Consider the following 55,787-nt stretch of genomic DNA (forward strand, 5'->3'; position numbering starts at 1 on the left):
AACAACCGTTTGAAGCGTCTGATTGAATTGCGCGCGCCGGACATCATCGTCCGTAACGAGAAGCGTATGCTGCAAGAGGCCGTTGACGCACTGTTCGACAATGGCCGCCGTGGCCGCGTTATTACCGGTGCTAACAAGCGTCCGCTCAAATCCCTCAGCGACATGCTGAAGGGTAAGCAAGGCCGCTTCCGTCAGAACCTGCTTGGTAAGCGTGTCGATTACTCTGGCCGTTCGGTCATCGTGACCGGCCCAGAGCTGAAACTGCACCAGTGCGGCCTGCCGAAAAAGATGGCGCTCGAGCTGTTCAAGCCGTTCATCTATGCCCGCCTCGATGCGAAGGGTCTCTCGATGACCCTGAAGCAAGCGAAGAAGTGGGTTGAGAAAGAGCGCAAGGAAGTATGGGATATCCTTGACGAAGTGATCCGCGAGCACCCGGTTCTGCTGAACCGTGCGCCAACGCTTCACCGTCTTGGCATCCAGGCGTTCGAGCCGGTTCTGATCGAAGGTAAAGCGATCCAGCTTCACCCGCTGGTCTGTTCGGCCTTTAACGCTGACTTTGATGGCGACCAAATGGCCGTTCACGTTCCGCTGAGCCTCGAGGCTCAATTGGAAGCGCGCGTCCTGATGATGTCGACCAACAACATCCTTTCGCCTGCCAATGGTAAGCCAATCATCGTTCCTTCGCAGGATATGGTGCTCGGCCTCTATTATCTCTCGATGGAGCGCCAGGAACACGCTCCGGAATTTATCGAGGAGAAAGACGGCACCAAGATCGAGAAGCTTCCGCGCTTTGCCGATATGGCCGAAGTGCACCAGGCGCTCGAAACCAAGTCTGTCACGCTCCACACCAAAATCATCGCCCGCGTCCCGCAGGCCGATGAAAAGGGCAAGGTGGTGATGAAGCGTTTCGTCACCACGCCTGGCCGGATGCTGATCGGTGAGTGCATGCCGAAGAACCACAAGGTTCCTTTCGACATCGTCAACCGTCTGCTGACCAAGAAAGACATCGGCGATGTGATCGATGAGGTCTATCGCCACACGGGTCAGAAGGACACTGTCCTGTTTGCCGATGCGATCATGGTTCTTGGTTTCCGTCACGCGTTTAAGGCCGGCATCAGCTTCGGTAAGGACGACATGATCATTCCTGACAGTAAGGAAGGCATGATCGAGGAAACCAAGTCGCTGGTCGCTGACTATGAGCAGCAATACCAGGACGGCCTGATCACTCAGCAAGAGAAGTACAACAAGGTGATCGACGCTTGGAGCCGCTGCGGTGACCAAGTGGCCGACGCTATGATGGACGAGATTAAGGCTCAGCCGATCGACAAGGATGGCCGCGAGGCTCAGATCAACTCGATCTACATGATGGCTCACTCTGGTGCGCGTGGTTCACCCGCTCAGATGAAGCAGCTGGCTGGTATGCGCGGCCTGATGGCTAAGCCTTCGGGCGAGATCATCGAGACCCCGATTATCTCGAACTTTAAGGAAGGCCTGACCGTCCTTGAATACTTCAACTCCACCCACGGTGCGCGGAAAGGCCTCGCCGATACTGCGCTTAAGACGGCAAACTCGGGTTACCTAACCCGCCGTCTGGTTGACGTATCGCAAGACTGCGTCATCGTTGAGCTGGATTGTAAGACCGAGAACGCGCTGGAAATGCGCGCCATCGTCCAGGGTGGTTCGGTTATCGCATCGCTTGGCGAGCGTATTCTTGGCCGGACAACGGCGGAAGACATCGTCAATGCATCGACCGGCGAAGTGATCGTGAAGTCTGGCACTCTGCTCGACGAAGCGATGGTGAAGGAAATCGAGGCGGCTGAAACTCAGTCCGCGAAGATCCGCTCTCCGCTCGTTTGCGAAGCCGAGCAAGGCGTTTGCGGTAAGTGCTACGGGCGTGATCTCGCTCGCGGTACGCCGGTAAACATTGGTGAGGCTGTCGGTGTTATCGCGGCTCAGTCCATCGGTGAGCCGGGCACGCAGCTGACCATGCGGACCTTCCACATTGGCGGTGCGGCTCAGCTGAATGAAACCTCGCACCTTGAGGCGATTTCGGATGGTAAGGTCGAACTTCGCGACATGCCAACGATCACCGATAAGAAGGGCCGGATCCTCTCGCTTGCTCGAAACGGCGAAATCGCTGTGATCGATGCTGAGGGCCGTGAGCGTGAAATGCACAAGGTGCCTTATGGTACCGTGCTGATGTTCAAGGACGGCGCGAAGGTGAAGGTGGGTGACCGCCTGGCCGAGTGGGATCCGTTCACTCTGCCAATCATCACCGAGCAATCGGGCGTCGTGAAGTACCAAGACCTTGTCGAAGGTACGACGTTGGAAGAGCGCACTGATGATGCCACCGGTATCGCCCAGCGTGTTGTGACAGAGAACCGTGCAACCGGCCGCAAGAAGAAGGAAGACCTGCGTCCGCGCATGACCCTGCTTGCTGAAGGTCAGACCGATGCGGATGAAACCGAGGCTCAGCGTTATATGCTGGCTCCGGGTACGACCCTGTCGGTCGATGATGGCCAAACGGTTGAAGCGGGCGACATCCTCGCACGTGCCAGCCGCGAAGCTGCCAAGACCCGCGACATCACCGGTGGTCTGCCGCGTGTGGCGGAATTGTTCGAAGCGCGTCTGCCAAAGGACATGTCAGTCATCGCCAAGATTTCAGGCAAGATCGAATTCGTTCGCGAATACAAAGCGAAACGTAAGATCGCGATCGTTCCGGAAGAAGGTGATGCAGTCGAATATCTGATCCCCAAGACCAAGGTGATCGATGTGCAGGAAGGGGACTTTGTCAAGAAGGGCGATACGCTCATCTCCGGCTCGCCCAACCCGCATGACATTCTGGAGGTCCTCGGCGTGGAAGCGCTGGCGGAATATCTCGTTAACGAGATCCAGGAAGTTTACCGACTGCAAGGCGTGAAGATCAACGACAAGCACATCGAGACCATCGTTCGTCAGATGCTGCAAAAAGTCGAGATCACCGATGGCGGAGACACCACTCTGCTGCACTGGTGAACAAGTTGATCTGGAAGAAATGAACGAGGCCAACTCGAAGCTCACCAAGAGCAAGAAGCCGGCCAGTGGCACGCCGATCCTGCTCGGGATCACTAAGGCGTCGCTGCAAACCCGTTCGTTTATCTCTGCCGCTTCGTTCCAGGAAACCACGCGTGTTCTGACGCAGGCTTCGGTTGAGGGTAAGAAGGACACGCTGATCGGTCTCAAAGAGAACGTGATCGTGGGCCGCCTGATCCCGGCCGGTACCGGTGCGGGCATGAATCGTATGCGGGTGACAGCATCAAGCCGCGATGCAGCGCTGAAAGCTCAGTGGAAGAAGCAGCAGGACGCGTTGGCTGCGGCTGGTGCAGCGGAAGCTGAACCAGAAGCTGATCCAGTGTCGAGCGAAGAAGCCATGAAGGCAGCGATGGCCGCTGCGGCTCCATCGCCTGCTCCTGAAGAAGGCGGCGCTGAATAAGCGCAGCAGTTTGGCTGCATTCGTAGCTCAACAGACAAGGCCCCGCTGGAGCTTAAGTGCTTCGGCGGGGCCTTTTGTATTTGATGTCGCTTGCCGTAATTTTCGCTCGTGATACGTTCCATGTGTCAAATGGAGAGGGGTGAGGGGTCTAAAATGAAAAGGTTTTTTCTGACGGCTGCAGCCGTATCTGGCCTGTTGGTGCCAGCTGGGGCGTGGGCACAGGATGGGGCGGAGACGATCATCGTCACTGGCTCGCGCTCGGATCGCGGAGATTTCGACGAGTATTATGATGATGAGCAATCCGCGATCGGCCTCACCCGCAAGGCGGACTATTTCGTCAAACCGATCTACGTGAACTCGGATTCGCGCGAAGAAAATGTCCGTCGCAGCGAGGTCGCTGCGATGCTTCGCGCTGTTATCGAGCGGGCAGAGGCAGAAGGTATCACTCTGGTTGCGGGCCAATACAAGCTTTCGCCCCTCACACTTGAGTCGATGGAAGACTTGCTCGTCTATGGCCGTGGCAACAGGCCAGACACTACGCGTGTCAGACTTTATGCGCGTCTTCCGGTTGGAGGTAAATTTAGGGGCCAGGACGAGGTCGATGAAACAATCCAGGCCTTTCGTAAGAATGTGCCGGCTACGGGACGGTCATATATCGAAACGGGGACTACCGATCTCGCGATAGACAATCCCGATCAATACCGCGGTTCGGTCGTTAAGGCGATCGCAGACGAGTCCAGGAGGTATGCCGCAATGTTCGGAAGCGATTACGGAATCGAAATTCGCGGCCTTGATTCGGAGCTCTTCTTCAAACAGGCAAGTCAGACCGAGGTGTTCCTGTTCATCGAGCATAGCTTCATGATTAAGCCGAAGTAGGCCACAAACACATTATAGCTATTGCGAGGCAATCGCAACAAAGGTAGTGCTGAGGTGTAGCGAGTCGCTATGCAGCATTGCCGAGGTCTTTATGAAAACGCCGCGTTCCAGTTTACCGTCCGCCACTCCCGAAGCGGGCAAAGGCAATTGGATCGCGGCGCTTGCAGAGCCAGCGAAGATAGAAATGCTCGGCCCAATTGCCGCTCGCTTCATCTACTCGCTGCGACTGATCGCTTTGCATGAGCGTGCGAGGCAAGATCCCGTGCCGGAGCTTGCCGTCCGCCTTGGCAATGTGAGCGCCGCGAGCCGATCATTGTCGCTGGCCCAAGCGATCTCGCGAACTTGGCCTGAGAATATTCACGTTGCGCGCTTCTGCTGTCGTATGCTGAGCCATGATGAGGCCTGCATCGGCGCGATGATTGATCATGCTACCGCGCGGTCCCGCATCGAATTTGGCCGCGAGCTTGGCGGGTTGGTGCGGCCAGAGCGGATTGCCGAACTGTGGGACAGGACACAGGCATTGATCCTGGCGGAATCGCACGGGTAGACCGGCTGCAACAATGCTTGCCCGAAGGGCGCGCGCTGGCTACCGCTTTAGGCATGACCATTACACGTTTTGCGCCCGCTCCGACGGGCCGTCTTCATGTTGGCAATATCCGCACCGCGCTCCACAATTGGATGCTCGCGCGCAAGGCGGGCGGTAAATTTCTGCTGCGCATTGACGATACCGACGCGGCGCGTTCCAAAGAAGAATATGTCGATGCCATCCACGAAGACCTCGCGTGGCTAGGTATGCAGCCAGACATGGTGGAGCGTCAGTCCCTGCGGCTCGAACGCTACGATGCTGCATTTGACGTTCTGAAGGCCGCAGGGCGGATCTATCCGGCCTATGAAACAAGCCAGGAATTGGAACTGAAGCGTAAGGTGCTGCTCGGTCGCGGATTGCCGCCGATCTATGATCGCGGTGCCCTGAAGCTGACGGACGAGGATCGCGCAGCGAAGGAGGCTGATGGCGTTCAGCCGCATTGGCGCTTTAAGCTCGATCATGATGAGCCGATTGAGTGGGAAGATGGCGTGCGCGGTACGGCAAAATTTGATCCTGCCCAACTTTCTGATCCGGTTATTCGGCGCGCGGACGGGTCATGGCTCTACATGCTTCCCAGCACAGTTGATGATGTTGAAATGGGCGTCACTCAAGTGCTTCGCGGTGAAGATCATGTTTCCAACACTGCCGTTCAAATTCAGATGTTTACCGCGCTTTATGCTGCACAATTTTCTGCAGCATCTGGCGCGCCCAATGTCCTGCCGAAATTCGCGCATGAAGCCTTGTTGGTTGGGCGCGAAGGCAAGCTCTCGAAACGACTTGGCTCACTTGGCTGCGATGCATTTAGAGAACGCGGGATTGAGCCAGAGGCACTGATTGCTTTGCTGGCCCGGCTCGGCACATCGCTCTCCGTAGAACCGATTGCGAACATGAAGGATTTGCTTGAGACGTTTGATCTGTCGACCTTTGGCCGCGCGCCAGCAAAGTTTGACGATGCCGATCTGGAGCGGGTGAACACCGCCATTGTCCACCAAATGGAATTCGCGGAAGTCAAAGATCGCTTGCCAGAAGGCATGGGCGAAGACGCATGGCACGCCGTTCGCCCTAATCTGGAAACTGTCGGCGGGGCGCATGATTATTGGCGAATCGTCACCGGTCCGGTTAATCTGCCCGAGTTCTCTGACGAAGACCGCGCCTATCTCGCCGATGCGGCCAGTACGCTGCAATGGGGCGATGATCCTTGGGGTGCGCTCACGTCAGCACTGAAGGAGAAGACCGGGCGCAAGGGGAAGGCCTTGTTCCTGCCTCTCCGGCAAGCGCTCACCGGTATGAACCACGGACCGGACATGGGTGAATTGCTGCCAGTGCTGGGTGAAGAGGTCGCACGCCGCCGATTGGAGCGGGCTTCAAACTAGGCCTTCTTTAGCCCTCATGCCGCTCAAGCTCATTACCGGATAGCGTTACGACGTGGAGCAAATTGGTCGCGCCAGGGGTGCCAAATGGCACACCAGCAAGCGCGATCAGCTTGTTTCCAGCTTCGCCAAATCCGTGGCGCAGAGCCATGCGTTTACCCTTGGCAATCATCTCTTCAAAACTGCCGATGTCCTTGGTCGCGACCGCATGTGCGCCCCACAGCAAGCACACGCGGCGAGCAGTCCGGTTCGATGGGGTGAGCACCAGGACCGGTGTATCGGGTCGCTCGCGCGACACGCGCCGCGCGGTCGAGCCAGAGGCCGTGAACACTGTAATCGCACTGATCGGCACGGTATCGGCAATTGTCATACAGGCATGTGCGAGCGCATCGGATGTTGTCGCGTCTGGCGGTGTCTCGAGAAAACGCACGCGCTCTTTATAGCCTTCATCGCGCTCGACCTGACCTGCAATCTTGTCCATCATGGCCACGGATTCCTCTGGCCATTCACCCGCGGCACTCTCCGCAGATAGCATCACTGCATCGGCGCCATCATAGACGGCATTGGCGACGTCAGAGACCTCCGCACGGGTCGGCATCGGACTTTCGATCATGCTTTCCAGCATTTGCGTAGCGACAATCACTGGCTTGCCCGCGCGTCGCGTCGCATTGACGATCTTCTTTTGCAGCGGCGGGACTTCAAACGGCTCCAGCTCCACACCCAAATCACCGCGAGCAACCATGATGCCATCGGACAGCTCGATGATCTCTTCCAAGCGGTGCACCGCCATTGGCTTTTCGATCTTCGCGCACAGAGCGGTGTCATTGCCGATCAGCCTGCGCGCCTCGGCAAGGTCTTCTGGCCGCTGAACGAACGACAACGCTATCCAATCCGCCTCTTGCTGAACCGCAAAGGCCAGATCGCGGCGGTCCTTATCGGTGAGCGCAGGGATGGGCACCTCCGCGTCAGGTACGTTGACGCCCTTACGGTCAGAGATGACCCCGCCAACCTCAGCCGAGCAGAGGATTTCTTCGTCGCTTGCCTTGATCACCTTCAGCTTGATCTTGCCATCATTGATCAGCAGGCGCTGACCCTTTTCCAGAATGCCGAACAGCTCTGGATGAGGCAGACATACTCGGGTTTCGTCACCCGGCTCTGGATTGCGGTCGAGCGTGAAATGGCCGGAGTGGCGGATCACCGCGCTGCCATCTTTGAACGTACCCACGCGCAGTTTTGGACCCTGTAAATCGGCCAAGATTGCGACAGGGCGAGCAAACTCTCGCTCCATATCACGGATCGCCGCAATCGAGGCGGCATGATCCGCGTGTTCACCGTGGCTCATATTCACCCGGAACGCATCTGCGCCCGCGCGAAACAATTTGCGCAGCATTTCTGGCGAGCGGCTGGCCGGGCCGATTGTCGCCAAAATTTTGACCTTGCGGCCGCGAGGGTTCATCCGGTTGAGGTCGCTCTTTTTCATGGTGCCAGCTATGGCACAGGTGAATGTCAACTCAAGGACTAGCTTCAAATGGATACGAATGCGCCCAATCACGGCAGCCAGAATATCGGCTCGCTGGAGCATTTGGATGATGCAGTGGCGGCTGCTGCGTTCCGCCGGTTAGTGCGTCATTTACAACACCGTCATGACGCGCAGAACATTGATTTGATGGGGCTATCGGGTTTTTGCCGCAATTGCCTGGCAGACTGGATCCGCGATGCGGGCTTTGGCGGTGACAAGGCAACCGCGCGTGAGCTGATCCATGGCATGTCAATGGATGAATGGAAGGCGACCCGCCAAACCCCGGCGACCGAAGAACAATTGGCCGCCATGCAGGCCAGCGTTGCCAAAAATCGCGTGGATTAGCGACGAGTCCGGTTCACGGCTGATCCGCCTTTGGCTATCGTAGCGCTTAACTGATTCTCAAATTTTGGAGCACATAGAATATGGCTGATGCCACAGATGACCGCCTGCGCCTTTTGATCGAGCGCATTGAGCGCCTTGAAGAAGAGAAGAAGGGCATCGCCGATGACATTCGCGATGTTTATGCAGAAGCAAAAGCGGTCGGTTATGACCCCAAAATCATGCGCCAGGTGGTCCGTCTACGCAAGATGAAGCCAGATGACCGGAATGAAATGGAAATGGTCCTCGATACTTATAAGGCTGCCCTCGGCCTCGGCTGATTGCGCGCTTCACTGGCGGTATCATCGCCTTGAAAACTCCGGTCTGTGTATTATTTGAATAATACAGCATTCAAAAGAGGAAATATGGCCGGACAGTACAAAGACGCTCGCGGGATTATCGTCAGCACAACACCGACGCTCGAAGGCCATCCGATCCAGGAATATTTGGGCGTGGTGACCGGTGAAGTGATCGTTGGTGCGAACCTGTTCCGCGATTTTTTCGCCAATATTCGCGACATTGTTGGCGGCCGTTCGGGCAGTTACGAGCGCATTCTGTCCGATGCTCGCAATCAGGCGATTGAGGAATTGCAGGCGGAATGTGCCAGCCGCGGTGGCAATGCGGTGGTCGGCATTGATCTCGATTACGAAGTTATAGGCGATCGCGGATCGATGCTGATGGTATCCGCCAGCGGCACAGCTGTGAAAATCTGAATCTGTTCACATCTGATAGATCGTTGGCAGATAAACCGCGTTGAACGCGGCGTTATGCAGCATGGCTGCGCGCTAACCGAGGGTAATATCCGCTATAGCTGGTCTTGCCTCAATATCAGGCATCGGAGTAAGGCCACCCTTCATCCAATTGCAGCGGTAGTGATTCAGAGACCATGGCAGGCCATTCCAAATTTAAGAACATCATGCACCGTAAAGGTGCGCAGGACAAAAAACGTTCTAATCTGTTTTCCAAGCTTTCCCGCGAAATTACCGTGGCTGCGAAAATGGGCACGCCCGATCCGGATATGAACCCGCGTCTGCGGCTGGCGGTCAACACCGCCAAAGGCCAATCGATGCCGAAGGACAATATCCAGCGCGCGATCGACAAGGCAAGCGCAGGCGATGACGAGAATTACGAAGAGGTCCGTTACGAAGGTTACGGCCCCGGCGGCAGCGCGATCATCGTTGAAACGCTGACCGACAATCGCAACCGCACGGCAACAGCGGTGCGGACTGCGTTTAGTAAGAATGGCGGCAATCTGGGTACAGAAGGTTCGGTTGCGCATGGCTTTGAACGGCTTGGGCTGATCGAATATTCGGTCGATGCTGGCGATGAAGACAAAGTCCTGGAAGCGGCCATGGATGCGGGCGCAGAGGATATTGAATCCTCAGAAGACGGCCATACAATTTGGACCGCATCAGAAGATTTGCACGAGGTTGCCTCTGCGCTTGAGAAGGCTCTGGGTGAGGCCAAGGAAGTCAAGCTCGCATGGAAGCCAAACCTAACGGTTGAGCTTGATGAGAAGGGCGCTGGCACATTGCTGAAGCTGATCGATACGCTTGATGATGATGACGATGTGCAGACCGTTTGGGGCAATTACGAAATTTCTGACGAGGTGATGGCGAAGCTTGACGCTTAGGTTCGCTTCATGCCGGGCTACCTGCATTGAGACTTCGCGAATGGGTTTTAGCGATTGGTTTGGCCGCAGCTTTCCTGCTGGCTATCGCTTGGCGTTTGGGGTTTAGGGCCGGTCTATGATTATCCTTGGCCTTGATCCTTCACTCAGCTGCACTGGCTGGGGCGTGCTGCGCAGTGAAGGCAGCCGGATCAGCCACGTCGCCAATGGCCAGATCAAGACGGATGCCAAAGCGCCGATCGCCGTGCGACTATCGCATCTGGTCACTGCGCTGGATGCGGTGATTGCTGAGCATGATCCGGACCGGGCGGCGGCGGAAGAGATCTTCGTCAACAAAAACCCGCAATCAACTTTAAAATTGGCGCAGGCGCGCGGTGCGGTGTTGGCCGCCTGCGGGGCACGGGGGCTTGAAGTGCGTGAGCATGCGGCGCGTTCGGTCAAGAAGTCGGTGGTTGGGACAGGCGCAGCGGATAAGGAGCAGGTTCAGGCTATGCTCAAGGTTTTGCTCCCAAGTGCGGCTCTTGCCGGTGCGGATGCGGCCGATGCGCTAGCGGTGGCCATTGCTGATGCGCATCTGTCCTACATGCCGCCAGGCAGATAAGGGTGCGAACTGTGATGCGACATTTGGCGAGCAATTGTGATTGTATAGGTGCAGAACACGCGCCAAGTGGGTTGGTTCGAAAACGTCAAACGTGTTCCAGGAATATGGGTAGGGATTGGGCATGAAACTGCAGATTTACGGGATTCCGAACTGCGATACGGTCAAGAAAGCGCGCAAATGGCTGGATGCCAAAGGTCACACTTTCGACTTTCATGATTACAAGAAAGTGGGCGCTGATCCGGCCAAGCTGGAGGCATGGATCGCGGACAAAGGCGTCGATGTGGTGCTGAACCGGCGCGGTACGACATTCCGCAAGCTGTCCGATGCTGACAAGGCCGACATCACGCCAGCGAAGGCTGTCACATTGCTGCAAGAGCATCCGTCCATGATTAAGCGGCCCATCGCCGAGTATGAGGGCGGCTTGCTGGTTGGGTTTAAGGAGGAAGAATGGTCTGCGGCTCTGTCTTAGGTTTGCTCGCATGTGCGCTTTCAGTGATTTCACCAATATTGATGCCTGCTTCTGCGGCGGCGCAATCCGGGACATCGCGCGTGGCTGATGGGCCGCTCATCATCGCCCACCGCGGTGCCAGCGGTGATCGTCCGGAACACACGCTTGCCGCCTATGAGTTGGCGATCGATCTGGGAGCAGACTATGTCGAGCCAGATCTGGTCGCGACCAAAGATCTGGTGCTGGTCGCGCGGCATGAGAACGAACTGTCTGGCACCACGGATGTGGCAAGCCGCGAGGAGTTTGAGGATCGCCGGCGTGATAAGATGATCGATGGCCAATTGGTCGCCGGCTGGTTTGCGGAGGACTTCACTCTCGCCGAAATCCGGACCCTGCGCGCCAAGGAACGCGTGCCGAGCGCGCGGCCCGACAATACGGCCTACAATGGGCTCTATCAGGTGCCGACCTTCGAAGAAGTAGTCCAGCTGGTGCGGGCCAAGGAGGCGGAGACCGGGCGTAGTATTGGCCTCTACCCAGAGCTCAAGCACCCGACCTTCATGCTGCAAGAAGCTGGCATTGATATGGTTGACCTGCTGGTGCGCGATTTGCGCGCTCTGGGTCTGGATAAGGCGGACAGCCGCATCTTCGTGCAGATCTTCGAGGTGGGTCCGCTTCAGAGGCTCAACCAGCGAGTGGATGTGCCGCTGGTGCTGCTGATCCATCCGCAGGGCGGACCTTATGACGAGCCGGAGTTGCGCTGGGCCGACATGGTCACTCCGGCAGGTCTGGCGGAGATCGCCGAATATGCCGATGGTATTGGCCCGGGGCTAAGCTACATCGTCAATGAAGACGGCTCGCTCACCGATCTGGTCAATAATGCTCACGCAGCCGGCCTCACAGTGCATCCTTGGACACTGCGCAAAGAGAACGGCTTTCTGCCTTCCGCATTGAAAGGGACCGGCGGGCCAGCGGGCGACGGCCGCTACCAATGGCTGTGGAGCCGCGCGATAGAGAGCGGCGCAGACGGGTTCTTCACCGACAATGTTGGGGAGCTAGTGGAAGTGCTCAAGCAGCAGAAACGCTAACTCCGGCGAGCCGACAGGATGTAATTGAGTGCTTCATCGTCTGACAGATGCAAGCCTTTGCCTGGTCGGTAAGCGATGCCTTGCTGATCGATCTGCTCGAGCCCGACGTCTGACAGTAGGTCGGCCAACTCCTCTGGTGTTATGAAGTCAGACCAATCGTGCGTGCCCTTGGGTACATAGCCGATGGCTTCGGCGGCGCCCACGAGCAGTAAGCGGCTCGCGGCGGTGCGGTTTGGCGTCGACATGACGAGCAATCCGCCGGGCGCAATCCGGTCGGCAACATTAGCGAGAAACGCGGGCTTGTCAGCAACGTGCTCAACAACCTCGAGGCAGGTCACGAGGTCGAACTGTCCAATATCAAGTCCAGCCAGTTCGCCTGCCATATAACGAATGTCTAGTCTGACTGCTTCGGCGTGTGCTGCGGCGGCCGATACGTTCTCAGCGGCAGCGTCAACCCCGGTTACAGCCGCGCCTAAGCGCGCCATGGGTTCGCAAACGAGGCCTGCACCGCAACCAATGTCGAGTGCGCTCTTGCCCAGTAGAGGTTTGGCGCTGTTTGCCGAGCCACTCCAATGCGTATCGATTGCGCCGCGAATGAACTGCAATCTTACCGGGTTCACCTGGTGCAAAGAGGCCATCGGCCCTTTCGGGTTCCACCAGTCCCGCGCCAATGAGGCGAAGTGTTCCGCCTCCTCTGGGCGGATAGTTACACTTGTGACATTTGCCTTTGTCATCCACCGCCCTTAACAGCGCGCAGCACAGTGAACCAGCAGGAGCGAAAATAAATTGGCCAAGAGTGGGCAACGGATCGTGATGAAGTTCGGCGGCACATCAATGGCCGGTACCGAGCGCATTCGCCGCGTCGCCAATCTCGTGCGCGCGCAAGCTGCTGCGGGGCATCAGGTGGCCGTGGTTGTTTCGGCAATGGCTGGCGAGACTGACCGGCTGATCAATTTCTGCCGCGAAGCCAATGCGCTGTACGATCCTGCTGAATTTGACGTTGTTGTCTCCAGCGGAGAACAAGTGACCAGCGGGCTGCTTGCGCTCACGCTCCAGTCATTGGGTAGCAAGGCGCGAAGCTGGCTCGGCTGGCAATTGCCGGTGCGCACGATTGAGGCACACTCAAAGGCGCGGATTGACACAATCGATGCGCCTGGCTTGGTCGAAGCGCTGGAAAACGGTGAGATCGCCGTCATTCCAGGTTTTCAAGGCGTTTCCGAAGAAGGTCGCATCACCACGATGGGACGCGGCGGCTCAGACACCTCTGCCGTTGGGATTGCTGCTGCGGTTAATGCAGACCGCTGTGACATCTACACCGATGTTGATGGCGTCTACACGACCGACCCGCGCATCGTCGCCAAGGCGCGCAAGCTCAAGGCGGTGACTTACGAAGAAATGCTCGAACTGGCCTCAGTAGGGGCCAAAGTGCTGCAGACCAGGTCGGTGGGACTGGCGATGAAAGCTGGGGTGCGCATTCAAGTGCTTTCCAGCTTTGGCGATGACGATGCAGCGAGTGCAGATGAACTGCCGGGAACGCTGATCGTCTCGGACATGGAAATGGATCAATTGGTGGAGAACGGCGATATGGAACGCCAGCTGGTAACCGGTATTGCGCATGATAAGAATGAGGCGAAAATCATCCTCACCCGTGTGCCTGACAAGCCCGGCGCAGTGGCTCACATTTTTGAACCGCTGGCCGATGCCAGCATCAATGTCGACATGATCATTCAAAACGTTGGCCGTGATAAGGGCGAGACCGACGTTACCTTCACCGTCCCTCAGGCGGATCTAGCCCGCGCGCAGGCAATGCTGGAAGACCGGCTTGAGGATATTGGCTTCAACAGGATCATCACCGACAGCCATATTGCCAAGATCAGCGTCGTTGGCGTCGGTATGAAAAGTCATGCCGGTGTGGCCAGCACTATGTTTCGCGCCTTGTCCGATCGCGGGATTAACATTCAGGCGATCTCAACTTCAGAGATTAAGGTCAGCGTGCTGATCGATGAGGACGAAACAGAGCTCGCTGTGCGCGTTTTGCACACTGCTTATGGGCTTGATGCAGTGGATGAACCCGTCTGATCGTGTCGCTGGACGGCGTCTAACCGGTTAAGGTCTCGCTTCGTCGGGTTAGGCGTTAGCTGCTAACTACTTCTTAACTCTGCTCGGCAAGATTTGTGGCTCGCAAAGGAGTCGCGACTATGGTGTTGAGAGCGCATCTGGGCCCAATTGAGCCTGCCTACAGTTCTGATGGACAACGCGATGAGCCACGGCGCGAGCTGCGCCTAGAGACCAGCGGCGTTTTGCCCGGCGGCGTGAACGCGAATGTTACCGTCCATAACATCTCGGCAACGGGCTTGCTGGTCGAAACGGCCCTGCCTATCGTACGCGGGGAAACGCTGGCTGTGGAGCTTCCACAGATTGGCGAGGTGGTCGCAGAGATCGTCTGGGTCAGCGGTTCATTGTTCGGATGTGCCTTCGCGAAAGCCCTTAGTCCTGCGGCCTTGGCTGCGGCTGAATTGCGCTCAGACGCACCGCTGCCAGAGGCGATCGGAACGACCGCTGCTATTGCGGCGATGACTCCAGTCACCAATGAGACCCTTGGTCTCAAATTGTCGCGCTTGCGCAAGGAACGCAGCCTTACCCTCGCTCAAGTTGCTGAATACCTTGGGGTTAGCAAGCCGACCGTGTGGGCATGGGAGAAAGGTAAAGCGCGCCCGCTACCAGATCGGCTTGATGCGATCGCTCAGGTGTTGGGCGTTTCAACCGATGATTTGTCCGGTGCAGCCACACCTGATGATAGCACTGCGATCATCAATGAGAGCCGTTTACGTATTGCTACCAGCCTCGGAACGACGCCGGATAAGGTGCGTATCATGATTGAGCTCTGAGAATATTGTTTTACAAACATAAGGATCAAGTTGAGGTAGAAGAAACTCAACATTGATTCGTATGCGGCATGCCAAGCAGAGAATCCTTTGAGAACCTTACAATCCGATATGAATGGGTATTAGTATGAATACCAACAAATTTTCAGATTGTGGTAAGTATATCTGAGGTTGATTCGTTTTTTAGGTAAGTTAATTTACTAAACTAACTCTACTTCAGAAAAGTAACGCAAGTGCGAGCTTTTCAATAGCGATTACTCGCATTCGTTAGTTTATTTGTTGATTTAACTTTGGAACGGTTTGACCCGGGGGTGTCAAAGCCGGGGGCAATACGGCAATGGAAATTGGTTTAAGCGCGACAGAGGGTGCCGAGCTGCACGGTCTACTGGCCGAAGCTGCCGGTGACATTGTCGTAAAATTGGATGCGAATGGCTTCATTCAGCATGCATCACCGAACATTAAGGCAATGGGGCTTGAACTCAGTCAGCTCTTGTTCCTGCCGCATATCGCTGACTTGGCCTGCGTTAATTATGTGGACGGCCTGCGCGCCTTTGTCGCGGCCGCCATGAGCGATAATGCGCCAGAAGGGCCTTTCGAATTTCCAATTATGATACCCGGCGAGACGGGTTTGGTCGGCCAGGGCAAATGGCATTCGCTTAGCCTGCGTCCTGTCATCAATGATGACGGCGCAACCTGCGGCGCTCTTGGCCTGCTGCGCTCGGTCGAACATCGCCGCATGCTCGAAGGTGAACTCTATGCCAGCGCAACGACCGATCATTTGACGGGCCTTTGCAACAGCAAAGTCTTCGCCGCGAAATTACGGCGCGCGAAGAAGAGTGATGAAGGCGGGGCACTCGCTCTGTTCGAACTCGACCGATTCCGCGCGATTTTCATGCAATATGGCCAGAGCGCGGCGGAAGAAGTGCTGTGGGCGTTTGCGCAATTCCTCGAAGCAATGTCGCAGCCAGACTATGATCTTGCGCATCTCGATGGCGGCCGCTTTGCGGTATGCCTGCCGGGCCTAACTTCAGAAGAGGCCCGGGAATGGTGTGAGGATGTGTTGGAAACTTTCGCGGCGCTGGCGATTGGCGCGACACCTGGCGAACCGCGCCTTTCGGCCAGCGTGGGTCTAACAACACTCAGCTCCACCGTTGATGAGGCGTTCAAGCGGGCTGAGCTTGCTCTGGTGATGGCGCGCGCTAGCGGCGGCATGCGCGTCGGCGTTAGCGGCGATACCCGCGGGCCAATTGTCTTTCGTGAACGGCCGTTGGTCGGCGAACTTGGAGTCAGCTTCGCAGCCCGCTAAGGGCTAGCAATGGCGTTTACAACAATAATACTTCTGCTTGGCTCGGGCGAATTGGGCCGCGAATTTGTCATCTCAGCAAAGCGGTTGGGCGCGCACGTTATCGCGTGCGATGCCTATGACAATGCGCCAGCGATGCAGGTCGCTGACGAGCGTGAGGTTTTTTCTATGCTGGATGGAGAGGCTCTCCGTGAGGTGGCGATCCGGCACAAGCCTGACCTTATCGTCCCAGAAATCGAAGCGATCCGAACCGAGGTCTTGGCTGAGTTGGAGGCCGATGGTTTCAACATCGTGCCTTCGGCGCGTGCAGCTCTGTTGACTATGAACCGCGATGCCATCCGGGATTTGGCCGCTGACCAACTCGGCCTCACAACGTCGCGTTACCGCTATGCCGAAAGCCTGGACGAAGTGCGTGAGGGCGCGGCCCATGCCGGCTTCCCATGCGTTATCAAGCCGGTGATGTCATCGTCTGGCAAAGGGCAAAGTAAGGTTGACGAGGCTGCTGGGCTGGAGGCGGCTTGGAACTATGCGGTCGACAACATGCGCGGGGACCGGCGGCGCGTGATTGTCGAACAATTCATCGACTTCGACTATGAAATCACCTTGCTGACCGTGCGCCATGCTGGCGGGATCAGCTTCTGCCCGCCCATCGGCCACCGTCAGGAACGCGGTGATTATCAGGAAAGCTGGCAACCTGCCGCGATGAGCCCCGCAGCGCTGGCCAAAGCGCAAGAGATGGCATCTAGAGTGGTGACGGAGCTTGGCGGCAAGGGACGCGGCCTCGGTCTGTTCGGGGTCGAATTCTTTGTGCGCGGGGAAGAGGTGATCTTCTCAGAGCTGAGCCCGCGCCCGCATGATACAGGGATGGTAACGTTGATCTCGCAGGATCTAAGCGAGTTTGATCTGCATGCCCGCGCTATTTTAGGCTTGCCCATCCCCGCGGAGATTGCTGCGCGTCCCTCTGCCTCAGCGGTGATCTTGGCCGACCGAGACAGTTCAGATTTCCACTTTGAAGGAGTGGCTGATGCTCTCGCTCTCAGCGAGCAGCAGGTGGATGTTCGCATCTTTGGAAAGCCTGTCACGCGGCCCTATCGCCGTATGGCGGTTTCGCTCGCCAAAGCAGACGACACCGATGCCGCTCGCAAGCTGGCCGGTGAGGCCGCGAGCAAGGTGCGCATTGCCTATCGCGATTGAGGCCTCTAATCGCCTCAAACATGAGTGATTATTCAAAGAGCGCGGCCCTGATGCAGCGCGGAACCGATTTTCTTGGCTGCGAAACTGCGATCCTTTGCGGCGCGATGAGCTGGGTGTCAGAGCGTAATCTCGTATCGGCAATTTCAAATGCTGGCGGGTTTGGTGTGATCGCCTGCGGGGCGATGACGCCAGAGCTGCTTGATACAGAGATTGCGGCGACAAAAACGATGACCGGCAAGCCATTCGGCGTGAACCTGATCACTATGCATCCGCAATTGTTCGATCTGATCGCAGTGTGCGGCAAGCATGGCGTCACGCACGTGGTACTGGCAGGCGGTATCCCGCCCAAAGGTAGTGTCGAGGCGATCAAGGAATTCGGCGCGAAAGTGATCGTTTTTGCCCCAACGCTCGCCTTGGCAAAGAAGCTGCTGCGTTCCGGCGGTGATGCATTGGTGATCGAGGGCATGGAGGCAGGCGGCCATATCGGTCCAGTTTCAACCAGTGTCTTGGCGCAGGAATTCCTGCCAGAATTGGCCGAAGATCACTTGGTGTTTGTTGCTGGCGGCATTGGCCGGGGCGAGGCGATTGCGAGCTATCTTGAGATGGGTGCTTGCGGTGTTCAGTTAGGCACGCGTTTTGCCTGCGCGGCCGAGAGCATCGCACATCCCGATTTCAAGAAGGCCTTCTTCCGTGCCAAGGCGCGCGATGCCGATGCCAGCGTTCAGGTCGATCCACGCCTGCCCGTGATCCCGGTACGTGCGCTTAAGAACAAGGGCACGGAAGAGTTCACTGCCAAACAGATTGAGGTTGCCGGGATGCTGGACCGGGACGAGGTCGATATGGGCGAGGCACAATTGCAGATCGAGCATTATTGGGCGGGCGCATTGCGCCGTGCAGTGATCGACGGCGATGTTGAGAATGGCAGCCTCATGGCCGGCCAGAGCGTCGGGATGGTAAAGGCGGAAGAACCCGCCGCTGATATCATCGCGTCCCTGATGCGCGAATGCGAGGCCGCCCTGGAGGGCAGATAGGATGGCTCATTCGGACGAGCAATCAGGCAGCCATGCCTTGATCCTTACGCTTGATTGCGCTGATCAACCGGGCATCACCGCGCGGGTTACGGCGTTTCTGTTTGAGCGCGGTTGCAATATCCTCGAAGCGCAACAGTTCAACGATCGCACCAGCGATCGCTTTTTCATGCGTGTGGCGTTTGATCCGGCTGGTCGTTTGAGCAAAGATCTGCGTGAAGAATTCGGCGTGTTTGCTGGTGAATATGGCATGCGCTGGAAGCTCGCATTACGTGATCGGCCGCGCCGCGTTCTCATCATGGTCAGCAAGTTTGACCATTGCCTTGCCGATCTGCTGTATCGCTGGCGCACAGGCGAGCTCAACATCGAACCAGTTGCCATAGTCTCCAACCACCCTCGTGAAGCAGTGTCCCACAGTGAAATCGGCGATGTGCCATTCTTTCATCTGCCCATCACCAAAGAGACGAAGCCGCAGCAAGAAGCGCAGATGCGCCAGATTGCCGAAGACGTGGGCGCCGAACTGGTGGTCTTGGCGCGCTACATGCAGATTTTCTCAGACGAGCAGTCGCAGAATTTTGCCGGGCGCTGCATTAATATCCATCACAGCTTCTTGCCTGGATTCAAAGGGGCGCGGCCCTATCATCAGGCGCACGCGCGCGGCGTAAAGATGATAGGGGCGACCGCGCATTTCGTCACGCCGGACCTCGATGAGGGACCGATCATCCACCAGGATGTCGAGCCGATCAGTCATGCCGATCAGCCTGATGATCTGGTGCGCAAAGGGCGCGATATTGAGCGTCGCGTCCTGGCCGAAGCTGTCCGGTTGTTTGTCGAGGAGCGGGTGCTGCTAAACGATAGCCGTACGGTAGTGTTCAGAGGCTAAGCAGTGTTCTCCAGGGCTCCGTCGCTGGAAGATCGCTGGTTAATGGGTCCCAGACTTGCTGCATTAGTGCCCGTGCCTCAGCTTCGGGAACTCCCCGTTCACGATCGAGTACATAGAAGAACGCGGTGACCCGGTAGTTCATGATGCAATGGACATGGACCGGGCCATCAATCTTGTCCAATGCCTCACGCATTTGTCGGATATGGCAGCGAGTTGGCGCGTCAAAGGGTACGGGGATGTGCGTGTACTTTATCCCCTCGCGTTCAAGTAGAACTCCTTCGTTCTGCAAAGCCTCTGGATGATCGTCGAGAGCGAGGTTTACGATGTGCTTTATCCCGAGCGCAGCAAGCCGTGCCGGATCGCCCGGCTCGAGCTTTCCCGACGTGGTCACCCCGTCTGGTCTGCGTTGCCAATTGCGGATGTCATCTGGGGCGGTCATTTCTGCCAATGCTGCGAGATCTAGAGAGCTGAATCTGGCTCTATCGCCTTATCCTCGTTGGCGCGGTGGATCACATAGGCACGGACGGCTTCGATCTCTTCGGGTGAAAGCGATTCAGCAAAGCTCACCATGCCGTTGTCTTTCAATATCCCGTCGCCGACGACTGCCATCCAGCTTTGCTTGTTGCCGAGCGTTCCTGAGCGTCTGAGGTCAGGCAGCACCGTAGAACCAACGGCTGCAGGCGCGTGGCATACAGCGCAATAGCGAGCATATTTTTGCGCTCCTAATGCAATGGTCTGTTCGTCTGCGCGGCTCGCTGGAGGATCAAGGGGCAGCGCTGCAAGCTCAGGCTCTGGCGGCAGTTCCGCTTCACCACCAAGCTTGAAGACGAGCAGTCGGCTGATGTTTCGCACAGGTGCAAGATCATTGAGGATCCCGCCATCAACCGTGATCGCGTAGGCGCCGCCCCAACCGGCCAGCACAGCGACATATTGCTCGCCATCAACAGTGTAGGTGATGGGCGGGGCGACCACGCCTGTCTGCGCTCCAAAGCTCCAGACTTTGTCGCCTGTCGCTGCGCTATAGGCGTTGAACTCGCTGCCTGCTGTGCCTTGGAAAACCAGGCCACCGCCCGTTGCGAGCAAGCCGCCATTCCAAGGTCCAGGATGATCGACGGTCCATTTCGCCTCTTGGCTAACCGGATCCCATGCGACCAGCCTGCCCTTCAGCGTGCCAACCACTTCGCGGCGAATGCCCAGATCTGGCGGCAAGTCGCCAGCGCCCAGGTTAAATCCGATATTGAAACCGCGCGCGCGGTCGGGCTTCCAATTTGCCTCGGGCGCATAAACCATGGCCGCCTCAAACGCCGGGATGTAAACCAAGTTTTCACCGGGGTGATAGGCCATCGGGTGCCAATTGTGCCCGCCGAGTGCGCCCGGCGTAACAATTGCTGGCTTGCCGGTTTTGTCGACGCGGGTTTCTGGGTTTTCAATCGGGCGGCCATCTTTGTCAATCCCGCTTGCCCAATTCACCGCCACATAAGGTTCCGCCGAGATAAACTCTCCGGTTGCGCGGTCGATCACATAAAAGAACCCGTTCTTGGGCGCTTGCATCAACACCTGACGCTCGGTGCCATCAATCTCCATATCGGCCAGGATTATGTGCTGGGTCGCGGTGTAATCCCAGGTCTCGCCCGGCGTGGTTTGATAGTGCCACACATATTCACCAGTGCTCGGTCGGATCGCGACTATCGACGATAGATAGAGGTTATCGCCTTCGCCTGTCCCGTCCTCACCAGGCGAACGATAGGCCCGGTTCCATGGGGAGCCATTGCCAACACCGATATAAAGCAGGTCTAAATCTGGATCATAGGCCATCGAGTCCCAGACGGTGCCGCCACCGCCAATCGCGTCTTCGCCGACGAGGGCATTGCCGCTCCATGTTTCAGCCGCCGCCTTCAGATATTCAGGGGATGCCTCACCTTCATTGCCTTCTGGAACGGTATAGAAGCGCCACAGCTCCTCGCCATTCTCCACATTATAGGCCGCAACATATCCGCGTACCCCAAATTCTGCGCCGCCGTTGCCGATGATGACTTTGCCATCGATGATCCGCGGCGCGCCGGTTACCGTGTACGATTGGGATTGGTCTACGGTCACCGTCTCCCACTCAACTTTGCCGTTGTCGCGGTTGAGCGCGATCAGACGTCCATCAAGAGTGCCTAGGAACAGTTTGTTCCCCCAAGCGGCGAGGCCCCGGTTAACAACATCGCAGCAAGCTTTGACCGCTGTCTCCCCGGGCACTTTGGGATCATAGTCCCATAGCGGCTCGCCAGAAGCGGCATTGAAGGCGCGGACTTTGCTCCATGCGGTGGTCAGGTACAGCTTGCCGTCCATCACGAGCGGGGTCGCCTCTTGGCCGCGCGCGGTGTCCATATCGGCGAACCATTCGAGTCCCAAATCGCCTATTGTCTCTGCATTGATTTGCTGAAGCGGGGAGTAGCGTTGTTCCGAATATGTGCGGCCATGGGTGATCCAATCCGCGTCATTGTCGCCAGCGTTGACCAATGCCGCGTGGGTGATCCCGCCTTCTGCTTCGCCTTCTTCGAGTATTCCGCAACTCGCCAAAGCGATCGATACCGCCAGCGCAAACCCTGTTCTTATCATTATCTCGCCTCTCCCTCAGGCTGGCATGTTGCCGTGCATTCATGCGCTTGTCCATCTTCGGAATCTGAGGGGCCGAGTCGGTTGGGGATGCGGGCCTTTGCTATTGCGCACGGCTGGGTTAGGTTAAATGCAGTTCGGTCTGCGGTGATTTCTAGATTACCGAGTTTAGGGCCAAAGGGGAGTTTGAATTCATGGAATACGTGCTTGGTGCATTGCTGCTGGTGCTAATTGTCTTCTTGGTCATGGGTGTTCTCGTGGTCAAACAAGGCTTCGTCTACACAGTCGAGACATTCGGCAAATACACTAAGGCTGCCGAGCCTGGTTTTCACATCATCTATCCGTTCATGCAACGAGTAGGGCAGAAAGTGAATGTGATGGAGCAGGTGCTAGACATTCCCGGTCAAGAGATCATCACCAAGGATAACGCCATGGTCGGCGTCGATGCGGTGGTGTTTTTCCAAGTGCTCGACGCTGGTAAGGCGGCGTATGAGGTGGCCAACCTTTACAATGCGATCATGGCACTGACGACGACCAACTTACGTACAGTGATGGGGTCTATGGACCTTGATGAGACACTTTCTAAGCGTGATGAAATCAATGCGCGTCTGCTAAGCGTCGTGGATCACGCCACCTCACCATGGGGCATTAAGATCACGCGCGTAGAGATCAAAGATATCCGTCCACCACGTGATATTTCAGAGGCCATGGCGCGGCAAATGAAGGCGGAGCGCGTCAAACGTGCAGAAATTCTCGAAGCAGAAGGCGACCGTGCATCCAACATCCTGCGCGCCGAAGGTGACAAGCAATCTGCCATCCTGCAAGCGGAAGGCACGAAAGAAGCCGCATTCCGTGATGCAGAAGCGCGCGAACGCGCTGCCGAAGCAGAGGCTAAGGCAACCCAAATGGTGTCAGACGCCATCGCCTCCTCAGGCAGCCAGGCGATCAACTACTTTGTTGCGCAGGAATACACCAAGGCGATTGGCAAGTTTGCGGATAGCGCCAATGCCAAGACGATTCTGTTCCCGGTTGAGGCAACCCAGCTGATCGGTTCGCTCGGCGGGATCGGCGAATTGGTGCGCGAGGCGGTTAGCCCTGCTGAAGGCGATGTTACAACCAACGTTGGAGCGCCTCTGCCGAAATCACGCGCTCGCACCACTGTGCCACGTACAGGCGACAAATGATGGACGATTGGGGTTCCTTCGATCCGCATTGGATATGGGTCGCGTTCGGCCTGGTCTTAGCCGCGCTCGAAATGCTGGTGCCGGGCGTCTATCTCATCTGGCTTGCAGTTGCCGCGATCGTCACTGGTCTGCTTACATTCGGCCTCGATCTCGGACTACCCAGCCAGGTTGTAATCTTTGTATCGCTGTCCTTGATCGCCGTGTTCAGCGCGCGGCGATTTCTGCGGGACCAACCGATCAAGAGCGCCGATCCGATGCTCAACCATCGCGGTGCGCAATTGATTGGCGAGAGCGCTGTTGTGACGCAAGCCTTTGAAGGCGGCTCTGGTCGGATCAAGCATGGCGACAGCGAATGGCTCGCCCGCGGACCAGATTTGGACGTTGGACAGCGGGTCCGTATCACTGGCAGTGAAGGAGCTGTGCTGCTTGTTGAGGTCGCTCACGCAATCGCAGACGGTTCGCCAACCGGCGTGGAGGAAGAGTCCAGCTAACTAACTGGCGGCGCGCTCATTGCTCAGGCCAAACCGGCCAAATTTGCGATATCGAACCATCCATTTGTCCAGAAACAGGCCAAGCGGCTTCGGCTTGATGCCCAGCTCTTTGAAGCCCGGACGGTTGCCGGAAGTGACAGATCCCAATTTGAGTAGCTTCCATTGATCCCGGCTCATCGGTGTGCCGGGTAGGGCCGCAAACATTGCCGAAACGCCATCCGGCATGGCGATGAATTTGCGCGTCCGGCCCTGAGCAGCGGCGATCCGCTGATTGATTTCCATCATGCTAAGCTGCTCCGGTCCGCCAAGCTCAAAGGTCTTGCCGCCATGCTTTGCTGGCTCTTCAAGGGTGCGCAGGACTGCCTCGGCCACATCATCGGCGAACACCAATTGCAGTTTCGCCTCAGGCGCAAAGACCGGGAGCGCGGGCAGGTTCGCAATCATTGAGCCAAACATATTGAGGAAATTGTCGTCTTTTCCGAACACAATCGAAGGGCGTAGGATGGTCGCCTTGGGAAAAGCGGCCGTTACACTTTCTTCGCCTTGCGCCTTGGCACGGGCATATTCAGCACTCGAATTGGCGTCGGGACCGATTGCGCTGACATGCACAAACGCTTTCACGCCTGCCTCTTTAGCGAGCCTAGCCATCGTACCAGGTGCCTCACCCATAACCTTGGACTGGTCGCCACTAAATGTGCCGACCAAATTGACCACATAGCTCGCGCCATCAATCGCGGCGGCCACACTGGCCTCATTGGTGATGTCGCACCGCGCGAATTGAAGTTGACCGAGATTGGCGAGTGGTTTCAGTGAAAACCCATTTTCAGGATTGCGGCTTGCAATGCGGAGGCGCGCGCCGCGCTCCAACAGGCTTTGCGCGACATAATTGCCGATAAAGCCGCCGCCACCGAATACGGTGACTAGCTGATCTTGAAAGAGGTCTGATTTGGGCATTTGCCTGTGCTTTCCCAGCCTTGAATAGTCTCGCTTCCCCATGTCCTAAGCCGCGCACCACTGCAAGTGCCGCGATCACTTAGCGACTTGGTATGCGTATTGGCGTTGACAGTAGGGCGCGCACATCGCTATTGGCCCGCCCTCACCGCGAGTACGCTCTTACAGCGCCGCGAGCAGGTGTGCCCAGATGGCGGAATTGGTAGACGCGCTAGCTTCAGGTGCTAGTATTCGCAAGGATGTGGAGGTTCGAGTCCTCTTCTGGGCACCATTTGTTCTTCCCTTGTTCTCTCAGATAATCTATAAAAACCGCAGAAATCCAAGGGGTTTGGCCCTTGGATCGTTCCGGATCGTCCCACCTGTTCTCGGCCGATCCAGACATTTTTGCGGGCCTTTTGTGGGCCTTTTGCAAAAGGCCCAAATGAAAAGGCCCACACATGCCTCTGACGGATACCAGACTCCGAGCCCTCAAACCGAAGGCAAAGCCTTACAAGGTCGCTGACGAGCGTGGCCTATATATCGAGGTCACACCCGCTGGTGGCAAACATTGGCGGTTTCGATATCGAATTGGAAAAGCGCAAAAGAAGGTGTCGCTCGGCGGCTACCCTGTGGTAAGCCTCAAGGATGCGCGAGAAGCAGCAATGGAAGCGAGGCAGACCATAGCTTCTGGCGGCGACCCAGCGGTGGAGAAGCGCAAACAGAAGATTAGGGATGAGTTTCTTTCGGCGAGTACTTTCGAGGCGGTCGCCCGCGAGTACATAGAGCAGATCATGGTTCAGAATGGCCGCGCTGAAGCGACTATCGTCAAGGCGAACTACTTTCTTGATAAGCTGACACCAGCGATCGGAAATCGGCCGATCCACGAGATCGAACCTTTCGAAGTGCTCGCGCCTTTGAAGCGTCTTGAAGCTACTGGGAAGCACGAGACGGCAAAAAAATGTCGATCATTTGCAGGACGGGTATTTCGGTATGGGGTGGCGACAACTCGGTGCAAATCTGATCCAACTTCGCTGTTGAAGGGAGCGCTCATCACGCCAAAGCCGACGCACTACGCCGCCATTCTTGATCCAGAGAAGCTAGGCGGGCTGTTGAGAGCTATCGACGACTTTGAAGGTTACGCTCTCACAAAGTTTGCGTTGAAGATTGCCCCGCATGTTTTTGTGCGTCCTGGTGAACTGAGGCATGCTGATTGGGCGGAGTTTGACCTTGATGAAGGCGTCTGGCGGATCCCAGCAGGCAAGATGAAAGCGCGGCGCGCGCACGCGGTTCCGCTCTCAAAGCAGGTCATCAGCCTTTTCGAAGAGCTCGGCACCATGATGGGTAAATCAGGTTATGTGTTTCCATCAGCCCGGTCCGGTCTACGTCCCATGAGTGAAAACGCTTTGAACGCAGCCTTTAGAAGGATGGGGTTTAGCAAGGAGGAGGTCACCGCGCATGGGTTGAGGGCGACCGCATCCACCCTGCTCAATGAAAGCGGAAAATGGAGCTCAGACGCGATTGAGCGCGCGCTTGCGCACGGAGACAGTAATGCGATCCGCGGTGTTTATCATCGAGGTAAGCACTGGTCTGAGCGCGTAAAGATGTCGCAGTGGTGGAGTGACTATCTTGATAGCCTCAAGTTGGGCGGTGACTTGGTATTTCTGAAAGCGAGCTAACTCTTGAGCTTCTTCAAGATCGCGCTCATTGTTTGGCGTATGCCATCCATCGCCGGATAACGTTTCTCACATATCCTGGGGTTTCTCGATTTTTCGGAATGCCTCCTGCTCGCGATACGGCACCTGGGCCAGCATTGTAGGCTGCCAATGCGAGATGGATCGCACCGAACTGATCGAGCATCTGCCGCAAATATCTTGCGCCGCCATCGATGTTTTGAGCGGGGTCATGCCGATTGGTAACCCCGAGCTCCCGTGCTGTTGCTGGCATGAGCTGGGCTAATCCAGCCGCCCCTGCTGGGCTGATTGCCATCGGATTGAACCGTGATTCTTGCCAGACTAACGCTTGGAGGAGCCTTGGCGGCAAGCGGTGACGAGCTTCTGCTTGACGGATCAGAGGCTCGTAGAGCGCCTCTTTGAAGCTTCGTTCAATCTGCGATTTCTGACTTCTAGGATCGTATTGAACGTCCGCTCGTCGGTCTGACGCGCTTTCAACCGACCCCATAACGTGATCGAAAATCTGGAATTCTTGCGCGATGGCGCAGCTTGGGACTGCCAGTCCTAGCGTACCTATCCCGATCGCTATTTTCGAGCTTTTCACTGCGCAATCTCTCAATCTTGATAATTCTGGCGTGAGAACATATTATGAACGTATGGGTGTAGGAAACCATATGATTGGTTGCACCAACAAGAGGAGAGGGAAGCGACAGAAGGGGCAATTGAGCAACTAAGGAGCTCGCATGTCCTTTTCGAATTCCCATCAGTCTCGCGCGTCGTTTGAGGAAACCGCTCGCAAGCTCTGCGAGAGCCGCGGCGGGAAGTGGTCTGGCACCAAGGGCATGGCCCGTTGTCCAGCGCACGATGACCGCACGCCTTCGCTCGGTGTCACGCTTGGCCGAAAGGCGATCCTCCTACATTGTTTCGCAGGGTGTGATCAGGCGAGCGTGCTCGCTGCCCTCGCCCGTGAAGGGATCGAGACCTCAGCTCTATTCTCAGGTTCTTCTGACGAATTTCCGTTCCAGCCGAGCTATTCCAGCAAGCCATCAGCTGCAGCACTCCGCATCTGGCGCGATGCCCGACCGCTGCAGCGAAGTCCTGCCAAGGCATATCTCGAAGAGCGCGGCATCCTCGCAACCTCCCATGCGCTGAGGTTTCATCCGCGCACACCGCTTGGACCGAAAGGTCGCGCGCGCTTTTTGCCGGCGATGATCGCTTCGGTCAGCCTCGACGAGGGGCCGATTGCCGTTCACCGGACTTTCCTGTCGCATTCCGGCAATACGCAGGCATCGTTTGCCAAGCCGAAACGTGCTCTGGGGTCTCTCGGCAAGGCGGCAGTCCGTCTGTTCGCACCCGCCGAGGGAAGGCTTGGTCTCGCCGAAGGCATTGAAAGCGCGATGTCGGCCTATGCGCTTACCGGGATCCCAACATGGGCAACGATGGGCAATGAACGCTTCGGCCTGGTTGCCATCCCCGAGAGCGTGAGCGAGCTACATCTCTTCGTCGATCACGACGCAGGTGGAGAACTCGCGGCAACTCGCGGACTGGAAGCCTACGTTTCACCCAATCGCAAAATCCTGATCCGCAAGGTCAGATCGCGAGGCGAAGACTGGAACGATGAACTGCAGACGTGGCTGCTCCGAAAGAGCAAAACTTAGAGGAGAGAGAGCTCCTGGGTCTTTGGCCGCACGGTTGTCGTGAGGCGCAACAAAGACAGGAGACTACTCATGATCCAATCCATTCCTCTCAAGAAACTAATCTCAAGCCCTCGCAACGTACGCAAAACAACCGACGTTCTTGCCGATTTGCAATTGCGGGCTGATATCGCGGCACGCGGGCTTCTCCAAAATCTGGTAGTTCGCAAAGCCACCCGAGGGAAATTTGAAGTCGAAGCTGGCGGGCGTCGCCTCGCTGCATTGCAAGCGTTGGTCGAGGAAGGCACGCTTCCCAAGAACCATGAAGTCACTTGCCTTGTCATCGAAGGTGAGGAAAGCGAAGTGCGCGAAGCGAGCCTTGCCGAGAACTTCCAGCGCCTCGCAATGAACCCGGCCGACGAGGCGCAGGCTTTCGCTGCGATTGTCGAGGCGGGAGCTAGCACCGAAGACGTGGCTCGCCGGTTCGGTCTCACAGTCCGCTTTGTCGAGGGCCGTCTGCGCTTGGCGGGCCTCGCACCTTGTGTCTTCGAAGCGCTCGCCGAAGGCGCGATCACGCTCGATATGGCCAAGGCCTATGGAGCGATCTCAGACATTGACCGCCAAGCACACGTCTATGCCGAACTGCAGGACGCCTGGTACCAGGTCACGCCTGACACGATCCGTCGCATGGTGCTCGATGCCACTGTTCGTGGCTCCGATCCGCGCGCGGTTCTGGTCGGGCGCGAGGCCTACCTCGCAGCAGGTGGTCGGATCGAACGCGAACTCTTCGACGACGAAGCCAGCGAAAGCTGGATCGATGTCGCGCTGCTCGAAGACCTTGCCCAGAAAGCGATGGATGACGCTGCGAAGAGGGTCGCTGAAGAACACGGACTTGCCTGGGTGCGACCCACGCTTGGCAACTATGTAAGCCACGATCTCGTCGAGGGCCTCAATCGGCTTCCATGCGAACCGGCTCCGCTCAGTGAGCAGGAAGCCCGCGAGCTCAGCGACCTTGAAGCTGACTACGACCGGACAGCGGCCATCCTCGAGGATGAGGACAGCGACGAAAGCGAGATCGCCAAGGCGGAAGAAGAGCTAGTCTCGATCGACCGCGCGATGCGCGATCTGCACGATCGTCCGCCAGTGCTTGCCGACGAGCTAAAGTCAGAGGCTGGAGCGTTCCTTGTGCTCTCACGGAATGGCGAACCTGCAATGGTGCCGCAGTTTTACACTGATGCTGAAGTCATCGACACTGATGACGGAGCTGTCGAACCGGTGGATGCAGGTGCTGATACCAAGCGCAAGAGCGGGGCGCTTTCGCAGCGTCTGCTCGACGAGCTCGCGATGCAGCGTCGCGATATCCTGGCGATCCACCTGGCCAACGATCCTGCGCTCGCGCTTGATTTCATGGTCTTCACGCTCGCAGATGCTGATGGGCATGACTGGCGCGCGAAAAAGGCGTCGACGCTCGTCGGCTCGGTCGCATCGGGGCCGGTGGCCGGATTCGAGGCGAAGGATGCCCCCGCAAGTGCTGCGCTCGCCGAGTTCGCCGCTTCGCTCGACGAGAGCTGGCGCGCCGGCGAGACTGACGTCGAACGGTTCGAACGCTTCCGCGCATTGAGCGATGAAGCACGTTCGGCCTGGCTCGGCCATGTCGTATCCCGCACACTGGTCGCGAGCCTTGCCTGCGAAGGCGATCGCTCGGCGCCGCTGCACGAGATACTCGGGTCGCTGCTCGAGATCGAAACCGCGCATTGGTGGCGGCCGACGGCGGCGAACTTCTTCGATCGTGTGGCCAAGGCGCGCACGCTTGAAGCGCTCGACGCTGCAGGCGGTCCCGAACTCGTCAGCCGCTATGCAGGTTCGAAGAAGGCAGAACTAGCGAGCGCAGCCGAGCGTATCTTCTCCGGCAATTTCATTGGCGAAGCGGATGTGAAGACGCGCGCGGGAGCGTGGGTGCCCGAGATCATGTGCTTCGGTTCTCCTGAGGAACCGGTCGAGGATGAAACTGCGGCCCCGGTTGAGGACGAGACCGCGAACGAAATTGCCGAGCAGGCTGCCTGACCCCTCCTGACAGGTCCAGGTGACTCGGCGGGCGGTCCGTCCCTCTCGGGATGGGCCGCCTTATTCGCGTTTCCGTCCGAAGGTCGCCTACGATGGTGAGTCTTAGAGGGGAGGACGCTTTGTTCATCCTGAACCCGGACACGTCCGTTCCGGCGATCAGGAGACCATCGATGACAAAGTCCCGCCGCACTGCTTCAGTTTCTCCAGCTGCGCGTATCACCGCCGCCATTATCGAAAAGCTAGAGCAAGGCACCAAGCCTTGGGTCAAGCCGTGGCGTGGCTTGCCGCTTTCTCGCCCGCTGCGATCATGCGGGACGCCGTATCGCGGCATGAATACCTTCTGGCTCTGGATGGTTGCTGATGCCTGCGGCTACGCCTCACCATACTGGATGACATATCGCCAGTGCCAGAAACTCGGCGGCCAAGTCCGCAAAGGAGAAAAATCGACCATCGCGATTTTCTACAAAAACTACACCAAGGAAGTCGAAAACGCTGAAGGTGGGCAGGATACGGAGAGCCGGCGCGTGCTGAAGACCTATTCAGTCTTCAATGCCGACCAGTGCGATGGCCTCCCCGAATTCTACCATCCCAAGCCACTGGTTGCCGCGCTTGAGCCCGAAGGCCGCGAGGAGCGGCTAGATGCCTTCTTCGCTGAGATCGACGCAGAGCTACGCCATCATGGCGCGCAAGCCTACTACGAGCCACTGCGTGATCGCGTCACCATGCCGCCGGCCGAACTCTTCGAAGCCTATGACCATTACTACGCAACACTTGCGCATGAGCTATCGCACTGGACTGGACATTCTTCGCGACTCGATCGAGGCCTCAAGAACCGCTTCGGCAGTGATGCCTATGCCGTCGAAGAACTTATCGCCGAGCTGTCCTCCGCCATTCTTGGTGCCGAACTGGGATTGCCCGTCTCGCATCTCGATCATCATGCTAGCTATATCGCGTCCTGGCTCAAGATCCTTAAACAGGACGAGCGCGCGATCCTGACCGCGGCCGCAAAGGCCGAGGAGGCAGCCACCTTGCTGCTCGAAATGGGCGGTCACCAATCGAGTGCCAATGAGGCTGATGCCGAACTTTCTGACGCAGCCTGAATAAGAGACTTAACTTGAGCAACTCTGTCAGCCAGCCCGCACGTACTGGCACTTGCCTTCACACCGAGTCAATTCGGTCTGGCCGAGCGCTCCTGGACCGATCCTGGATCACTCCCAGACAACTCCTGCGCCACTCCGACACGATCCCGCACAGCCTGTTCGCTGGTCCTCGTGCCCTGGACCGGTCAGGTCCCACAGCAACCCGCGCAAGGCTGCGGCCCGTGTGGCCCACGCCAGCCTTGCCTTGCGGGGTTTCCCGCTGACGCGGTGCGGTGGTCTCTTATCCCGGTCCTTTTCGGACACGGCGAACGGGCCCGCGCGGAACTTCCTCCGTCGGCATTCGCCGGTCTCAGGAGGACTAAAGATATGTATGACAATTTCGCCACCCAGCTTGCCGGCCTCGATCTATCCGGCTTCTCGATCACGCCTGCCCCATTCAACGGATCCGACTTCCCTTGCGAGGACGCCATGTCTCACACGCTCGGAGCAGTCTGGTCCGATCTGTTCGCGCTGTTTGCCGACACCGCGCTCGAGGCCGACGCCGAGGATCTCGCTTGGGGCTTCGTCAATCTCTTTCACCGTGCAGCCAGCCGCAAGTCGACCCAAGTAGATCGGGCCTCGGATGAAATCCGCGCCCTATTGGCATCCGCCGACGGGTCCGAAGTGCATTCGTCAAACCTCCAGGAACAAACCCTGCGTGCCCAGTCTGCTGAAGCCAGCATGCAGGTGTTCGAGCAGATGCGTGAGGTTGCAGCAGGTCTCTATCGCGACGAAACCGGTTCCTCGTGGAAGCCCGTATCGGGATCGCGTGCGCGCCACTCGAAGAACATGACATCGGCCGTGATTGATGCCCGCGACTTTTTGCGCGTACGCAAGGAGCGTCGTCAGGCTGCACATTCTCCCGAGGGTACTCCGGTGGTCTTTGCCGGTGGTCGCAACCGTTTCGAATGCGTGGCCGACGCCAAGACTTACGCGGCGAACATCTGGGCTACACTCGACAGGGTGCGCGAGGTCGTTCCTGACATGTTTCTCGTACACGGCGGCGACGGTAAGGGAGCCGACAGACTGGCCGCATCCTGGGCCGAGCGCCACGAAGTGCAACAGCTCACATTCGGGCTTGAGCGTCGTTTGGGTGCTCGTGCAGGGTTCAAGCGCAACGAGCAAATGCTTGGTCTCAGCCCTCGCTATGTGGTGGCATTTCCGGGCAACGGCGTGACCGAACGCCTCGTGATCGAAGCCAAGAAGCAGCGCATCACGGTTGTTGATCGTCGCGGGCCGTTGGGCACTAGTCCCGCTTGACGGGGAAAGAGCAACTAGACCTCTCGGATGATCAATTCCCAATCGCCGAAGAAGGGCGGCCCCATTCAAGGCCGCCCATGAGGCGCAGAACTCATTGCTGCTCCGAGTCCTACGGGTCGCAATGGCAGGGGAGTACCGAACGCAATCAATTCCATTGTAGGGTTATGAAATGCCCGAATGGATACGCCTCTGAACAGCTTCATTGCTCATCGCGCGTAACCAGCGCGCCTGTGCAGCAATCTTCCTGGACGGACGCGGTTACTGAAAACTGCGGCGCGGCACTTATCGTTCCCGCATCCGATTTTCCAAGCTACAAGATCGGCAATGCAACTCGATGATCTTCTTCTTCGCTACTTTGCCTCGACCAATTTGTCTAACGTGGCGCCAGACACTTTGGCGGCCGGGATCGAGCATTGCCGGGTCGACCTCGGTCTCGAGCAAGACAGGGGCAAGCGCTTTGCACTGTGGTCGTTCTTGCACATGTTCGGGTCCGCCCCCGACCTCGACGTGGCGTTCGACAACGAGGAAGACCGGGAGGCTGCGCGCAACTTCATGGATCTCCTGGCGGCATCGGGAGGCGATGGTGTAGGTTGATTGAAGCGGGGTCACGCGAGCCTTCAGACCCGCACCCGATACCCATCCGGCTTTCTTCGCGAACAGTCCTGAACCAGGTCAGCTGAGGAGCCGCAACCCGTTCCTTTCCGGCCGTGTTGGCAGCTGCGCTGCCTGCCCGCACCACCCGTCATGAACAGGTTCCCCTTAGAGCTTCGCTCCTGCGGTGCAGTCCTCCCATGCCCTGCTTCTTCTGGATGTTCGCAAGCCGGAGATGGTCTCCGGTTTGAGGAACTGAAGGAACTAAGATCATGACCAATATCGCAATCCTCACCGGCCGCATCGCCCGCGATCCGGACACCCGCGAGACCAAGGGCGGCACCAATGTCACCGGGATCACTGTCGTCACCGATCGCCCTGCAAGGGACAAGGACGGGAAGACCTACAAAGACGAGAACGGCTACACCGCAAAAGAAAGCGAATTCCACCGTGTGACCTGCTTCAATGGCCTCGCCAAGACCGTCGGACAGTTCTGCTCCAAGGGCCAGCTGGTTTCCGTCCAAGGCCGCATCCACTACACCCAATGGGAAGACAAGGACGGGGTCACACGCTACGGCACAGAGATCCTCGCCGACAAGGTCGACTTCCTCTCAAGGGGCAATGGCTCCGGCGAGAACGACGAGAACAAGGATGCTCCCGAAATCGACTGATCTCAGCCATCCAGCCGCCCAAGAAAGGGCTCTGTCCAAACGGGACAGGGCCCTTTCTCGTATTCACTTTCAGTGGCTTTGAGCTGTGCGTGATGCGGAGGCTTGCTTTTGAACAAGCCGCTTTATGGCTTCCTCTTCGCCGAGTTTTCCGAGCTCATTTGCAACTTCGGATAGGCCCCTCTTTGAGAAGGTTTCTAACCCCGTTCCAAGAATAACCTGGCCCAGTTCAATGGCAGCCTGTTTCTCGAGTTCTTTCTGACGTTGGTCGAGTGCCAGCCTGTCGGCCTCCAGTTTCTGGAGTGCGGCTACAGCGCTTCGTTTCGATGGCATTGAGGGTACTTCTTTCTTCCCCTCCGATGACCCTCTCCTCGGCTGACGTGCACTATCACCCGCCCTGTAGGAAAGCGATTTTCCCCTTGGTTTTCGCGAACACCTGAGATCGAGCGGAAGGGGGTCTGGCTCACGGACTTTCAAGGATGATGGGCGTACAGCTGGCGCGTCAAGGACGGCGGGGCCCCACCATTTTGCCGTCCCTTCGCTTCGCTGCAGTCCGACAAAATCGTTGCCCCCACCGCCGCTTGGCGGTCGCCCAGCCGGGCGATCCCTGACCCGCCAGCCACACACCCATCTGCCTTCCTCCTGTCGTCTTACCGACAGATATCAGGAGGATTTCATGACTGCGCTTGCATCGATTCAATCAAACTCGAACAGCTACTTCGAAGCACTGGCCACTGCCGAACGGCGGGCCTTGCACAGCTTCTTCGACCAGCACGTCGTGGAAGATAATGACCTAGGATACTTCGCCCTGGACGAGGGTGACTACAACGCCTTGCCGGCGCATCTAGCCAGCCGGGTGGTGCACACGGTGCACGGCGCAATGCTCGACGAGTTCTGAACGTCCGATGGGGCGGGAGCCGGTGACGGTTCCTGCCCCTTTTTTGTGTTCGCTGGTGGAAGAAGAGAGAGTAGTAAGGAGCGGTGCTGGTGACGCGCTCGGTCCCGCACCACCTGCGGCGGCGCTCCTGCGGGCGCGGCGTATTTGGTCCGGGCCCCGCATGCACTCCTGAGCGCCAACGGGTCGAAGCGGCGCGAGGCTGACGGGAGCGACAAACCCCGCTCCCTTATCTCGCACGCGCTTCTTTTGCCGTCAGCTTATCAGGGGTGCGTCTTGGTTGGGATGCTTGCTTCCGAACTGGCGCTTGCGGTTCGCTTCAGCGTCCCGGGCTGTTGCTTTCGCTCGATCGGCACAGATGCCAATGCCCGTTCAAAACCCATTCTCTGTCGTTTCTGGACTTAGACCTCGCAGTGGGAAAACGGTAGCACACCGTACGCAGCGGGGCTGGCAAGTAAGATCATGAAGTTTATCATGAATTTGGCAATGTCCACTTCTGTGCCAGTCGTGTGCCAATGGCTTTATCGACTGTGCCAGAGTGTGCTGAATTCACTTAGCACATTGAATTTCTGTCCTAATTTTCCGGTTTCCTACACCCTATTGCCCGTGCCAGAGTGGCACTTGCTTTCCGAGGAGTGAACCGGGTTCTTTTTAGCAAAAGGAACTTGGATTCATGCAAAGACATCATCGTTTTGTGACCTATGTCACGCCTCTCATTGCCGAGTGGATTAAAGCTCAGGCCGATGAGCGGCGGGTAAGTTCAAGCATCGTGATTGGCGATTGCATTTTTGATGCCTGGCAGCGTGACGCGGAAGCCGATTTGAGGACGCCAGCGACCGATCCGGTTCGCCAGAACATCTTCATCACCGTAGCTTTGGATGCGCTGCTCACGCACCATTCTGTGCCCGATCTGCGCGAGCAGACGGTCGCGGCCTATCAGCGCCGGCTGGAGCGTTTGGGGCTCGTTGCGCCGCGCCCGCAAGGGGGCGGCGATGAAGCATAAACTCGTCAACTTCACTCGCGGAAGCCAGCTCCTTGGGCACTTTGGTTTCATGTTTGCAGCCGGGCTCAAGGGTCCGCTCATCATCACACTGCTGGTGATTCTAGGACTTATCTATTGGGAGGTAACAAGCAGCCTCAATGACCACCAAACCTACCTTGTCTGGATGCACATCTACTCATCCTTTTATGCGTTTATGGAGTTCGATCCTGACAAGCTTGTGAACCTCACCTTGGCTGATGGAAGCATCGTCGCGTTCCCGATCAGCGTAGTCACAGAATACCCGCCCATGAAAGAGGCAATGACCGCATTTGAGGGGGCGGTTGAGGCTGCGCTTGTCACCTCGGCGTGGGGTCTTGTTCCTGCCTTCATTGCCTTTTGGTGGGTTGCTGAACACTTCGGTTGGCGCTCCAAGCAAAGGAAGCATGTGCGCGGCGCATCGCTTGCAAGCCTTGCTGAACTGGAAGCCGAAATCGACGATCACAATCGCCATGAACGCGCCCGCGAATATGGCAGCAATTTGGGATGGAGGTGGCGGCTTGCAGGCAGCAGCGCGCTAGCTTCAGCCGGTCTCTATAGCCCCGCGCACCTTGCAGGCGTGAGCTGGCCCTGGCGTAAAGAGCAAAGCCACACCATGCTGGTCGGCACGACAGGCACGGGCAAAACGGTCGCCCTTTTCGAGCTCCTTTCCGAAATCAGACAAAGAGGCGAACGTGCGGTCATTTTCGACCTGACCGGCGCTTTTATCGAAACCTTCTTCGATCCCGAACGCGATATCATTTTGAACCCATTGGATACACGCTGCCCAAGCTGGAGCGTCTTCGATGATTGCACATCGCGCGCGGAGTTTCATGCAGCAGCGGAGTCGCTTGTGCCCCATGATGGAGGCGGCTCGGAACAGTTTTGGGTGCTCGCTGCGCGAACCCTATTTGTTGAAACATGTATCAAGCTGAAAGAAGCAGGGCGCGGGACCAATGCCGCACTTGCCGATGAATTGATGAATGCAGATCTCTCGGATCTGCACCGCCTGGTAGAGGACACAATGGCTGGACCGATCAGCACGCCGGCCGCTGCTCGCATGGCGGAATCGGTCCGCGCCGTCTTCAATGTGAACGCAAAAGCGATGCAAATGCTGCCTCAATCAGGGGACGCTTTTTCGGTGCGGCAGTGGGTGACTGGCGAAGGTGACCCGGGCTCCTTTTTATTCCTATCCGCTCGCTATGTGGACATGAGCGTGCTCTCGCAATTGCTGACGCTTTGGCTTGATACAGCGATCAACACGCTGATGACGGGTCGCCGGACGCGTGACCTGCAACTGTGGTTTCTGATCGATGAGCTAGGCGCGCTTCACCGCCTGCCGTCGCTCGAAAAAGGTCTGCAGACTGCGCGCAACTTTGGCGGTGCTATCGTCACGGGTGTCCATACCTTCGCGAAGCTCAAGGAGGTCTACGGCGAGAACATGGCAATGACCTTGTCGTCACTTGCCAGGACCAAACTCATCCTTGCGACTGCCGATCGCGAGACCGCCGCATGGTGCTCCGACATTATCGGCCACCGCGAGGTTCGCGAGATGGAAGAAGGGTATAGCTATGGCTATAACAATGCGCGCGATGCGGTCAGTCTGACGCCGCGTCGGCAGGTGGTTCCGCTGCTTTTGCCTGATGAGTTTATGGGCCTTCCCAGCCTTGAGGGCTTCATCAAGTTCCCTGATGGTTTTCCGGCGGCGCCTGTCTCTTTGCAACCCCGAGATTGGCCGCGCCGGGTCGAAGGTTTTATCCCGTGCGAGGATGCCAAAGGACCAACGTCAAAGGCAAAGGCTGAAACTCTCAAGGAAGGCGAGGAGACTTCCAAGGTTACGGCGATTAAGGGCGGAGAGGAAGGAGAAGACGGCGGCGATCCGCGCAAGATGAAGGAAGCCACGGATCGCAAGCGTGAGCCAGCGAAGCGTCCCAAAGCGCAGTCTCGCGCGCGTGACAAGAAGGTAAAGACTGACAAGCGAGAACGTTCGGAGTCTCGCTCTAAGACAACCCTCAAACAAGCTGTTGAAGCCTCGCTCAAAAGCGAAAGAGCAGCCTCTTTAGGCAAAGTACAAGGCGAGCTTCCGCTTGGGGAGCAGCAAGTCGATCACCGTGAATCAGACGCCCTGAAAAAGCCTGCGCCTCGCACTGATCGGCCCGATCCTGACGCCGCGCAGCGTGAAGGTGAGCAGCGAGCAAAGACGGATAAGACGCTTCAAGAAGAGCAGCAGCGCTCGCTCTTGGGCGGCGCGGCACGCGAAGAATATGATCACGATCTCGGCGACTTCGACGCTGAGATGTGATTGCGATGATCGGGGAGGACAGAGGGACTTGAATTGTGTGAGGCCTGCCCATGCTCTCCGTTGCCAATGTCCGCTCGTCCTCCGCAGCGGCCAACTACTTCGCATCCGACAATTATTACGCCAAAGCTGATGCTGATCGCTCAGGCGAATGGCTCGGTGAAGGCGCAAAGCGGCTTGGTCTAGAGGGGAAGGTGGACGCTAAAGCCTTCGACGCTTTGTTGCGCGGTGAGCTCCCCGATGGAACGCAAGTTGGCAACCTTGGGCAGGCCCATAGGCCGGGCACCGACCTTACATTCTCTGTTCCCAAGAGTTGGTCGCTTCTTGCCCTTGTGGGCAAAGATGAGCGTATCATCAGCGCTTATCGTGAGGCGGTTGTCGAAGCGCTTCAATGGGCGGAAAAGAACGCTTCCGAAACCCGCATCATGGCGCAGGGCAAGGTTCAGACCCAAAAGACAGGCAATCTGGCGATTGGGCTTTTTCAGCACGATACCAATCGCAATCAGGAACCCAATCTCCATTTCCACGCCGTGATCGCCAATGTGACACAAGGCAAGGATGGTAAGTGGCGGACGCTCAAGAATGATCGTCTATGGCAGCTCAACACCACGCTCAACTCCATCGCGATGGCGCGCTTCCGAATGGAAGTCGAGAAGCTTGGCTATGAAACCAGACCAACTCTCAAGCATGGCAATTTCGAAGCGCGCGGGATTTCGCGCGAGGATGTCATGGCCTTCTCTTCGCGGCGCCAAGAAGTGCTTGCAGCGAGGCAAGGTCCAGGCCTTGAAGCTGGGCGGATCGCTGCACTTGATACCCGCTCTGCCAAAGCGCCGATCGAGGATCGCGATACGCTTGGAGGCATGTGGCAGGAAACTTCGCAATCCATTGGTCTCGATCTAAATCCCATGGTCGAGCGTGCGCGTGTGCGCTCAGCCATGCCTGAAAAGCCTCATTCGGGTTTCGCGACACTGGTGGAACGGGGCCGAGCTCTGCTTGCCAAGTTTGCGAGCCATGTTCGAGGGGCATCAGAAGATCCGTTGGTGCCGGCCTCGGTGCTTAAACAGGACAAGCAAACGATCGCGGCCGCGCAGGCGGTTGCCTCGGCTGTGCGGCATTTGTCGCAGCGCGAGGCCGCTTTTGAACGCGAAGCGCTCTACAAGGCGGCTTTGGATTTTGGTCTGCCAACGACCATCGGTAAGATCGAAACGAGAACCCGCGCCTTGGTCAATTCTGGTCATCTTGTAGCGGGACGCAGCGAGCATAAGGGCTGGCTCGCATCGCGAGAAGCGATTGAAACCGAGGAGCGCATCATCGCCGCAGTTCAGGCGGGAAAAGGAGAATCCGCGTCTGATCTCAACGCTGAAGAGGCAGAAACCCGCGTGCAGGCCTCAGCCGAGATTGGGCACGGCTTTAGACTGAATGACGGCCAACTTTCGGCTGCGCGCCTTATCTTGACTTCATCGGATCGAACCGTTGCGGTGCAGGGCGTTGCAGGCGCTGGGAAAAGCAGCGTGCTTGGGCCGGTCGCCAAAGTACTGGGGGAAGAGGGACGGCCTGTCATCGGCCTCGCTATCCAGAATACACTTGTCCAAATGCTGGAACGCGACACGGAGATTGAATCGCAGACGCTTGCCCGCTTTCTGGGGGGCTGGAAGTCGCTGCTTGATGATCCCTCTAATCGCAGCCTCAAGGCCGAAGCGAAGCAGGCGCTCGGAGGCAGCGTTCTCATTCTGGATGAAGCTTCGATGGTCGCCAACAACGACAAGGAGAAGCTCGTGGCGCTCGCGAACCTAGCTGGTGTCCATCGCTTGGTGCTTTTGGGCGACCGCAAGCAGCTCGGCGCTGTCGATGCCGGCAAGCCCTTCGCGCTTCTGCAAAAGGCCGGCATCGCGCAGGCCCACATGAACACCAACCTGCGCGCGCGTAATCCTGTTGTTCGCGAAGCCCAAGCCGCTGCGCAGAAAGGTGATGTTCGAACTGCGCTTGCCAAACTTGAGCCCCATACGATCGAAGCCAAAGGCGATGGCGCGATTGTGGCTGCTGAGCAGTGGCTTTCTCTGAAGCCAGAGAACCGAGAGCGCACATCAATCTATGCCTCGGGACGCAGGATCCGCTCAGCTGCCAATGAGGCTGTGCAAACAGGTCTTCTTGCAAGCGGGCAGATTGGGCCGGAGAAAGCTCAGTTGGCTGTGCTTGAGCGCGTGAACACCACTTATGAAGAACTGCGCCATGTTGCAGCTTACCACACCGGCCGCATTCTTGAGGTTTCAAAGAGACAAAAGGCGCTTGGCCTTATGCCGGGACAATACCGCATCTTGGGCAGCGATCCGAAATGCAAAAGGGTCACTTTGGAGAATGCTCGCGGAAAAGAGTTCAGCTTCGATCCTTCGCGGATAAGGGCAGACAAGGCCAATGACAGTCTGGCTCTTTTCAAAGACCGACAGCTTGAAATCCATCGTGGCGACAAAATTCGCTGGACACGAAATGATCACAAGCGCGGGCTGTTTAACGCTGACCAGGCAAAGGTCATTGCCATCGATAAGGGCAAGGTCACTGTTGAGACCTCAAAGGGTGAGCATGTGACGCTTGGAAAGGACGATCCTATGCTGAAGCGCATCGATCTCGCCTACGCGCTAAACGCTCACATGGCGCAGGGCCTCACCTCAGATCGCGGGATTGCTGTTATGGACAGTAGAGAGCGCAATCTATCGAACCAGAAGACGTTTTTGGTAACGGTGACCCGTCTGCGGGATCATCTGACTTTGGTCTTGGACAACACTCAAAAGCTGACTGCCGCTGTTGCTTACAATAAGGGAGAGAAGGCTTCTGCCCTTGAGGCCACATCCCGCTTGCAAGCTGCTGCAGCGAAAGGTGGCGAGATAGAGCGGAGTGAAACAAGCGAGAGAAGTCCCGACAAAGAACTCGAGCACATCAAGAGTAAAGCGCTTGATCGGGGGATCTAATTGCGATTTTGCAGTCCAAATCAGACCACGATGCACTCCGTGATTATTTTTGCAGCAAACAAATTTGCGCGTCGACTTTGGCATGCTCGTAGAGATAATTTTTTCGAGTCGTTCGATTTATCTAGGGTAACTGAGATTCGTATTTTTTATGGCCAGGACGCTATTTCAGTAATGAGTGTTCACCTGAAATGGAAATTGTGTTGGTGCTTTGATCTAACTGTACGAAAGTACCTGCATTCGTTGCTTTTGAAGAAGAAAGATATGGCAGAAGACCCATTCGAGATACCGTTCGGAGACGATGAAGACTTCGACCCGGATTCGCCCGCTGCGGCCATGGCGCGACTGCGAGATCAACTTAGAGCAATTCACCCACAGGCATCGACGATCATCACGGGATATGCCGCACTCGAGCTGGAGGTCGATCAAGTGCTTCGTGAATTTGTGGCAAAGCCTACCAAGCTCCCGCGCCTCAGCATGGAACATCAACTGGGATTGCTGCGAGCCATGTTGGACGATGAGTGGCTTGGCTTCGCGCTCGATGCAATCAGCGCATACGGTGCGCTCCGCAACAGCGTCGCTCATGGTGACGATAGGGAAACGATCGAAAAGAAAATCAGAGCCTTAGGCGCCAAGACCCATGAGATCGGCATACCATTGGAAGACTATAAGAATCTAGGAGTTGTAGCCATGCATCTGGCTTCAGCTCTACATGTCGGCACGGAAATTTTTGAGTGCAGATGCGCGAAGCCATTTTAGGCTGGTCGAGATTTCAGGTGACTTCCTCATCAGTCGCTGTATCCGTTTGCAGTTCTTCAGTCGAATTCGTGTGCGCAGCAATCAGTTCACCCAGATCACTACGTAAGACAAACAACGTGACGCCTATGGCAAGTGTTAATAGAACGGCAAGAGTGACTTTGAGCGCGGTCTGATCCCGCTTAATTTCATGAATACGATCGCTGAGCTTCTTATCCTCATCATCTCGCTTTTTCACCTCGTCCTTTAGGCGCTTGTCAAGCGCATATAGGGTGTCGGTCGCAGCTGATAGATTGCCAATGATGCTTGGTGGTATTCCGGCGCCTCCTGGCTTCGTCTTCTGCTTCTCAGATGGCTCGTCGAGACTAGCGTACCAAACAAGGAAAAGCGGCAGCTTTCGCTGAAGATGGACTGGCGAAGGTCCCGCATTGAAGACGGCAAAGATAAGTGGCCCTTCCCACCCCGGATCGATGTGAAAGCCCGATACGTTGATCAGCCCCTGCATCTTAAACGTGGCCTTCATGGAAATGAATGCCATTGCGTCCGCCGGGACCGAGACTCGTTCTTCTGTCAGAATGAAGGCAAATTGCTCCGGAGGAATCTGAAACGCTTCGTCATCCTTCAGAATGCGCTTCGTGTTTGAGAATACTTCATCAACATGTGGTGTGACGAATATCTCGCGCCCGACACGAAGTGTGATCGCATTACAATCAACCATATCTTTGTCTGAAGGCTCGACTAATGATTTGAGACGCTTTTCGAGCGTCTGACTACTCCAAAACGCCACCTGCGTTTCTCCCTTGCTACGAGTATCAGCACATCTAGCAGGCCCGATTACTTGAGCCAGCGCAAAATCACCGGCTGAAAGCCTTCTTCAAAGGCAGTTTTCCCCCAAGCCATCGCACCCCAGCATCGCAACTCAACAGAGTCGTGTCCGTGCCAAGCCAGCACGAACAGCAGGTTGCACCGCCCCCAAAGTAGAAATTTGCTATTATCATGAAATTATGATTTCATGATAATATGAGCCTGCCCCCTACATTCGAACCAGACGAAGATATTCACCTCCAGATCCAGGTTCCCGCTGTGACCCGACACGATCTTGGGCAGCGGTCGCTGGACGCTCGAGAGCCGATCAGGATGGTCGTGCTGCGCGCCTTGGACGCGTATGGGGTTGCTGTTCCGAAAGAAGCGATTGTCGATCGCAGGAAGATACGATGATGGCAGAAGCGTTCGAGCACCTTACGATCGATGGTTATGCCCGGCAGGCTGCGGCGACAGACCAGCGGTCCTCTACAGCCGAGCTCGGGTTTCACCTTTTGGGCCTGGTCGGAGAAACGGGCACCCTGCTCAGTGAGGCGAAGAAGAAGCAGCGCGATGAAGCATCCTACCTCGGATATGCTGAGGCCGTGGCCGAGGAACTTGGCGACGTTCTCTGGTACTTGGCCGCGATCGCTCGGCGAAGCCATCTGTCACTCGCGGACATAGCTCTTTCCGCACTGAGCGGGGATCGTCGCCGTGAAGACCTTTCACCGGTCTCGATCACCTTTCATGACCTGCAGCCCGCCACAATGGAGTTCTCAAAGGCCCCGATGCCACGCTTTGAGCAGACCCTTCTCATGCTTGCTAGCAAGGTCGGTGATCTCATTACTTCGTTCGTTAACTCAGAGCTTGAAAATGACCAGCCGCGTGTGCGCGATCATCTCGTAAGTGTTGCGGAGAAGCTCATCGAAGCAAGCACTGAATCCGGTATTACGATGGAAGCGGCCGCAGCGAAAAATCTTCACAAGATCTTTGACCGATGGCCGCAAGAACGCCGGTATCCCGACGCATTCGACGAAGGTTTCGAGCTAGAAGAACGGCTGCCTCGAACCATGACTATCGACATCTATGAGCGTGAAGTCCGCGGCAAAACATTCGTCTATCAAAGATCCAATCACATCTATGTCGGCGATCGTCTTACCGACAATGCGGTGGAACCCGACGACTATCGCTTCCACGATGTCTTCCACTACGCCTACGTCGCCGTTTTAGGCTGGTCGCCCGTTATGCGGGCCTTGTTTCGTCTGAAACGTAAGAGCGATCCATTGCTCGATGAAGCTCAGGACGGTGCGAGAGCAATCCTGATCGAAGAGGGTCTTACGTCCTGGTTGTTCACACAAGCTCAACAACTTCGCTTCTTCGACAAGGTCGAGCGCGGTGGATTGCCACTGGATTTGTTGAAGCAGGTCAGGGCTTTCGTGAGCGGCTATGAGGCAGAGCAATGCCCCTTATGGCTTTGGGAAGAAGCGATCTTGCAAGGCTATTCTGCGTTTCGATTTCTACAGGAGAAAAGGCGCGCACGCCTCACAATCGATTTCGAACAAAGAGAGCTGCAAGTAGCAGAGTTGCCAGCATGACCCCAGCAATGTTCATTGATCGCTTGGCTGGTCTGGAGCTCCCGGCAACCTTCAACCCATGGCACGACAGATGCGCGGAGTTCGATAGAAGCGATGCCGCTGCAAGGCGGCGCCGAAATCTGCAGAATATGCTCGAGGCAGCAATTGATCATGGCGCTGAGACAATGTGGATCGCGCGCGATCTCGGATACCGCGGAGGGAGACGTACTGGGATCCCGCTTACCGACGAGGTCCATTTGCGCGATGCCGCTGCTCTGATGGGCGATATTAAGCTTGAGAAAGCAACCCAAGGTCCCGTGGTGGCAGAGCGTACAGCCGCGGTTGTGTGGCAAGTTTTGCGATCTATCAGTTCACCTGTCGTGCTCTGGAACGTGTTTCCATATCACCCGCACGAAGAAGGCAAATCGATGTCGAACCGATGTCACACTCGTGCTGAGCGGGAGATGACTTGGTCGCTCCTCGAGGACCTCATTGCGATGATCAATCCTCGTGAAATCATCGCAATTGGGCGCGATGCACAGATGGCTTTGTCTGCACTAGACAAGAATGTGATCCCGATCCGCCATCCAAGCTATGGCGGGCAACGAGAATTCATAAGCGGGATACACCATTTCTATGGCTTAACCGAGAGCCAAGGGACGCAATCCCAGGATCAACAGCTTCCTCTTGAGGCCTACGCAGCGTCTGCAAATTGCGCGTTGGCCTGATCACACCTATCGATCAGATCAGCGAGGTCGCGACGATTCCAAGCCCCCTCCCGGTATCAACCTCGGCATGGGTTGAAATGATGGTCAACTGACCGACTTCGACACCTGCCTCATCAGCGATAAACTTCATCAGTTGCCCGAGCCCGATGAGGTTTCCCAGCAGCTTCTCGATGTAAAAATGATTACGGTACATTGCAGTCATTGAGAGCTTCCGCTGGCCCACCGGTCCTATCAGTTTGAGGCTCACAAAGCTGAGGCATTGGCCGCCGAAAGACGCATTATCGACATCGCGAGCAGGGTCAAACACGAGCAGCTCGAACCGATTGAGTGCTTTGACCGAAGGATTACGAATCCGCTCAACAATATCCCAGATCTGGTTGATCGATGATCCATCGGGTTGCGGGAGATCTGTCATCCTCTCGAAGTAGTAGCCTGACCAACGCTTCTTTCCTCTGACGAGAGGAAGCACCTTGTTGTGGAATCGTTTGAAAAACGTTGGCGCACCGTACCGACGATAGAGGCCAGCGGGGAAGATCGTGTTCGAGACCGTCTGAATGCGTTTTTTGTCATGCGTTTTGAGAAAGTCATCGACCGTGGACACGACCGGATCGGACAGGCTGGTTCGCGCCACAGGATCGACTACATCGATAATGACATTGTGTGCTTCATGCCCCTTCGCTCCTTCGACAGTGCGGACTGCTTCGAGCCAAGCGCTGGCGCAATCAGCTTGTGGTGGAATTGGTTGGTACATCAGGTTCCTCCAAGAGACGGGCGGCTGCGAACAACCGGTGCGTCAAATATTCTTCGCTTAGCCATGCGTGCCCGTCGTCCCCCCATGTGGAGCCCCAGCTGTTGCGAACAAGAAAAACGGTTTGGGCATCCACTTGGCCGTGACCGACGGCGATTACTGCATGCCGCATCGCCGGATCAGGCAACTCACCCGGAGGCGCAGCAACGAAACCACCATCACCCGGACTAAAAAAGGACTGTGACAGGGTCATCAGGATGAGTATCGGCACGCTATTCTCGAGCGCAGCCCTGACGGCTGTCATGTCGAGCACTTGCATGGCTCCGTCCCGGCGGAAGCATGGATCCAATGATGCCGGGGGCTTGCAATCCTCAAGGCTTGCCGGGTTTTTGGTCTGATAGGGCCAGTCCGTCTCGGCGGGCTGGCCATCGAGACGAAGGGCCTCAAGCATGGCTGGCAATGTAGCTCCGCTTGATGGAGGTCGGCCGGCTCGCTTTTGCGCTCCATAGAACAGGTACTCGCAAGACAGAGGCAACCAATCGGGCCGAAGACTGGCGTGCGTGTCGCTCGCCGCGAATGCGAGACAAGTGGGGCGTGCCCCCTGATCGCGGGCAGGTCCAAACGTCGACCTTAGGTCGGTCTTGATCGATAATTCTGAACTCATGCGGCCTGAAGCAGGTGTCGGCGCTCAGCACGCGACAATCCCTGTTGCTCTGGTCCAGTGAAGTCGAAATCGAATGTTAGATCGGTGTGAAGCGTTCCAGGGTCCCATGGGCGCTTTTCAGCAAGAGACACGGTGCCTCGCTCCGGGCTGGCCGCCGCAGTAACGCGGCGCATGACCGAAGCTCCAACGCCCTCGGTATCATGTGTTTCTCGTTCATCCCTGACCACGGCGAAGCCGCTAGCCTTGAGTTGATCAAGGTCCCACAAATATCCGCCGCCACTTCTTTCTTCGAGTGACAAAACGAAATGATCGTGGTGACTTCCATCAATCCTCGTACCCGCATCTTTTTCAGTAAGGAGCCAGACATCTCCCCGATAGTTCTCGGGAGTGTAGTCATTAAGCAGAGCAGCCTTGAGATCGCGCCGACGTCTTGCCAGCAACCGATCCTGCACATCGCGCGAAACAATCCGGTAGCGATGAAGCGTTCGGGCTGTTGCCTCATAGCTTGCACCCAGTCGAAGTGAGAGCTGGTAGACTACGGCAGGCTCTGCGAGATCTGGAGCGGTCCACCCTTGTCGCTGACAATGCGAATGGATGAGCCACTTCGGCATCATAAACGCGATCGCGAATGCGTCTGCTTCGGTCTCTTGGAATTCGCTTGTTGGTTCGGGAGAGTTCGGCGTTCGCCTCAATATGTTCTCATCGTCTAGACTGGGCTTGTGACCCATCCGAAAGTGACCGAGCTCGTGGGCTGCAGTAAAACGCTGAACACTCATCGGCCGCTGTGTCGTCACCAGCACTCCCGGCGAGGGCTCGTTCAGATAGGCGCCAAGTAGGCCGTTCAGGGGGCGTAGCAAAAGTGGAAGATGGAGCGCGTGTATCGCGGCGAACACATCGACATGGCCGCCCAGGCTTGCAACCTCGTCTCTTGTGCCAAGCTCACGATGAAGTCGGCCAGCTTCCATCGTTCCCGCACGCACTGCGCTTGCATAGTCTTGCGCCATCAGTCGGCTCCGTCCCCGTTTGAACGCATACGCAGATAGTCCGCGAACTTCCCGAGCTCGGCTCGGTCCTCGACAGACAAATCCGCTACGCGGCGAGCAAGATGGGCAACATCGGCCGGAAGTCCTGCCGAGGCATCATCTTCACCAGTGAAGTAAGCCACAGACTGTCGATAAAGCTTCGCAAGGCGTGTCAGTTCAATCGCCTCCACACGGCGTTGCCCGTTCTCTATATCGGTCAGCGCTGTTCGCGGAATCTTGAGATATCTCGCGACTTCTTCCTGCTTGAGGCCGAGATATTTGCGCGCCTCTTTCAAGCGTTCGCCAAGCTGTTTCCGCTCAAGCTCGTCGTCGGCGCGGCTAAATGACGCGTCAGTCATTTCTTCGCCCCCTTGTTCCACTTCTTGTTCCACACTCGTTCGATCCTCGGAAGCATGTGATCCAGCGCTTCCTTGATCGAATCGTACCCACCCGTGCGTACGATGCTCTCGCGTGGCGGGAAGCCCAGGACCGGTTCAATCGAACACAGCGTGTCGACTACAGTAAGAGAATCCAAGGGAACTGGAGCCTTCGCGATCCCCGCAGGGTCGGAGGGCAGCTTAATGCCGTGCAGTCCTGCTTCGTTTTCCGCCACATCCGTCAGCTCAGCGACCAAGATTTTGAGTATGTCCGCTTTCGGAAACGCTTTCGTCTTTGGAATTGGGGGCGCAGTCGTCGCCATGCATCACCTGTTCGTTGCTCGCAGTATGCATAATGTTGGAATATCCGACATTCAAGAGGAAAAATGATGGATTTGTGGACCGTTTCCGTTTGTGGCCCGGTCTTGGCGTATACGTAGGATCAGGGAGCGCAGGTCTCTAAGCGCACTATTTGCGTCCGAAATTTGCATACATTTTTCGGACACACTGTATCGACAATGTCCGAAATTGTGCTACATATTTCGGACATGAATGCTGATATCTCACCTTTGAAAGCGCAGATTCTCGAGCGCATCGCAACCCAGCCGGGGAACGCGGTCTGGACGCCATCTGACTTCCTCGAGCTCGCTAACCGTGATGCAATCGACAAAAGCCTTCAGCGGCTGGTGAACGCTGGAGAGCTGCGCAGGATCGACCGGGGATTATACGATCGGCCGAAAATCAACAGTCTTACCAAAGAAAAAGTGCGCCCGACCCTCGACAAGTTGTCGAGGCGGTGGCGCGTCGAGACCAAATACGCGTGCTCGTCGATGGAATGACAGCAGCCAACGACCTTGGTCTAACCAATGCAGTGCCGGCGAAAATTGTCGTGCACAGCGAGGCAAGGTCCAAGACAATCAAGCTCGGCAATCTCACCATCGTGTTCAAACAGACTGCCGCCAGCAAACTCTACTGGGCTGGCCGCCCAGCCATGCGGATTGTCCAGGCCTTGCACTGGCTTCGCGACACGATGCTAGGTGATGATGTCAAAAACTGGCGCGAGAGAGTGACCAGTATTCTCACGGATCCCGTTCATGGGAAGAAGCTGCGAGCCGACCTGGCAGATGGCTTCGCTACTCTACCTGCCTGGATGCAGGACTTTTTACGTCCATTGCTGCACGATCAGGCACCATTATCGTGAACTCTGCTTTCGATGAAATTCTGCGTACCGATGCAGAAACGCGCAACGGGCTATACGCAGCAACTGCCCAAAGGCTCGGTACAACGCCGCAGAACGTCGAAAAAGACCTCTGGGTTTGCTGGACGCTTGATGCACTATTCAACGGAATTGGCGAAGGGCCTCGGCTACTTTTCAAAGGCGGCACCTCTCTGTCCAAGGCATTCGGTCTGATCGAACGCTTCTCCGAGGACATCGATGTGACTGTCTTCCGCGATGATCTGGGCCATTCAGCGTCAGTTGAAGAGCTCGAAACGTTGAGTGGTAACAAGCGCAGAGCCGCGCTCGACCAAATGCGTGAGGCCTGTGAAGCCTATATCAACGGGCCACTATTGGAACGCCTTGACGAACTCTGCGCTGAAACCGGCACCAGAACAGGGATCGAGAAAGGTGCGCTACGGGTGGAGCCTGATCCTCACGATCGACAAACCCTGTTGTTGATCTATCCCAGTGCGACGCCCACTGATGACTACATCGCGAAGTCGGTGAAGATCGAATCAGGCGCAAAGTCAGCCCTCGATCCCAATTCGCTACAAACCCTCACACCTTATGTGGATGTCGATGTTCCGGACATCGATCTCTCCGTACCGAACGTGACCGTAGTCGATGCTGGGCGTACGTTCTGGGACAAGGTGGTCATCCTTCACGGTCTGCGGCGCTGGTATGAGAACCGGGGGCAATTGCGAGGCAACGGGCAACGTGTCTCACGCCACTATTACGATGTGTTTCGTTTGCTCCAGTCCGACGCAGGCCTAGCAGCGCTGAAAGACCCGGCTCTCGGTGAAGACTGTGTCGCTCACGCCCGCATGTTCTTCAATCGACCGCCATTCGATCTAGCCTCGGCCCGCCCGCCAACCTTCGCCTTGTGTCCCGAGGAAGGAATGATTGATGATCTGCGGCAGGATTATCAGGCAATGAGTGTCATGATTTTCGGTGATGCGCCTGCATTCGACGAAGTTATTGAAGCCGTCGCCGACTTGCAAAACCGTTTGAACGGGCGAACATGACAGGCTTCCTCGACCGCCTGTTCGGAAAACGCTCGCCTGAGCGCAAAGGGGGAAGCAAGCGCTCAGGTGCAAGGCTCGATATCGACGAATACAGCCACGGTCTTGTCAGCATCGCACAACTCGACTTCATAGGTCATCATGCCAAGTCACCCAACGGAAGTTACCGGCTGATCTGGGCAGACAGAACACCTGACGGCTCGCGAGGTGGGAACCGAGAAAGCGGGCACGGTTCGTGGTCACTGCTTCTTCACGATCAGATCGTCAAATCTGGCAAACTTGAGCGACCACAAGAGGGAAAAGTCGCCGATGATGGCGTTTTCATTCTCCATGATTGTATGTTTGGAAACGGATTACAGAGCCGTTTCACCGCCTATGACCGCGATGGGCAGCAGCTCATTAATCAGCACTTCGCAGCCAACCTTATGAGCAATAGCCTCTCTCCTGATGGGCGCTATGCGATCTGCCAAACAGCTAATGCACCTGGAAGTGATGACAGCTGTCGGTACATGCTGTTTGACCTTGAAGCCCGACACGAGATGGCAAGATGGGAAGTCGAGACTGGTTGGGCTGAGGGCTATGATTGGGATACTGGCGCGGAAAAAGTAATCATTTGCCTGAAAGATGGAGAGCGGGTCGCTTACGATTTTGCTGGTTCTATGATCGACCGTGACGGTTGGCAGAGAGCTCGGATCGCATCTGGCGATCTGGGCGTGATCAAAGACCTGCTGGCATCGCAAGAACCCCTTTCAGAAGGAGCGCGAACGGAAATCAAAGCTGGTCTCGAACGTGCAGCGCGCGAAGGTGAGCTATGGGGTCAGGCTCGTGCGTACCGCCTTTTGGGTGAAATGTATGAAGCTGAGGGTAAGCGTGAGAAGGCGATCACGGCCTATGATGAGGCGCTAACACTAGACCCTAAGGTCGGTGTCGCAAGACGCGCTGACAAGCTTCGAAAACAAATGGGTCAGGGCGAGGCGAAACCTGCGCGCAGAAAACAAAGCCGTTTCGAAAAACAAGCGCAGAGGCTTGGTATCGAGCATGATGTAATCGTCCTTGAGAAGGGTGACGGAAAGGACTGGAGGCTACAGGCAGCCCATCAATGGTCCTCGGTCGAGTTTGCTTCACTGGAACACTATCGCAATTTGGGCTGGAGCGGAGCTGCTTCCGAAGGCGGTTTAATCTTGACTTTGCTCAAGGCGGCATCGTTTCCAAGGCTCGATCCACGCAACGCCGACACCTTTGTCGAAGCATTGTATGCGCAAAACGTTGCGTTTGATGAGGACCGTTTCGACAAGGGAGATCTGATCGCGGCGGTTTCACAAGCGACGCGTTCTCAGATCGAAACCAACTGGAAGATCATCTCTGCGAGCGCTGGGAGAACCCCAGCATTCTACCCCACCGTCCATGCAGAGCACGTGCTCGGCCTGTTCGAAACCCTCGGGACTGAACGTCTAGCGAGGATTGCTGAGGTCTTCGCAAATGCCCCATACGATTTCAGATCCGGCTGGCCTGATTTGACTTTGTGGAAGGATAATCTGGCCCGTTTTGTCGAAGTGAAAGCGCCATCCGATAGCTTTCACGCTAGTCAGGCTCGACTTATCTCCAAGCTGCTGCTGCCACTTGGATTTGACGTTGCATTGGCCGAAGTTCGGCCAAGCCCATAAGTACGGTCAATTGCCGAGAAGATGTACCGCTTCAAGCTGTTTGCGGATAGGCATGACTAAAGAGCTCTCCCAAACCATATGACCCGGCCGATCACCTCAACTCCTTCACGATCGACATCATTCCATGAAGGATAGGCGGGATTGTCACTGGAAATTGTAATCTGTTTCGCGCCGGGCTTGATGGCGATGCGCTTTACGACCAACGTATCGTCGGAGCGCAGCACATAGATGCCATCCCGCAGCCTTGCGCCATGATCGGACGCATCGACCAGAACCTCATCGCCATCGCTAAGTGTGGGCTCCATCGAGATCTCCCAGAACGCTTACGATTGAAAGGCTGGCGCCCTTAGCGCCGGTCAATCTCCTGAGCCATTTCTCGTCAAACCCAAAGCGCGTGTAACTGGTCTCATTCGATGCAATAGCGCCGAAGCCGGCTGAGGCATCCACGTCCAGAACGGGAACTTCGATCATTCCATCCATTGGTGTTTGAGCAGGACCACCGAGCCTTTGTTCATCGACCCCAAAGAAGCTTGCAAGTGTCTTGCGATCCTCGGGGTCAAGGATACGAGGCGATCCGCGCTTTATGAATTGCTGGATATAGCTTGGATTACGTCCAAGCAGCCTCGAAACCGCCGCGTAGCCGTATCCGCCCTGGGTGATCAGCCTCTCAAGTTCCTCTCTTACATGTTCCATTTGTGTGGTCCTTCAGGATTGATCGTAGGATTTCTTCCTAGACTCGCGGAAATCATCCTAGTAAGAACATAACAAGAACACAAGGGATTTGCGAGTCGGAGTGAGAAAGGTATGACGCTGCTGGAACGGATCGAAAGGCATCTGAAAGACAACCATATTTCTGCAACGCGTTTTGGTAGGCGAGCCGTGGGCGATCCCCGTTTTGTGCTCGATTTGAGGATGGGGCGCAGACCACGCCGAAGAACCATTGAGCGACTCAATGCCTATTTGAATACACCTGAAAGCAGGCGTCCTTCGATCTCCCCGCAGCATTGCGCCAAAGACCCGAACGGTTTGACCAAAAGACCCTAAGTCCAGAAGGTGACCGACCAGATTTTGAGCTTCGTACAACTTGGCTTACACTCTCGTCTTGAAAGCAGAGGGGGCTTTGGTTTCTGGCGAAAGGACGCTGACTTATGAGCAATTCCGACAAAACTCCGCCGGAGAGCAAAGGCGATTGGGAAGGCTTTCGCGAAATCGACCGCGCTATCGCTGAGGATCGCCTGACATCCTACACTTGGAAGAAGACTTGGGCTGATCCTTGGGGACGTTTGAAGCTCATCGTAATCTTCTTGGGCCTGTCCGCATTTGTTGCGTTCGTGATTGTGCACGACATGATCCTCTAAGGACAGCTACCACTCCTTCACATTATCGGCTGCCTCTGCAGACGCGCCTTGTGCGTCTCGCGTGGTCCGATTGAGTGATCCTCTTCTTTGCACAATGCCTCGAGAGCCCTCGCTTTGTCTCTGACTAACGTCGTCTGCGATCTCTTCTCTGCCATTTGACGGATCCCCCAATGAGCTTGGCACGCTGCCAAGACGAACAGAACCGCGAACACCGCCTGCGCTTCCAACATTGGGCCGCGCCACCGGCGCTCCATCAGGTAGGACAAGTTCGCTCGCGATCTCGTCATTGAGGCCATCAGCGTAGCTTTCAACAAAGCGAGATTGCAGTTGTTGCCCTTGCGCGCTCATCTGGAAGTCGATGTCATCAAAGCGAGCTTGGCCGTAATAATCGCGATTGGCATCGATCTCAGCCATGCCCCATTCGCGGTAGGCCTGACTTAGATTCAAGGTTCCGGCTGCATTGGTGCTTTCATACCAGCTGGCCTGGCTCTCCAACCTATTGGCTATCTCTTCTGCCCGCCGTGCTTCGAGCGTGTAGCTTTGCGCTTCAGTCAGTGAGGTTGTGACACCGGCGGCGCTGCTCGAGACAAGCGCTTCTGAGCTTGAACTCGTTTCGCGCAGGAAACCTTCTCTCGAGTTTGACCAGTTCTGGCTTTCTGAAATTTGGCTCAACGCACTTTCGATACGCGAACGATCTTCCGAGGCGATCCCGATATCGCTGTCGGTCCAGCTTTGATTGCGTCCGCCCTTGACGCCTACACCGGCTGATCCAGCGCCTCTTTCTCCCTTTACACCAAGAGCTCCATCGCCATTCAGGAACCATGAGACCGTGATGTCGTCCGATGCCCGGCGTGATAGGCCAAATTGCTGCTGGAGTGTGTTCGATGCATTATCGAGTTCGCTGAAGGTTCTGCCAATGCTGTCATTGCTTGATGTTCCGCTGACCGTCTCATTCGAGCGAGAACGGGTGTACGCATCGCGCAGCTCGCTGAATCGCGTAACCGCCGAGCTCGTCGATTGCTGAGCGAGATTGGAGAAGGTCTCGCTCTGGCTACGGCTCTCGCTCGCCATGGTCGAAAGTCGGCTAGAAAAATCCTGTCCAAGTGTTGGGGTATAGGGATAGCTCGAAGTGGGCACGTTGGCGAAGTCCGCTTGCGGGAAGCTGGTTGTCTGGGTGCCGTTCTCGCCGATGCCCCGCGTTTGGGCGGCTCCATAAGCGATGTTTGGCGCGAGGCTGCCTTGCGCAAATTGGCGGGAGAAGACGCTCGAATTGTCGAGATTGGTGTTACCAAGTGAGACGTTGCCCGTGCTCGCTTCGCGCGCTGCCTCTTCGGCCGCGTTCTGGCTGGGATTGAGATAGCTTGTGGCTTGGCCCGAAATGGCCATCGCGCCGCGCGCAACCCCGCCTGCGAGGAAGGGGATCGAGGCGACAAGATACCCGGCAAGAATACCAATATCGTTGTTGACGTCGGTCATGCCAGAGAAGGTTGCAAGGCTAAGGCCGCTAGTGCCGCTTGCGGCTGCAACATCGCCTGCGCCTTTCAGCATCAAGATCATGTGGAGGATGACGAAGAGCGGTCCCCAGGCAGCGAGGTAGAAAAAGCCGGTCACATAGCCTCTCAGCGCAATCGGCCCGGTCCTTGGCATTAGGAAAAGCGGGAAGAGAACTGGAAACAGCGCGTAGAATACCACCGTCAGCACGACATTGAGGATCGGCACCCATTTCATCGCGTTATGGGCGATCGAAGAATAGGTTCGTTCGGTCTGGATATCGGCTCGGGTCTGGGCAAACACATCAACACTTGAAGCGCCGCTTGATCCGGCAAAGCCATGCATGGCCTGATTCATCGCGTTGATCGTCAGCACCTGGCGAAAGATGCTGCTCGCATCCTTCGAAATGCCTGTCAGATATTGGTAAGCGACGGGTAAGTCCGCGATGAGCTTGGCCTTGGCTAGCGCTTCGGTTTGCCTCGGATAGAGCTGGCGGCCGGCAACAAGCGTCATCTCATCGATCATGCTCGCCCATTGGCCAGATAGGCTTGTGTAGGCCTCACGGCAGGTGACGATATTGGCTGTGACGCTGTCATCACCTTGGCGGGTCAGGAACTTCTGCGCGCGCGCCGGGCTACCCGGCGCTATCGTTGCCCAGATGTCATCGCTTCCTGAGAGCTCTTTCATTGAATAGCGGCCAAGCAGCAGATCGTAGAACACGCATTGGCGCACATGCTCATCGAAGTTCGCGGCAAATTCAGGATCAGCGATGCGCAGGCTCCGCGTCGCCTCGAGGAGGCGCGCGCCGTAAATCATACCGTTCTTGGAATAGTTGAGATCATCGGGCAGCCCGAACACGGTCTCAGCCGAACGTGTCAGGTAATCGCCAATCTGGCTGGTGAAGCTCGCCATAAGTGCAAGGCCGAGCGGAACATTGGCGACAGTCGCAGGAGCCAGGCTGGGATTGACGCGGTCTGTCACCTGCACATCCATGCGCGGCACCATCAGGCACATATAGATGAGTGTCGCTCCCAAGAACCAGTTGAGCCAAGCGCGCCAATTCTGATTGAATGCAACGACTATAACCGCCAGCGTCATAGCCATAACGAGCGCCACCTGAATCAGGCTCTTGTAGCCTCCGGCACCTGTCCATGCGGCTACGGCGTTCAGGACATTGACGATGTATTCGCCACCTCCGGTGGTGAAGATCTCGACCATTATCTTTACCTCAAGGCACGATCGAGCGCGATTGAAGGCCGCGCGACCAGTCGAGCGCCGCCGACATCGACGGCGACATCGAAGCGGCGAGCGCGCTTTCGATCATCGCTGTCTTCTCGATGATCTGCATGATCGCAGAGACTTTGGCTTGGCCTGTCGCTTGCCGCTGGATGAGACTGCTACGCACTTCGGTCACTTGTCCGCGCCATATCGCCAACTTGGCTTCGTCAGCGGCAATAAAGCTCGCCATCGAACGGCCAGCTTCCGACACGATGCGGTCAAGGATTGCGTAGAGCAGGTCGACACTCGCAATCTCAGCCAGCGTATCGCGGTCATCGGTCGGCATCCCGCGCCCATAGGCGGCTTGAACAGTTAATATCTTGTAGAGCGGGATCGAGGCGACCTGAAGCAGCTCCTTCTCGGCATTCCCGATGGCCGTGTCCGTCCGGATCGCATCGACCATATTGCCAATGAGCTGCG

The 55,787-nt window shown here is 56.8% G+C and carries 54 protein-coding genes, 1 tRNA gene and 2 pseudogenes (2 of these 57 cut by a window edge); 41 read left to right on the forward strand and 16 right to left on the reverse strand.

Annotated elements, in window-relative coordinates:
* The 4 genes and pseudogenes from rpoC to AC0V6O_RS01420 form a co-directional block, all read left to right on the forward strand.
* Positions 1-3,472, forward strand: a pseudogene (rpoC, locus tag AC0V6O_RS01405) (DNA-directed RNA polymerase subunit beta') (it extends 828 nt beyond the left edge of the window).
* A gap of 153 nt (positions 3,473-3,625) precedes the next feature.
* Positions 3,626-4,348 (forward strand): hypothetical protein, encoded by a 723-nt coding sequence (locus AC0V6O_RS01410; RefSeq protein ID WP_486141182.1) that lies wholly within the window; start codon positions 3,626-3,628, stop codon positions 4,346-4,348.
* 91 nt (positions 4,349-4,439) lie between these two features.
* Positions 4,440-4,895, forward strand: a complete 456-nt coding sequence (locus AC0V6O_RS01415) for a DNA-directed RNA polymerase subunit beta' (RefSeq protein ID WP_486141183.1) — start codon at positions 4,440-4,442, stop codon at positions 4,893-4,895.
* Between the two features lie 53 nt (positions 4,896-4,948).
* Entirely contained in the window at positions 4,949-6,307 is a 1,359-nt protein-coding gene (locus AC0V6O_RS01420) for a glutamate--tRNA ligase (protein WP_486141184.1), read from the forward strand.
* 7 nt (positions 6,308-6,314) lie between these two features.
* On the opposite strand, the gene pyk is transcribed toward AC0V6O_RS01420, so the two are convergent.
* On the reverse strand, positions 6,315-7,784 hold the full coding sequence (pyk, locus tag AC0V6O_RS01425) for a pyruvate kinase (RefSeq protein WP_486141185.1): 1,470 nt from the start codon (positions 7,782-7,784) through the stop codon (positions 6,315-6,317).
* A gap of 48 nt (positions 7,785-7,832) precedes the next feature.
* Here pyk and AC0V6O_RS01430 point away from each other — a divergent pair, with 48 nt between their 5' ends.
* From AC0V6O_RS01430 to AC0V6O_RS01460, 7 genes are all read left to right on the forward strand, one after another.
* Complete coding sequence (locus AC0V6O_RS01430) at positions 7,833-8,168, forward strand: DUF1244 domain-containing protein (protein ID WP_486141186.1); 336 nt, start codon at positions 7,833-7,835, stop codon at positions 8,166-8,168.
* Between the two features lie 80 nt (positions 8,169-8,248).
* Positions 8,249-8,485, forward strand: a complete 237-nt coding sequence (locus AC0V6O_RS01435; protein WP_095011409.1) for a DUF2312 domain-containing protein — start codon at positions 8,249-8,251, stop codon at positions 8,483-8,485.
* Positions 8,486-8,569: 84 nt separating this feature from the next.
* Positions 8,570-8,917 carry a heavy metal-binding domain-containing protein gene (locus tag AC0V6O_RS01440; protein WP_486141187.1) on the forward strand — a complete coding sequence of 116 codons (348 nt, stop codon included), beginning with the start codon at positions 8,570-8,572 and terminating at the stop codon, positions 8,915-8,917.
* A 173-nt stretch (positions 8,918-9,090) separates the two neighbouring features.
* Complete coding sequence (locus AC0V6O_RS01445; RefSeq protein WP_486141188.1) at positions 9,091-9,837, forward strand: YebC/PmpR family DNA-binding transcriptional regulator; 747 nt, start codon at positions 9,091-9,093, stop codon at positions 9,835-9,837.
* 115 nt (positions 9,838-9,952) lie between these two features.
* Positions 9,953-10,435, forward strand: coding sequence for a crossover junction endodeoxyribonuclease RuvC (gene ruvC, locus AC0V6O_RS01450; protein WP_486141189.1), 483 nt, complete (start codon positions 9,953-9,955; stop codon positions 10,433-10,435).
* A gap of 121 nt (positions 10,436-10,556) precedes the next feature.
* Positions 10,557-10,904: an arsenate reductase gene (locus AC0V6O_RS01455; RefSeq protein ID WP_486141190.1), complete on the forward strand. Its 348-nt coding sequence runs from the start codon at positions 10,557-10,559 to the stop codon at positions 10,902-10,904.
* Positions 10,905-10,945: 41 nt separating this feature from the next.
* A complete protein-coding gene (locus tag AC0V6O_RS01460; protein ID WP_486141191.1) occupies positions 10,946-11,968 on the forward strand; it encodes a glycerophosphodiester phosphodiesterase in 1,023 nt (340 codons plus the stop codon).
* Here AC0V6O_RS01460 and ubiG read toward each other — a convergent pair.
* Entirely contained in the window at positions 11,965-12,702 is a 738-nt protein-coding gene (gene ubiG, locus AC0V6O_RS01465; protein WP_486141192.1) for a bifunctional 2-polyprenyl-6-hydroxyphenol methylase/3-demethylubiquinol 3-O-methyltransferase UbiG, read from the reverse strand. The two genes, AC0V6O_RS01460 and ubiG, sit on opposite strands and share 4 nt — an antisense overlap.
* A gap of 79 nt (positions 12,703-12,781) precedes the next feature.
* On the opposite strand from ubiG, the gene AC0V6O_RS01470 reads away from it, so the two are divergent.
* The 6 genes from AC0V6O_RS01470 (at position 12,782) to purU (ending at position 19,261) form a co-directional block, all read left to right on the forward strand.
* Positions 12,782-14,047, forward strand: coding sequence for an aspartate kinase (locus AC0V6O_RS01470; RefSeq protein WP_486145451.1), 1,266 nt, complete (start codon positions 12,782-12,784; stop codon positions 14,045-14,047).
* Positions 14,048-14,166: 119 nt separating this feature from the next.
* Complete coding sequence (locus AC0V6O_RS01475; RefSeq protein ID WP_486141193.1) at positions 14,167-14,856, forward strand: helix-turn-helix domain-containing protein; 690 nt, start codon at positions 14,167-14,169, stop codon at positions 14,854-14,856.
* Between the two features lie 334 nt (positions 14,857-15,190).
* Positions 15,191-16,159: a sensor domain-containing diguanylate cyclase gene (locus AC0V6O_RS01480; protein ID WP_486141194.1), complete on the forward strand. Its 969-nt coding sequence runs from the start codon at positions 15,191-15,193 to the stop codon at positions 16,157-16,159.
* 9 nt (positions 16,160-16,168) lie between these two features.
* On the forward strand, positions 16,169-17,350 hold the full coding sequence (purT, locus tag AC0V6O_RS01485) for a formate-dependent phosphoribosylglycinamide formyltransferase (RefSeq protein WP_486141195.1): 1,182 nt from the start codon (positions 16,169-16,171) through the stop codon (positions 17,348-17,350).
* A 20-nt stretch (positions 17,351-17,370) separates the two neighbouring features.
* Positions 17,371-18,381 (forward strand): NAD(P)H-dependent flavin oxidoreductase, encoded by a 1,011-nt coding sequence (locus AC0V6O_RS01490; RefSeq protein ID WP_486141196.1) that lies wholly within the window; start codon positions 17,371-17,373, stop codon positions 18,379-18,381.
* Position 18,382: 1 nt separating this feature from the next.
* A complete protein-coding gene (gene purU, locus AC0V6O_RS01495) occupies positions 18,383-19,261 on the forward strand; it encodes a formyltetrahydrofolate deformylase (protein WP_486141197.1) in 879 nt (292 codons plus the stop codon).
* On the opposite strand, the gene AC0V6O_RS01500 is transcribed toward purU, so the two are convergent.
* Together AC0V6O_RS01500 and AC0V6O_RS01505 are read right to left on the reverse strand one after the other, a co-directional pair.
* Positions 19,251-19,700, reverse strand: coding sequence for a protein tyrosine phosphatase family protein (locus AC0V6O_RS01500; RefSeq protein WP_486141198.1), 450 nt, complete (start codon positions 19,698-19,700; stop codon positions 19,251-19,253). The genes purU and AC0V6O_RS01500 overlap by 11 nt on opposite strands.
* A 20-nt stretch (positions 19,701-19,720) precedes the next feature.
* Positions 19,721-21,865, reverse strand: coding sequence for a PQQ-dependent dehydrogenase, methanol/ethanol family (locus AC0V6O_RS01505; RefSeq protein ID WP_486141199.1), 2,145 nt, complete (start codon positions 21,863-21,865; stop codon positions 19,721-19,723).
* A gap of 191 nt (positions 21,866-22,056) precedes the next feature.
* Between AC0V6O_RS01505 and AC0V6O_RS01510 the strand changes: the two genes are divergently transcribed.
* Together AC0V6O_RS01510 and AC0V6O_RS01515 are read left to right on the forward strand one after the other, a co-directional pair.
* A complete protein-coding gene (locus AC0V6O_RS01510; protein WP_486141200.1) occupies positions 22,057-23,046 on the forward strand; it encodes an SPFH domain-containing protein in 990 nt (329 codons plus the stop codon).
* The gene (locus AC0V6O_RS01515; protein ID WP_486141201.1) at positions 23,043-23,537 is read left to right on the forward strand and encodes an NfeD family protein; all 495 of its coding nucleotides are present in this window, start codon (positions 23,043-23,045) and stop codon (positions 23,535-23,537) included. The genes AC0V6O_RS01510 and AC0V6O_RS01515 overlap by 4 nt, the downstream gene beginning before the upstream one ends.
* Here the strand turns inward: AC0V6O_RS01515 and AC0V6O_RS01520 are convergent, their stop codons facing one another.
* A complete protein-coding gene (locus AC0V6O_RS01520; RefSeq protein WP_486141202.1) occupies positions 23,538-24,491 on the reverse strand; it encodes a complex I NDUFA9 subunit family protein in 954 nt (317 codons plus the stop codon).
* A 181-nt stretch (positions 24,492-24,672) separates the two neighbouring features.
* On the opposite strand from AC0V6O_RS01520, the gene AC0V6O_RS01525 reads away from it, so the two are divergent.
* A tRNA-Leu gene (locus tag AC0V6O_RS01525) sits at positions 24,673-24,759 on the forward strand.
* Positions 24,760-24,925: 166 nt separating this feature from the next.
* The gene (locus AC0V6O_RS01530) at positions 24,926-26,143 is read left to right on the forward strand and encodes a tyrosine-type recombinase/integrase (RefSeq protein WP_472621184.1); all 1,218 of its coding nucleotides are present in this window, start codon (positions 24,926-24,928) and stop codon (positions 26,141-26,143) included.
* 25 nt (positions 26,144-26,168) lie between these two features.
* On the opposite strand, the gene AC0V6O_RS01535 is transcribed toward AC0V6O_RS01530, so the two are convergent.
* Positions 26,169-26,741, reverse strand: a complete 573-nt coding sequence (locus tag AC0V6O_RS01535) for a transglycosylase SLT domain-containing protein (RefSeq protein WP_379553727.1) — start codon at positions 26,739-26,741, stop codon at positions 26,169-26,171.
* Positions 26,742-26,880: 139 nt separating this feature from the next.
* On the opposite strand from AC0V6O_RS01535, the gene AC0V6O_RS01540 reads away from it, so the two are divergent.
* From AC0V6O_RS01540 to AC0V6O_RS01565, 6 genes are all read left to right on the forward strand, one after another.
* Positions 26,881-27,795 (forward strand): DUF7146 domain-containing protein, encoded by a 915-nt coding sequence (locus tag AC0V6O_RS01540; protein ID WP_486141203.1) that lies wholly within the window; start codon positions 26,881-26,883, stop codon positions 27,793-27,795.
* Between the two features lie 69 nt (positions 27,796-27,864).
* A complete protein-coding gene (locus AC0V6O_RS01545; RefSeq protein ID WP_379553729.1) occupies positions 27,865-29,835 on the forward strand; it encodes a ParB/RepB/Spo0J family partition protein in 1,971 nt (656 codons plus the stop codon).
* A gap of 170 nt (positions 29,836-30,005) precedes the next feature.
* Positions 30,006-30,935: an ArdC family protein gene (locus AC0V6O_RS01550; protein WP_298336020.1), complete on the forward strand. Its 930-nt coding sequence runs from the start codon at positions 30,006-30,008 to the stop codon at positions 30,933-30,935.
* Positions 30,936-31,301: 366 nt separating this feature from the next.
* A complete protein-coding gene (locus tag AC0V6O_RS01555; RefSeq protein ID WP_486141204.1) occupies positions 31,302-32,234 on the forward strand; it encodes a DUF2493 domain-containing protein in 933 nt (310 codons plus the stop codon).
* Between the two features lie 324 nt (positions 32,235-32,558).
* Positions 32,559-32,828 (forward strand): hypothetical protein, encoded by a 270-nt coding sequence (locus tag AC0V6O_RS01560; protein WP_298336024.1) that lies wholly within the window; start codon positions 32,559-32,561, stop codon positions 32,826-32,828.
* Positions 32,829-33,097: 269 nt separating this feature from the next.
* Positions 33,098-33,496 carry a single-stranded DNA-binding protein gene (locus tag AC0V6O_RS01565; RefSeq protein WP_298336026.1) on the forward strand — a complete coding sequence of 133 codons (399 nt, stop codon included), beginning with the start codon at positions 33,098-33,100 and terminating at the stop codon, positions 33,494-33,496.
* 69 nt (positions 33,497-33,565) lie between these two features.
* Here AC0V6O_RS01565 and AC0V6O_RS01570 read toward each other — a convergent pair whose 3' ends face one another.
* Positions 33,566-33,826 carry a DUF6437 family protein gene (locus tag AC0V6O_RS01570; RefSeq protein ID WP_472677710.1) on the reverse strand — a complete coding sequence of 87 codons (261 nt, stop codon included), beginning with the start codon at positions 33,824-33,826 and terminating at the stop codon, positions 33,566-33,568.
* 343 nt (positions 33,827-34,169) lie between these two features.
* Here AC0V6O_RS01570 and AC0V6O_RS01575 point away from each other — a divergent pair, with 343 nt between their 5' ends.
* The 5 genes from AC0V6O_RS01575 (at position 34,170) to AC0V6O_RS01595 (ending at position 41,424) form a co-directional block, all read left to right on the forward strand.
* The gene (locus AC0V6O_RS01575; protein ID WP_298336030.1) at positions 34,170-34,391 is read left to right on the forward strand and encodes a hypothetical protein; all 222 of its coding nucleotides are present in this window, start codon (positions 34,170-34,172) and stop codon (positions 34,389-34,391) included.
* Between the two features lie 670 nt (positions 34,392-35,061).
* Complete coding sequence (locus tag AC0V6O_RS01580) at positions 35,062-35,391, forward strand: hypothetical protein (protein WP_486141205.1); 330 nt, start codon at positions 35,062-35,064, stop codon at positions 35,389-35,391.
* Positions 35,381-37,708 carry a type IV secretion system DNA-binding domain-containing protein gene (locus tag AC0V6O_RS01585; protein WP_486141206.1) on the forward strand — a complete coding sequence of 776 codons (2,328 nt, stop codon included), beginning with the start codon at positions 35,381-35,383 and terminating at the stop codon, positions 37,706-37,708. Before AC0V6O_RS01580 ends, AC0V6O_RS01585 begins: the two co-directional genes overlap by 11 nt.
* Before the next feature lie 50 nt (positions 37,709-37,758).
* Positions 37,759-40,668 carry a MobF family relaxase gene (gene mobF, locus AC0V6O_RS01590; RefSeq protein WP_486141207.1) on the forward strand — a complete coding sequence of 970 codons (2,910 nt, stop codon included), beginning with the start codon at positions 37,759-37,761 and terminating at the stop codon, positions 40,666-40,668.
* A 39-nt stretch (positions 40,669-40,707) separates the two neighbouring features.
* Positions 40,708-41,424 (forward strand): hypothetical protein, encoded by a 717-nt coding sequence (locus AC0V6O_RS01595; protein WP_486141208.1) that lies wholly within the window; start codon positions 40,708-40,710, stop codon positions 41,422-41,424.
* A 13-nt stretch (positions 41,425-41,437) separates the two neighbouring features.
* Here the strand turns inward: AC0V6O_RS01595 and AC0V6O_RS01600 are convergent, their stop codons facing one another.
* Positions 41,438-42,208, reverse strand: a complete 771-nt coding sequence (locus AC0V6O_RS01600; protein WP_486141209.1) for a dCTP deaminase domain-containing protein — start codon at positions 42,206-42,208, stop codon at positions 41,438-41,440.
* 233 nt (positions 42,209-42,441) lie between these two features.
* Here AC0V6O_RS01600 and AC0V6O_RS01605 point away from each other — a divergent pair, with 233 nt between their 5' ends.
* From AC0V6O_RS01605 to AC0V6O_RS01615, 3 genes are all read left to right on the forward strand, one after another.
* Positions 42,442-42,639, forward strand: a complete 198-nt coding sequence (locus tag AC0V6O_RS01605) for a hypothetical protein (protein WP_486141210.1) — start codon at positions 42,442-42,444, stop codon at positions 42,637-42,639.
* The gene (locus AC0V6O_RS01610) at positions 42,636-43,817 is read left to right on the forward strand and encodes a pyrophosphatase (protein ID WP_486141211.1); all 1,182 of its coding nucleotides are present in this window, start codon (positions 42,636-42,638) and stop codon (positions 43,815-43,817) included. Before AC0V6O_RS01605 ends, AC0V6O_RS01610 begins: the two co-directional genes overlap by 4 nt.
* Positions 43,818-44,074: 257 nt before the next feature.
* Positions 44,075-44,524 carry a uracil-DNA glycosylase gene (locus AC0V6O_RS01615; RefSeq protein ID WP_486141212.1) on the forward strand — a complete coding sequence of 150 codons (450 nt, stop codon included), beginning with the start codon at positions 44,075-44,077 and terminating at the stop codon, positions 44,522-44,524.
* A 13-nt stretch (positions 44,525-44,537) separates the two neighbouring features.
* Here AC0V6O_RS01615 and AC0V6O_RS01620 read toward each other — a convergent pair whose 3' ends face one another.
* The 5 genes from AC0V6O_RS01620 to AC0V6O_RS01640 are packed head-to-tail and all read right to left on the reverse strand — an operon-like array spanning position 44,538 to position 47,658.
* Entirely contained in the window at positions 44,538-45,275 is a 738-nt protein-coding gene (locus tag AC0V6O_RS01620) for a thymidylate synthase family protein (protein WP_486141213.1), read from the reverse strand.
* Positions 45,247-45,936 (reverse strand): C1 family peptidase, encoded by a 690-nt coding sequence (locus AC0V6O_RS01625; RefSeq protein ID WP_486141214.1) that lies wholly within the window; start codon positions 45,934-45,936, stop codon positions 45,247-45,249. The genes AC0V6O_RS01620 and AC0V6O_RS01625 overlap by 29 nt, the downstream gene beginning before the upstream one ends.
* Complete coding sequence (locus tag AC0V6O_RS01630) at positions 45,933-46,940, reverse strand: ImmA/IrrE family metallo-endopeptidase (protein WP_486141215.1); 1,008 nt, start codon at positions 46,938-46,940, stop codon at positions 45,933-45,935. Before AC0V6O_RS01630 ends, AC0V6O_RS01625 begins: the two co-directional genes overlap by 4 nt.
* Complete coding sequence (locus AC0V6O_RS01635) at positions 46,940-47,317, reverse strand: helix-turn-helix domain-containing protein (RefSeq protein ID WP_298300427.1); 378 nt, start codon at positions 47,315-47,317, stop codon at positions 46,940-46,942. Before AC0V6O_RS01635 ends, AC0V6O_RS01630 begins: the two co-directional genes overlap by 1 nt.
* Positions 47,314-47,658: a hypothetical protein gene (locus AC0V6O_RS01640; protein WP_298300432.1), complete on the reverse strand. Its 345-nt coding sequence runs from the start codon at positions 47,656-47,658 to the stop codon at positions 47,314-47,316. Before AC0V6O_RS01640 ends, AC0V6O_RS01635 begins: the two co-directional genes overlap by 4 nt.
* 195 nt (positions 47,659-47,853) lie before the next feature.
* On the opposite strand from AC0V6O_RS01640, the gene AC0V6O_RS01645 reads away from it, so the two are divergent.
* Genes AC0V6O_RS01645 through AC0V6O_RS01660 form a run of 4 tightly spaced genes read left to right on the forward strand, consistent with a single transcriptional unit; the run spans position 47,854 to position 51,240 of the window.
* Positions 47,854-48,174, forward strand: a complete 321-nt coding sequence (locus AC0V6O_RS01645; protein ID WP_486141216.1) for a DUF6088 family protein — start codon at positions 47,854-47,856, stop codon at positions 48,172-48,174.
* Positions 48,156-48,536 (forward strand): DUF6088 family protein, encoded by a 381-nt coding sequence (locus tag AC0V6O_RS01650; protein ID WP_486141217.1) that lies wholly within the window; start codon positions 48,156-48,158, stop codon positions 48,534-48,536. The genes AC0V6O_RS01645 and AC0V6O_RS01650 overlap by 19 nt, the downstream gene beginning before the upstream one ends.
* Complete coding sequence (locus AC0V6O_RS01655; protein WP_486141218.1) at positions 48,533-49,579, forward strand: nucleotidyl transferase AbiEii/AbiGii toxin family protein; 1,047 nt, start codon at positions 48,533-48,535, stop codon at positions 49,577-49,579. The genes AC0V6O_RS01650 and AC0V6O_RS01655 overlap by 4 nt, the downstream gene beginning before the upstream one ends.
* The gene (locus tag AC0V6O_RS01660; protein WP_486141219.1) at positions 49,576-51,240 is read left to right on the forward strand and encodes a VRR-NUC domain-containing protein; all 1,665 of its coding nucleotides are present in this window, start codon (positions 49,576-49,578) and stop codon (positions 51,238-51,240) included. Before AC0V6O_RS01655 ends, AC0V6O_RS01660 begins: the two co-directional genes overlap by 4 nt.
* Positions 51,241-51,296: 56 nt before the next feature.
* Here the strand turns inward: AC0V6O_RS01660 and AC0V6O_RS01665 are convergent.
* Positions 51,297-51,933: pseudogene (locus AC0V6O_RS01665) on the reverse strand (S24 family peptidase).
* Between the two features lie 111 nt (positions 51,934-52,044).
* Between AC0V6O_RS01665 and AC0V6O_RS01670 the strand changes: the two are divergent.
* On the forward strand, positions 52,045-52,284 hold the full coding sequence (locus AC0V6O_RS01670) for a hypothetical protein (RefSeq protein ID WP_379553783.1): 240 nt from the start codon (positions 52,045-52,047) through the stop codon (positions 52,282-52,284).
* A 104-nt stretch (positions 52,285-52,388) separates the two neighbouring features.
* Positions 52,389-52,598 carry a hypothetical protein gene (locus AC0V6O_RS01675; protein ID WP_486141220.1) on the forward strand — a complete coding sequence of 70 codons (210 nt, stop codon included), beginning with the start codon at positions 52,389-52,391 and terminating at the stop codon, positions 52,596-52,598.
* A 6-nt stretch (positions 52,599-52,604) separates the two neighbouring features.
* On the opposite strand, the gene AC0V6O_RS01680 is transcribed toward AC0V6O_RS01675, so the two are convergent.
* Both AC0V6O_RS01680 and AC0V6O_RS01685 read right to left on the reverse strand, forming a co-directional pair.
* Positions 52,605-55,307 (reverse strand): conjugal transfer protein TraG N-terminal domain-containing protein, encoded by a 2,703-nt coding sequence (locus tag AC0V6O_RS01680; RefSeq protein WP_486141221.1) that lies wholly within the window; start codon positions 55,305-55,307, stop codon positions 52,605-52,607.
* 10 nt (positions 55,308-55,317) lie between these two features.
* Positions 55,318-55,787, reverse strand: the 3' portion of a protein-coding gene (locus AC0V6O_RS01685; protein ID WP_486141222.1) for a conjugal transfer protein TraH. 967 nt of this gene lie beyond the right edge of the window; the window shows 470 of its 1,437 coding nt (coding positions 968-1,437); its start codon lies off the right edge, out of view; its stop codon occupies positions 55,318-55,320.

Source organism: Erythrobacter sp. JB2-19 (assembly GCF_057365005.1).

Bases quoted from the DNA above. Each gene is read 5' to 3' on its own strand.
- AC0V6O_RS01410 (WP_486141182.1), top strand. From the start codon at position 3,626: ATGAAAAGGTTTTTTCTGACGGCTGCAGCCGTATCTGGCCTGTTGGTG.
- AC0V6O_RS01415 (WP_486141183.1), top strand. From the start codon at position 4,440: ATGAAAACGCCGCGTTCCAGTTTACCGTCCGCCACTCCCGAAGCGGGC.
- AC0V6O_RS01420 (WP_486141184.1), top strand. From the start codon at position 4,949: ATGACCATTACACGTTTTGCGCCCGCTCCGACGGGCCGTCTTCATGTT.
- pyk (WP_486141185.1), bottom strand. From the start codon at position 7,784: ATGAAAAAGAGCGACCTCAACCGGATGAACCCTCGCGGCCGCAAGGTC.
- AC0V6O_RS01430 (WP_486141186.1), top strand. From the start codon at position 7,833: ATGGATACGAATGCGCCCAATCACGGCAGCCAGAATATCGGCTCGCTG.
- AC0V6O_RS01435 (WP_095011409.1), top strand. From the start codon at position 8,249: ATGGCTGATGCCACAGATGACCGCCTGCGCCTTTTGATCGAGCGCATT.
- AC0V6O_RS01440 (WP_486141187.1), top strand. From the start codon at position 8,570: ATGGCCGGACAGTACAAAGACGCTCGCGGGATTATCGTCAGCACAACA.
- AC0V6O_RS01445 (WP_486141188.1), top strand. From the start codon at position 9,091: ATGGCAGGCCATTCCAAATTTAAGAACATCATGCACCGTAAAGGTGCG.
- ruvC (WP_486141189.1), top strand. From the start codon at position 9,953: ATGATTATCCTTGGCCTTGATCCTTCACTCAGCTGCACTGGCTGGGGC.
- AC0V6O_RS01455 (WP_486141190.1), top strand. From the start codon at position 10,557: ATGAAACTGCAGATTTACGGGATTCCGAACTGCGATACGGTCAAGAAA.
- AC0V6O_RS01460 (WP_486141191.1), top strand. From the start codon at position 10,946: ATGCCTGCTTCTGCGGCGGCGCAATCCGGGACATCGCGCGTGGCTGAT.
- ubiG (WP_486141192.1), bottom strand. From the start codon at position 12,702: ATGACAAAGGCAAATGTCACAAGTGTAACTATCCGCCCAGAGGAGGCG.
- AC0V6O_RS01470 (WP_486145451.1), top strand. From the start codon at position 12,782: ATGAAGTTCGGCGGCACATCAATGGCCGGTACCGAGCGCATTCGCCGC.
- AC0V6O_RS01475 (WP_486141193.1), top strand. From the start codon at position 14,167: ATGGTGTTGAGAGCGCATCTGGGCCCAATTGAGCCTGCCTACAGTTCT.
- AC0V6O_RS01480 (WP_486141194.1), top strand. From the start codon at position 15,191: ATGGAAATTGGTTTAAGCGCGACAGAGGGTGCCGAGCTGCACGGTCTA.
- purT (WP_486141195.1), top strand. From the start codon at position 16,169: ATGGCGTTTACAACAATAATACTTCTGCTTGGCTCGGGCGAATTGGGC.
- AC0V6O_RS01490 (WP_486141196.1), top strand. From the start codon at position 17,371: ATGAGTGATTATTCAAAGAGCGCGGCCCTGATGCAGCGCGGAACCGAT.
- purU (WP_486141197.1), top strand. From the start codon at position 18,383: ATGGCTCATTCGGACGAGCAATCAGGCAGCCATGCCTTGATCCTTACG.
- AC0V6O_RS01500 (WP_486141198.1), bottom strand. From the start codon at position 19,700: ATGACCGCCCCAGATGACATCCGCAATTGGCAACGCAGACCAGACGGG.
- AC0V6O_RS01505 (WP_486141199.1), bottom strand. From the start codon at position 21,865: ATGATAAGAACAGGGTTTGCGCTGGCGGTATCGATCGCTTTGGCGAGT.
- AC0V6O_RS01510 (WP_486141200.1), top strand. From the start codon at position 22,057: ATGGAATACGTGCTTGGTGCATTGCTGCTGGTGCTAATTGTCTTCTTG.
- AC0V6O_RS01515 (WP_486141201.1), top strand. From the start codon at position 23,043: ATGATGGACGATTGGGGTTCCTTCGATCCGCATTGGATATGGGTCGCG.
- AC0V6O_RS01520 (WP_486141202.1), bottom strand. From the start codon at position 24,491: ATGCCCAAATCAGACCTCTTTCAAGATCAGCTAGTCACCGTATTCGGT.
- AC0V6O_RS01530 (WP_472621184.1), top strand. From the start codon at position 24,926: ATGCCTCTGACGGATACCAGACTCCGAGCCCTCAAACCGAAGGCAAAG.
- AC0V6O_RS01540 (WP_486141203.1), top strand. From the start codon at position 26,881: ATGTCCTTTTCGAATTCCCATCAGTCTCGCGCGTCGTTTGAGGAAACC.
- AC0V6O_RS01545 (WP_379553729.1), top strand. From the start codon at position 27,865: ATGATCCAATCCATTCCTCTCAAGAAACTAATCTCAAGCCCTCGCAAC.
- AC0V6O_RS01550 (WP_298336020.1), top strand. From the start codon at position 30,006: ATGACAAAGTCCCGCCGCACTGCTTCAGTTTCTCCAGCTGCGCGTATC.
- AC0V6O_RS01555 (WP_486141204.1), top strand. From the start codon at position 31,302: ATGTATGACAATTTCGCCACCCAGCTTGCCGGCCTCGATCTATCCGGC.
- AC0V6O_RS01560 (WP_298336024.1), top strand. From the start codon at position 32,559: ATGCAACTCGATGATCTTCTTCTTCGCTACTTTGCCTCGACCAATTTG.
- AC0V6O_RS01565 (WP_298336026.1), top strand. From the start codon at position 33,098: ATGACCAATATCGCAATCCTCACCGGCCGCATCGCCCGCGATCCGGAC.
- AC0V6O_RS01570 (WP_472677710.1), bottom strand. From the start codon at position 33,826: ATGCCATCGAAACGAAGCGCTGTAGCCGCACTCCAGAAACTGGAGGCC.
- AC0V6O_RS01575 (WP_298336030.1), top strand. From the start codon at position 34,170: ATGACTGCGCTTGCATCGATTCAATCAAACTCGAACAGCTACTTCGAA.
- AC0V6O_RS01580 (WP_486141205.1), top strand. From the start codon at position 35,062: ATGCAAAGACATCATCGTTTTGTGACCTATGTCACGCCTCTCATTGCC.
- AC0V6O_RS01585 (WP_486141206.1), top strand. From the start codon at position 35,381: ATGAAGCATAAACTCGTCAACTTCACTCGCGGAAGCCAGCTCCTTGGG.
- mobF (WP_486141207.1), top strand. From the start codon at position 37,759: ATGCTCTCCGTTGCCAATGTCCGCTCGTCCTCCGCAGCGGCCAACTAC.
- AC0V6O_RS01605 (WP_486141210.1), top strand. From the start codon at position 42,442: ATGAGCCTGCCCCCTACATTCGAACCAGACGAAGATATTCACCTCCAG.
- AC0V6O_RS01610 (WP_486141211.1), top strand. From the start codon at position 42,636: ATGATGGCAGAAGCGTTCGAGCACCTTACGATCGATGGTTATGCCCGG.
- AC0V6O_RS01615 (WP_486141212.1), top strand. From the start codon at position 44,075: ATGGGCGATATTAAGCTTGAGAAAGCAACCCAAGGTCCCGTGGTGGCA.
- AC0V6O_RS01620 (WP_486141213.1), bottom strand. From the start codon at position 45,275: ATGTACCAACCAATTCCACCACAAGCTGATTGCGCCAGCGCTTGGCTC.
- AC0V6O_RS01625 (WP_486141214.1), bottom strand. From the start codon at position 45,936: ATGAGTTCAGAATTATCGATCAAGACCGACCTAAGGTCGACGTTTGGA.
- AC0V6O_RS01630 (WP_486141215.1), bottom strand. From the start codon at position 46,940: ATGGCGCAAGACTATGCAAGCGCAGTGCGTGCGGGAACGATGGAAGCT.
- AC0V6O_RS01635 (WP_298300427.1), bottom strand. From the start codon at position 47,317: ATGACTGACGCGTCATTTAGCCGCGCCGACGACGAGCTTGAGCGGAAA.
- AC0V6O_RS01640 (WP_298300432.1), bottom strand. From the start codon at position 47,658: ATGGCGACGACTGCGCCCCCAATTCCAAAGACGAAAGCGTTTCCGAAA.
- AC0V6O_RS01645 (WP_486141216.1), top strand. From the start codon at position 47,854: ATGTCCGAAATTGTGCTACATATTTCGGACATGAATGCTGATATCTCA.
- AC0V6O_RS01660 (WP_486141219.1), top strand. From the start codon at position 49,576: ATGACAGGCTTCCTCGACCGCCTGTTCGGAAAACGCTCGCCTGAGCGC.
- AC0V6O_RS01670 (WP_379553783.1), top strand. From the start codon at position 52,045: ATGACGCTGCTGGAACGGATCGAAAGGCATCTGAAAGACAACCATATT.
- AC0V6O_RS01675 (WP_486141220.1), top strand. From the start codon at position 52,389: ATGAGCAATTCCGACAAAACTCCGCCGGAGAGCAAAGGCGATTGGGAA.
- AC0V6O_RS01680 (WP_486141221.1), bottom strand. From the start codon at position 55,307: ATGGTCGAGATCTTCACCACCGGAGGTGGCGAATACATCGTCAATGTC.